Below are 57,671 nucleotides of genomic sequence, written 5' to 3' on the forward strand. Positions count from 1 at the left end.
GCACAGCATTTGCGCCGATTCCGTCACCTCCATGCCGGGCGGCAGCATCCGCGCGCGGCGCAGCACCGAGCGAATCCGCGCGAGCAGCTCGCGTACGGCGAATGGCTTGGGTAGATAGTCGTCGGCGCCCATTTCCAGGCCGACGATCCGATCGGCTTCCTCGTTGCGGGCCGTGAGCATCAGCACGGGCACGGTGCGGAATTTGCCGGCACGCAGTTCACGGCACAGCACGAGATCGTCCTCGCCCGGCAGCATGAGGTCGAGCACGATCAGATCGGGCGCGCCGTGCTCGAGGACGGCGCGCATCTGATGACCGTTGGCCGCGAGCGACGCGCGCATGCCGTTTTTCTCGAGGTAAGTCGCCAGCAATTCGCGGATGCCGCGATCGTCGTCGACGATCAATACGTGGTCGGTCGTTTCCATCGGTGCACTATCTCTTACGGCGTTTGAACTGCACCCCGCTCGCCTGGACCAGCGTGCATTGCAGCGGATGCGCCAGTTCGGTCGCGAAACCGCCGACGATGAACAGGACGATCGCCAGTAACCGTTTCATGCGTCCTCCAGCACGGAGAGGCTGGCGCCATCGGCAACGCCGGCTTCCAGCGTATACGGGTCGACGCCGTCGAGGCAACCGATATTGACGCGCCACTGCTGCGGGTCTTTGCGCGTCTGATGAAACGGATAAATGCCGCAGTGCTTGCAGAAGTAATGCTTCGCCACCTTGGTGTTGAACTGGTAAAGCGTCAGCGCATCCTCGCCGCTCACGATTTTCAGTTGGCTCGCCGGGAACAGCGGAGTCATCAGCGCGCCCTTGCGTCGGCACAGGCTGCAGTTGCATCGTCCGGCGGGAACGATCGCGGTGCGAACTTCGAATTTGACGGCCCCGCAATGGCAGGAGCCTTGCAGCAAATCGGCGCTCATGGTGGTCTCGGTGATTGGCAACGCTTGCTTTATAGCCTGGTTTATCGCACCGATTGTGTCGCAGTGTATCTACCGGTCCGGCCGATACATAACATTGCAATAGGCGCCGTTTCCGGACGCGAAAAGAACTTCCCAAGCGGCCTCCATCGACCGATGAGACGAGCACGGGGGACACGAAAACCCGGACGCGGCGCTAGTTATCCTGCGCCGTACTCGACACGCCAGACACGCCGCTTCGAATTGACGAACCACCGGGCCGCATCGGCCCGCCGTCACTCACGAGGTGCTGAAGACGCGCGGCGCATGCGCTCGCGGCTGTTGATCAGATGCATGCGCATCGCGGCGCGCGCGCCCTCGGCCTCGCCGCGCGCGATGGCCTCGTAGATATCCGTATGCTCGTTGTTCACGCGCGACAGAGAGCGCTCAGGGTCCAGATTGGCGCGCGGCGACATGCGCGGGTCGAGCTGGGACAGGACGTCGACCAGATAAGGTGTGCGCGTGGTGCGGGCAATCTGCAGGGGAAACTGCAAATCTTCGGATGACGCATCCTCGCCGTGTTCCGCGCGCGCCTCGATGGCCTGCAACGCGCGCAGGATGTTCTCCAGATCACGCGCGTCGGCGCGCTGCGCGGCGAGACCGGCCGCCTCGGTCTCGATGCAGGTGCGCAGCTCAAGAATCGCAAACACGTCGCGCCCGCCCAACGACAAGGCGTTGACCAAGGTCGGGCTGAATGCATCGTTCCACCAGCGCTATCCGCATCAACTGTCGGGTGGACGACGGCAGCGTGTCGCCATCGCGCGCGCCCTGGTGCTCGAACCGCGCGTGCTGCTGCTGGATGAACCCACTTCGGCGCTGGACGTATCCGTTCAAGCGGAGATTCTGAATCTGCTATCGGACTTGCGTCGCAAGGAAGGGCCGACCTATCTCATGGTCACGCATGATCTCGGGGTCGTCGTTCACCTCTGCGACCGGGTTGGGGCGATGCTCAAGGGCGAAATTGTCGAAACGTGAGGCGCGAGCGATCTGGCGACGGCGGAGCTCGCGCATCCCTATTCGAAGGTGCTGGTCGATTCGTCGCGCCGTGTCTCGCATGCCTGAGCGCACGGCGCACGGTGGGCGCCGTCAGACACCGCCCACCGTCTTCACGCTCTTCCACTGTCCCTGCTGGACCTGGAACAGCGTGTAAGGCGGCTTGATCAGATCGCCATACGGATCGAACGTAATCTTGCCGGTCACGCCATTGACGGAGATTTTCCCCAGACTGTCGACGATCTTCGCGCGATCCAGTGAATCGGCATCGTGAATCGCCTTGATCATCGCCAGCGCGGCGTCATACGCGAACGGCGCGTACAACTCGACATCCTGATTGAAGCGCGCCTTGTAACGCTTGCTGAAGTCCTGCGCGGCGGGAAGTTTGTCGAGCGCCGGGCCGGGTTCGAGATCCTGTGTGCCGTCACCGGCCGTGCCGGCGATCTGCAGAAACGCATTGCTCTTCAACGCGCCCGCACCGAACAGTTGCGCGGGCATGCCGAGCGAGCGCATCTGCTTGATCAGCATCGCGCCCTGCTCGTCCAGTCCGCCGAAGAAAATCAGATCGACGTTCTTGCTCTTGAGCGTCGTCAGAATGGCGCGGAAATCGACGGCCTTGTCGTTGGTGAATTCGCGATCGACGATATTGCCGTTCGCTTCTTTCACACCCTTTTCGAAGGCATCGGCGAGACCCTGTCCGAACGCCGTGCGGTCGTCGATAATGCCGATCCGTTTGGCCTTCATCTGATCGACCACGAAGTGCCCGGCCACCACCCCGCCCACACCGTCGTGCCCCATCGTGCGAAACACGTTCTTGTAGCCCTGTTTGGTCAGTTGCGGATTGGTCGAGCCGGGCGTGATCATCGCGACATTCGCCTGGTGGTAGACGGTCGACGCGGGAATGCTGCAGCCCGAGTTGTAGTGGCCGATCACGCCGACCACCCCACTATCGACCAGCTTCTGCGCAACCTGAATCGCCACGCGCGGGTCGGCCTGATCATCCTGCACGTCGAGCACGAACTTGACCGGCTTGCCTCCCACCGTCGGATGCCGGGCGTTTTCCTCGTCTAGCGCAAGTTGCGCGCCGTACTGCAGGTCTTTGCCGACCCGCGCCACAGGACCGGTCAGCGGCCCGACAAAACCAATCTTGACGACTTGCGGATCGGCGGCCCAGGACAGCGGCGCATGCGCGCCGAAGGCGCAAACGGCCAGACTCAAAAGCCAATAGCGGCGATTCATGATGCACTCCTTGCGAGATGTCGCGTCGCGCGTTGCGGTTCGACCAATCCGATGCGCGACGCGGCGAGATTGTCCTGGGATGCCTGCTGCAAAGAAACGTCTACTGGTGCGGCGGCCGCACGATGCTAGAAACGCGTGGCCGCGTAAGGCGCGAGATCGAGCGGCGGGGTGCGCCGCGCGATCAGGTCGGCGACGATGCGTCCGCTCACGCCGGCCAGCGTCAAGCCGAGATGCTGATGGCCGAACGCATAGATCACGCGCTCGCTCGCGCGTGATCGGCCGAGCACCGGTACGCCATCGGGCAAGGTCGGCCGGAATCCTAACCAGTTGTTGTCGGGCGTATCGAGTGCGGGCAGTGCGCGCTTCGACGAAAACGTCAGCAGGTCGATCAGCGAGCGATTGCGCGTCGTGCTGAAGCCGCCCAGCTCGACGGTGCCCGCGACGCGAATTCCGTCGCTCATCGGCGTCATGTAAAAGCCGCGCTCGGCCCAGCCGACCGGCCGCGAAATCAGTTGCTGCGCGCCCGGATAGCGCACGTGGTAGCCGCGCTCGGTATCGAGCGGCACGCTGTCGCCGCATTGTCTGGCGAATTGGGCAGAGCGCGCGCCGGTGGCGACCACCACGTGACTGAAGCGCCGCTCGCGGCCGTCAGCCGTCACGCTCACGCCGTCCGCGCGAGGCTGCACTGTGCCGACGGTCGCGCGTTCGAGCTTCAGCCCTTGCGCGGCGAGCTGTTCGTACAAGGTCTGCAGAAAGCCCTGCGGATCGGAGAAATGCCAACTGTCGCTGAACAGCACACCTCGCTCGAAAATCGGCGCGAGCGACGGCTCCAGCGCGCGGATATCGGCGGCGGCAAGCACGTCGAAAGCGACGCCGAGTTGCCGGCGCAAATCGAGTGCGGCACGCGCGGCGTCGAACGACGCGCCGCTCGAATACAGATACAGGCACTCGCGCGGCCGAACGAAGCGCGCCAGTTCCTCGTTCGCGAGCAACGGCGCGTAGCCGCCCTGCGCGTGGCCGAGCAACGCGGCGAGCGCACCCGCACTCGCCTCGTAACGACGCGGCAGCGAACTCATCATGAAGCGCGCGAGCCACGGCGCGAGCTGCGGCAGATAAGTCCAGCGCAGTCTGAACGGACTGTCGCTCGACAACAGGAAACGCGGCAGATCGCGGAACACCGACGGGTTGTTCACGGGGATGCACGCATAGTGCGCGAACGTTCCGGCATTGCCGAATGACGCGCCCTGGCCGACGCCTGACGGATCGAACAGCGTGACGCGATGACCGTCGCGCATGAGCGCCGCGGCGCTCGCGAGGCCGATGAATCCCGCTCCGATAATGGCGATGTCCGGCATCACTTGCGTCCTTCCATGGCCTGTTGCCCGATCGGCGACAGATAGCCGGTGGCGCAGCCGTCGTACGATCGCGGCTGGCGTTTGGCCGTCAGCAGATACGCCGCCGAGGCCACCGCGAGGCTCGCCGCGCTCGCCATCAATTGCGGACGCAGCGCGGGATCGGCGCCCATGGCGGCGAGCACACCGGCAATCGCCGCGACGACAGCGTACGACAGCCAGGGGAACAGCCACATTCTGAGCGTCAGCCGTTGCGGATCGGTGGCCTCGATGCGCCGTCGGATGCGGATTTGCGCCAGCGCGGTCACCAGATAAACGAACAGCATCACCGCACCGGACGCGTTCACGAGAAACAGGAACACGCCCTGCGGCGACACGATCGCCGCGACGATCGCCACATAGCCCACCAGGCTGCTCAGCAACACGGCGAGCCGCGGCACTTTGTTCGGCGTCAGTTTCAGCAGCGACTTCGGCGCATCGCCACGCTCGGCGAGTCGAAAGAGAATCCGCGACGACACGTACAAGCCGGAGTTCAGCGCGGAGAGCACAGCGACGAGCACGATCGCATTCATGATGTCGGCGGCGCCGGGAATCCGCATCGTTTCCAGTGCGGCGACGAACGGAGAGTGTCCGGTCACGATGCTGCTCCACGGCACGATGCACGCGATCAGGAACATCGAACCGACGTAGAACGTGATGACGCGCAGGATCACCGAACGCGTCATCGCCGCGACGCTTTTCGCCGGATCATCCGATTCCGCTGCGGCGATTGTGGCGATTTCCGCGCCACCGACCGCGAAGATCACCGTCGGCACCGCCGCGAAAATCGACATCGCGCCGAACGGCATGAAGCCGTGCTGGCCGATCAGGTTCGCCGCCGCGCTGCCGGCCGGGCTGAAGCCGAGCAGATACCCGGCGCCGATCGCGATGAAGACGATGATCGCCGCGACCTTGATCGACGCGAACCAGAACTCGAACTCGCCATACGATTTGACCGACAGCAGGTTGATCACCGTCATGACCGACAGCAGGACGAGGCCGATCATCCAGACCGGCGCGGGAATCCAGCGTTGCAGGATCGCCGCGCCGGCCACCGCCTCGACCGCGACGACGATCACCCAGAAATACCAGTACAGCCAGCCATTCGTAAAACCGGCCCAATTGCCGAGACCGACGCGCGCGTATTCGGTGAACGAGCCGACGCCCGGTACGGCGAGCGCCATCTCCCCAAGCATGCGCATCACCATCAACACGACGATGCCGGCCACCAGATACGACACGCACGCGGCCGGACCGACGCTCGCCAACGTCGCGCTGCTGCCGACAAAAAGCCCCGCGCCGATGATGCCGCCTAGCGCAATCATCGTGACGTGCCGCTGACGCAACGCGGCGCCGAGTGTCGGCGTGGGCTCGGAAGAGGAGGACTGCGGAACGCTCATCAAACAACTCCTGCTGAGGGATGGCTGAACATGGGCTGGACAGTGCCGGCGCCGCCATGGCGAAGCACGTCGCCAGACAAACTCTGATACCTAGAATCACACAATATTTTTTTGTGTGCAATTAAAACGCTCATTGTGTGGCCCTGGCATTTTCCCTGGCTCGCATGAGATGGGCTTCCTGTGGGCCACCGTGTCGGCGGGTGGAACGACGTAAGGCTTGCAGTTGGGCATCCGTGGTATAAAATCGGCAAACCTCCGCACAATTTGCGGACAAAGATCGTTTTGTATGGAGACACGCGAACTCATGGTTTCTGGCAAAGACGCCGCCCGCATCGCCAAAGGCGCGCCCGAGCAGGCAAAGCGCTCCACCTATATCGAGGTGTCCAGTTCGATCGAGAGCGAGATCCGCAGCGGCATCTATCCGCCCGGCAGCCGGCTTCCGCCGCAGCGGCAACTGGCAACCGAGCTCGGAATCAACGTGTCGACGGTGTCGCGGGCGTATAAGGAACTGCAGTTACGCGGCCTCGTGATCGGCAGCAAGCGGCGCGGCTCGCTGGTCACGGGCGGAGCGATGCCGAGCGTCGAACCCGTGCAGGCAGCGAGCAATGCGGCGATCGATCTGACCGTGAACCGGCCGGCGACCGGCGAATTCCTCGACTGTCTCGCGCGCACGCTCGCGGACCTGCCGCGCGACCCGCGCTATGCGCAGTTGCAGGAATATCAGCCGCCACAAGGACCGCTGTGGGCGCGTGTCGCCGGCGCGCGCTGGATGAGCGCGCCGGGTTTCACACCGCCGCCCGATCACGTGGTCGTGACAAGCGGCGCGCAGCACGGTCTGTATGCGGTGCTCAACAGTCTGATCGGCACCGATGGCGTCATCCTCGCTGATCAACTCACCTATTACGGCCTCAAAGCGTTGGCACCGGTGTTCCAGTTCGAGATCGTTGGCATTCCTAGCGATCGCGATGGCCTGTTGATCGACGAAGTCGAGGCGGTGTGCCGACGCCGTCGCGTGAAGGCGATCTTCACGGTGCCCAATCTGCAGAATCCGACCGTCACCACGATGAGCCTGGAACGCCGCATGGCGCTCGTCGACATTGCGCGGCGGCACGGCGTGCCGATCATCGAGGACGACGTCTACGGGCCGCTCGTTTCGCAACGTCTGCCGACGATCGCGAGCCTGTGTCCCGAGCTGACGTTCCATATCGCGGCGACCTCGAAGATCCTCGCGCCCGGGTTACGGCTCGGCTATCTGCTGAGTCCGCCGGACAGTTCGGCGTTGTGCGCGGAAGCCGTGCGCACTACCGCGTGGATGCCCGCACCGATGTCGATGCTGATTGCGTCGATCTGGATCGAGGACGGCACCGCGCGGCGCATCATGGACGCGCAGCTCGCCGAGATCCGCGCGCGCCAGGATCTCGCGCGAGAACTGCTGCCCTCTGATCTGCTGCAAACGGACCCGGCCTGCATGTTCGTGTGGCTCAAGTTGCCGCCGCCCTGGCGTGCCGACGATTTCGCGGCGAACGCGAAAGCGCGCGGCGTGGTGGTGATGCCGTCCTCGGCATTCGCGGTGGATCGTTCGGAGATCGAGCACGGTGTGCGGATCAATCTTGCTTGCGCGACGAGCCGTGATCAACTGGTGAGCGCGTTGAGGCTGTTGACGGGAACGCTCAAGGATCGTCCACGGGCGCTGTTCGGGACCATCTGAGACGCGCGCAATATTTGAACCTTATGCGTGCTTAACGCCACTTGATGCCAGGCACGCATGAGGCAAATGCTGGATTTCATTCGACAGATCGGGCGTCGTACCAGCGTGCTTTTATGTCGTGGCTTGTCAATGAAGATGTAAGCCGCCGCGTCATTCCTCACGGGTTTCCTACGCCCTTTGTTTGACCGTGTCGTGACTGCGCTCGCGCATGTGCCCTCCTCGTCTCTCGCGTCACTGAGCACAATCAATATCGGCTCGCAAGCGAACAAAATAACGCCTCGATCGGGGCAACCTGCCACGCGCGCGCATCCTGGCGATTACCCTTGACTTTTGAGCAGCAGGCCCTTCCAATAGGAAAGGTGTGCCAGTTCGTTTTGCTTCGTATTGCTCTTTAACGTAATACGCACATCCATTCAAAATTCAGACGTTCCTAGCAACGCGGTTTATTCGTTGGCCGCCTGCATTGAATCGCCGCCCGCCGCTCTCGGTTTTTGCTGTCGTTTCTGCCCCACCGGTTTTCTTTGTCCGCCGTGTATTCGGCTTCGGCTCGCGACTTGGAGCACTCCTTACAACGGAGTTGTCTTGGCTGCCTCGAAAGATCAACCAGTGCGTCACGCGCCCGCCCGTATCGACCTCGCCTTGCAAGGCGGGGGTTCACATGGCGCCTTCACATGGGGTGTGCTCGACCGTCTGCTCGAAGAATCCTGGATACAGATTGAAGGGATCTCCGGCACATCGGCAGGCGCAATGAACGCGGCCGTGCTCGTGAGCGGCTATCAGTTGGACGGTGCGGCCGGCGCGCGCGCCGCGCTCGAAGCTTTCTGGCGACGCGTGTCCGACGCGGCGGTCTTCAGTCCGTTCCGGCGCAGCCCGTTCGACGCGCTGATGGGCCGCTGGACGCTCGACCATTCGCCGCTTTTCATCGCGATGGATCTCGCGGCGCGCGTGTTCTCGCCTTACGACATGAATCCGCGCGGCGTCAATCCGCTGCAAAAGATTCTCGATGAATCGATCGACTTCGCCCATTTGCGCGACGCGCCGATCAAGCTTTTCATCACCGCGACCCGGGTGCGCACCGGCCAGGCGCGCGTGTTCCGCAACGCCGACCTGTCGGCCGACGTGCTGCTCGCGTCGGGCTGTCTGCCGACGCTATTCCAGGCGGTCAACATCGACGGTGACGACTACTGGGACGGCGGCTACGCCGGCAATCCGACCATCACGCCGCTGGTTCGCGAATGCACGTCGAGCGACACGCTGCTGATTCAGGTCAATCCGGTGGAACGGGATGAAACGCCCCGCACCGCGCGCGACATCATCAGCCGTCTCAATGAAGTCGCGTTCAACGCGCCGCTGCTCAAGGAACTGCGGATGATCGCGCTGCTGCGCCGCGCGGCGGACGCGGGTAGCGACGAAGGCCGTCACTGGGCCGAAATGCGCATCCACCGGATCGCCAGCGAAGAAATGACGAAGCTCGGCTACTCGTCGAAGCTCAATGCCGAGTGGGCGTTTCTGACGATGCTGCGCGACGAAGGCCGCCGGGCCGCCGACGCCTTTCTCACCGAACACGCCGATTCGATCGGCGTGCGCTCTTCGCTCGATCTCGACGCATTGCTCGACGGAGTCTGATCATGGACGTCATCATCCTGTCACCGCTCGCGGTGGGCCTCGGCCTGTTCGGCATGCTCGCGAGTCTCGCGCTGCTGATCGGCTTCGCGTATCGCGGCTGGAGCGTGCTGCTGCTCGCACCGTTTGCCGCCATGCTCGCCGCGGCGATTTCCGGCGAGCCCGTGCTCGCGCATTGGACCCAGACCTTCATGAACAGCGCGGCGCGCTTTCTCGCGCAGTTCTTTCCGCTGTTCCTGCTCGGCGCGCTGTTCGGCAAGCTGATGGAGGACAGCGGCTCCGTCAAGGCAATCGCGACCTTCATGACGGAAAAGCTCGGCGCGCATCGGGCAATTCTCGCGGTCGTGATCGGCGGTGCGCTCGTGACCTACGGCGGCGTCAGTCTGTTCGTGGCATTTTTTGTGATCGCGCCGATGGCGACCGCATTGTTCCAGGCCGCCAATATTCCGCGCCGTCTGATGCCGGCGGCGATTGCGCTCGGCACGTCGACCTTCACGATGTCCGCGCTGCCCGGCACGCCCGCGATCCAGAACGCGATTCCGATGCCGTTCTTCGGCACGACGCCGTTCGCCGCGCCCGGATTGGGCGTGATCGCGAGCCTCGTGATGGTGGGCTTCGGGCTCTGGTGGCTATCGCTGCAACAGTCCCGCGCGCGCGCGGCGAACGAGGGTTTCGACGGCTTCGGCGGCGCTTCCTCGGTGCCGGCTGCGAAGCCCGCGCCCGATGCAAAGCTCGTGCGTGAGCGCGCCACGGTGTCGCAAAGCTTCGACCCCGAAGAGATCGAGCACGGACACATCAGCAGCGATCTGCCTTCGTTCGGTGTCGCGATGACGCCGCTCGTGCTGGTGGTGTGCGTGAACTTCGTGATGAGTGTGATCGTGCTGCCGCGCATCGACGCCGACTATCTCGCGGATGTTCGTTGGGGCGAGACTTCGCTGGCGGCGGTCGGTGGCGTGTGGGGGGTGTGCGTGGCGCTGGCGGTGGCGATCGTCGCCCTGATCGTGCTCAACCGGCGTCGCCTGCCTGCTTTGCGCGAAACCGTCGATGCGGGCGCGAATGCGTCGGTGCTGCCGGTGTTGAGCGTCGGCAGCCTGGTCGGCTACGGCGCGGTCATCGCGGCGTTGCCCGCGTTCGCGCTGGTGCGCGAATGGGTGCTCGGCGTGGGCGGTGGTCCGCTCGTGTCGCTAGCGGTCGCAACGAATCTGCTGGCGGCGCTGACCGGCTCCGCATCCGGTGGGCTGACTATTGCACTCGATGCGCTTGGCAGCACCTATCTGCAACTCGCGGCGCAACACGGTATCGACCCGGCCCTGCTGCATCGGGTCGCAGTGATTTCATCGGGTACGCTCGATAGCCTGCCGCATAACGGCGCGGTGGTGACGTTGCTGGCGGTGTGCGGGTCGACGCATCGGGAAAGCTACCGCGACATCGTGATCGTTGGCATTCTCGGTGCGTTGCTGGCGCTGGTTGTTGTGATTGTGTTGGGGTCGATTGTCGGGTCGTTTTAGGGCGGTGCGTGCGTTGTCGTGCGCTGTCGTGCGTTATCCGGGTCGGGTGAGGTTGGTTGTGCGATTGGGGGACCCAGGCACTTCTTCCGCACGTCGCGACAAAACAAACAAACCCAGAACCAGCCACGACGTCGGCTTGTGAAGCCTGTCGACGTCTCAGGCCGCTGCGCGCGCCGAATTCATCCGCCCGAAAACAAACTGCCCGAGGTACCAGACCAATTCGGTGTTCGTGAGGATCGCCTCCTCCGTGACCGTCGACGGTTCGAGCTTCATCCGCCGCAGCATCAGCTTGCCTTCACGCGATGCCATCCACGCGTGCATCAGTTCCTTGCGAGTTTTCGCATCGGCCGCGTTGAAGTGGTCACGGCCCTTGCGCGAGTCCTCGTTCATCCGGGCGCGCACTTCCTCCTCGCGCGAGGCAACGCTAAGCGCCACCGACTTTCTTGCCTCGGATTTGGCCAACTGCTCCTGCGTTTCGTCGGCGAGAAGCTTTGCCTGAACGTCGACCATCGTCCGTTCGGCTTCGGACATCTTCCAGTTGTCGCGTAGCGCACGCATCAGGTAGCCTGCGGGGCTCTTCTTGACCTGACCGCGTTGGACACGGAATCGCGTGTATTCGACCGCCTGCTGGATGCGTTCGTCGGTCCATACATCGCGGTTCTCGGAAATTTCGCTGAACTGCTTGGTCGACAGCGCGAATTCGTCTGTGAGAATTTTGTACAGGTGACTCGCGTCCGCGAGGCTGGCCAGGACCGCGTCCGCAGTGTCCTTGCGTTTGAGCAGGAATCGGATGCGGTCGATTTTCTTCGACGACGTCGACGCGGTTCGGGTCTCGTACGACAGCTCGATGTCCGATACGTCGTTGATTTCACGAACCGCCGGCTCGAGCCAGTCGCGTTTGAAGTATTTGAAGATGGCGGCGTTCGCGCCCATTCTGCCGGGCCAGTTGCGCATCTCATCGAGCTGAATCCAGTCTGTCCGACCCGCCGGAACGTGCGGCAGCACTTTGTCATAGATCGCGCGCGCGAGGCTGCGCGTGAACGCGGTCGAAATGCGCAGGCTCAGCCAGTGCGACTTTTGCGGATCACGGATGTGAGGGACAAGGCGTGGATGCACGTCGAAACGCATCCGCCCGCGGTGAAAACCGACCATCCCGATTAGCTGCACCTGGACCCACAGATCGTTTTCGTTAGGGTCGCGGTCCATGGGCGTATTGGTGACCCGGACCTTCGCGTTCTGCGCTTCATCGGCGATGGTGCGCAAGTGTTTGAGGTTGCGGCTGTCATAGCGCATCAACCACTTGAAGTAGTTCAGCTCAACGTCGTACTGATCGCGCTCGTCAGTCTCCTGCGCAACGATGAAATACGCGGCGTCGAGAAAGCGCCGCGCCGGCAAACCCATGTTGACGATTTCAGTGAAGAAGTCGTTGCGCTGATAACCGATTTCACGATTGGCCTCGTTGATTCGCAATCCCTGGTCGAACATGTCTTCGAACAACGCCAACGCCATCTGGCGAGATGTTGCCTTCGATTTGCCCTCTTCCGGATTGTCCGACGCCATGTTCTTCATCCACTTTTTTCGCTCCCGGGACTGTAGCACGCAGTGGTGAGCTGTCAACACACAGAACCTCACCTTCGATGGGGTATTGCGGGCTGAATGGACGGCACTCGCCGATAGCACACATACAACCTCACCAACGACACAACCCACCTCACCACGACAGCATGTCTTTTACTCCCTGGTCCTTATTCCACGGGGGCTGAGCGTGGAGTCAGGCACGTGTGCACAACCTACCTCACCGTCGCGCGGCTCGTCGATCTGGGGCACATCCAACCTCACCTTGATGCGAAAGGAGTCTCACCTTGCAGCACAATCGAGCCCACCTATCTGCACATCGCACCTCACCTTCGACACAACAGACCTCACCTTTTCGAGCTTAACTACTTGAATCGAATGAGGATCGAAATTCTCTGTTGGTTTGTTGGCTTGTTGAGGTTTTATAAAAAACAAACAAACCGCTGCCACAAATGAAGTTATTGCGATGCCTGGAGATGGTGAGGTTGATTGTGCTGCTGGCTGCTTGCGAGATGCTCAATACTGGGAGGGTGAGGTTGGTTGTGTTTGAAACCCGCACAGAACGACTGTCATGCATGGCGGTAGAGTGGATTCCTCCCTTTTTTGGATCGTCGACAGGGTGAGGTTGATTGTGCGCTGCGAAAAATAGTGTCCGCGGTGACGTCAACTTCTCACGAATGGCGTCGGCGGGCTCGATCAAGGTGAGGTTGATTGTGCTCGGGGTAAATTTGCTACCTCAGCCAAGGGAGAATGTGCACAACTGACCTCACCGTCTGCTGGTTTCTTGAGCAGAATTGATCGTCGAATTCCACGTTTGTATAGTGAAGGTGAGGTCATTTGTGCATATTCGCTTTTCTACGCACGGCGTGTACTGCAAGGATGCGCCTGAATTTGGCTTGAGATCGTCCGTTGGACCTTCATAAAGGACCGTAATTTCCATAGAATTCAAAAAATTGGACGTAAAAACAGCGATTTAAAGAGCTAACTTCAAGTATTTCCTGTATTCTGAGCTTTCTAGAATTTTATGGATAAACCTCAGAATGGTCAGAACGAGCCAACTCCCTGCCGTAGACCGAACGGTTCATTTTGAACAGATCAGCCAGTTTGCGGAAAAGGTCACGATTTTCACGAATGAACTTCGTGACACCATTCTGGCGCCGCGTCCGCGAAAGACGGCTCCAGTTTTTAAAACCGGGGAGATTGCCGAGATGTGCAACATCTCCCACTCCCAGGTTCAATATCTCGCCACGAAAGGCGATGGCGAGTTGCCGCCCGGCACTGCGGCCGGCACCGGCCGAACTCGCACCTTTACGTTGGAAGAAGCGCGCCTCTGGGTTCAGAAGGTGTCTGATATTTATCAGACTCCCCTCGTCACACGGTTAAAAGAACCGGACGGGAAAATCATCATCACCGCCCAGCTAAAGGGCGGGTCGGCCAAGACCACCACGACTATGTGTCTCGCGCAAGGGCTTTCGCTTCGAGGGCGTAAGGTACTGGTGGTTGACCTGGATCCGCAGGCCTCTCTTTCTGAACTCTGTGGACTCTACGCGGAAAAAGACGTGACGCCGGAAGATACGGTTCTGCCGTATGTCTATGATCAGGACATCGAAGGCGGCCTGGAGGCTCGAGTTCAGTCGACCTACTGGGACGGGATCGATGTCATTCCGGCGCACACGGAACTGATTGGCGCTGAATTTCATCTGCCGGCAATGCAGAAGATGCGGCCGGGATTCCGCTTCTGGACTGTCCTGCGGCAAGGTCTCGAACCGCTGCGGAAGAAGTACGACTACATTCTCATGGACACCTCCCCGTCGCTGTCGTATCTCAATCTGAATGCGCTGATGGCAGCAGACGCGATGGTGATGCCGATGGTGCCAGAGAATCTGGACTTCATCAGTTCGTTGTCGTTCTGGAGACTTTTCTCGGATGTCTCCAAAAGTTTTATCAAATACGAGAAGGACAAGAAATACGACTTTGTTTCGTTGATGCTGTCGCGCGTCGACTATGGGCGAAATTCGTCAGCACCCATCGTGCGCGCGTGGGCACAAAGCGCGTATGAGAATTGGCTGCATTCGATTGAGGTGCCGGCGAGCTCTGTCATGAGCACGGGAGCGCTGGCGTTCTCAACGGTCTTCGACATCAGCAGTACCCATAGTGCGTCCAAATCGCTGCAACGTGTACGGCAGCCGCTTGTCGACTACTGCCGATGGGTGGACGAAATCTATTCGGAAAAATGGAGGAACGCGCAATGAGCAATATGCGTGAACAATTGCTGGCCAAGACATCTGGCATCCGTAAAACCTCGTCGATCAACGAAGACGAAGTTAAGCGCAGCAACCGGACGCAAACGGCGCCCGGCCTCGCGGGAGCGTTGGCGGTTGCGCAACTTCGGGTACAGGAACTGGAGTCGACGGGCGTCGCGTCCCAATTGCCCGTAGCGGGAATTTTGCCGAACCCTTGGCAACCACGCCGGGTATTCAACGAGGCCAAGCTGACGGAACTTGCCGAGTCCATTCGCGAGGTTGGGCTCATGCAGCCGATCGTGGTTCGGCGCGTGGAAAACGACTATCAGATCGTGGCGGGGGAGCGTCGGTGGCGGGCGCACAAGATGTTGGGGAGCGAGACGATTAAGGCTGTCGTCGCGGATTGCTCCGATTCAGACATGGCCGTATTGGCGATGGTGGAGAACATCAGCCGCGATGATCTCGCTGATTACGAAATCGGCGTCGCGATTCGTCGGTCTGAGACGGAATTTCCCAATCGCAAGCGACTGGCCGAAGCCATGGGGTTATCGCGTGCTGGACTTTATCAGTTTCTTGCATTCGATAATTTGCCGGACTTCATCAAGAAGGATTTGGACATTCAGCCTCGCCTGCTTGGCGGAACTGCGGCTCAGGCAATTGCCGCAACGATCAAGAAGCATGGCGATGCCGGGGTGAACGCTGCCATGGAAATCTGGCCTCTCGTTTTGAAAGGCGAGATGGATCAGGGCAAAGCCGCTTCGGCGATTACCGCGTTGGCGACTCGCCGGACGACGTCGGAAGGAACTAGCGGGCGCAGCATTGACAAGTTCTTTGCTGGGAAGGAACACGCGGGCAGTATTACCAAAGACATCAGTAATTTCACCGTGAAAATCAAAACCGGCGTGATTACCGAGGCGCAAGAAATCCAGATTCGGGAACTGATCGGCCAGATGTTTCAGGCCCAACCCAAGGCTGGGTGATCGACGATTGCGTTGTGAAACGAAGCCCGCGAATCGCGGGCTTTTTTGTTTGAAGATGTTTTTATTTGCTGCGCGACGGGAGTGTCTAGAGTCTAGACACTCCCGTCGTCGGTTCGTATCGAAGCTGGCTGTATTGTCTTACGTATGTCCTGAGGCCGGCATCTAGCGCAGTCGATCAGAATTAGTCTCGAATCATAGCCGCCCCGGCTTGCCGTCATTCCGATCCATAAACTCTTATTGGAATCTGCTCGTTTCAGCAATAACCTGGTGATCGAGCCTGGAGGCCGTCCTTCGCGAGAGTCGGCGGCGGTGAAAAGTCATCGGGGCGCAAGCCGATTTTTGTCTCCGTGAAAGATGCCACAAGCGCGGTGTGATCGCACCATTACCAGCAGTTAATGGATGACATCAGACGTGCGTCACCGACACCCTGTGGCGTCCGTCATGGTATGTCTCAATGGCAACCACGCCTGCTTGCACTCGCTAGCCATTGCGCGTGTACCCGCACGCTAGGTGCGTTGCAATGACATATCCAACTGCCCATTAAAAAGCGTTGCTGGCCGATCCTCGCGATGCTGCTCCAGGAGCCTGGTCCGCTTTGGATGTGCCGACTGAGACGACTGATATCGTCGGTCGCTGCTGAGGCACAGCGTCTGCTAGCCGGGGGGCGAAAGTTCTGAGCTCCCTTGTCGCGCGGCGTCGTGCCACAAGCCTGGCTGTTTTATCGGGAGCCCAATCCGTCTCTCGCCGCAGTGATTCAAGGATGCATAGGGATGTCGCTTGCAGCACCTCCGCTTCACGTGAGTGAAGGCGAGCGCAAGAATGCAACGGGCGAAGTCGGGCCAAACGCTACACCCACGCGTGTACATCCATTCGCAATGACCTCATCGGATGCTCGGCAACCAGAACACAGATTTCCCGACAGATATCCGGAAAGATGAAGGCGTCTCTATCCTAATCGGACGTTGGCTGAATGGGGTTGGCATGGCAAGACTGATCTCATGACGATGGCGTCCACTAGCGTTCATCGAAGCGGTTCTCGACGTATCCTAATCTGAGAATCGCTCTCATACGCGCCCCTTCGGATCTCGAGGGCTCTTTCCGCGCATCGGTTGATGGTGGATCGATGTGTCGTGTGACCCGCCAGGGGTTCCCCACAAGCGCGATGATCGGGCCGAAGTCAGCCTTGAAGTCCGTCTGACCACCTGGAGAACGCCCTACTGGTGCGAGCGCTCTCGCGGACCTTGCCACATCTATGCCGAACAAAACTTGGCCGACAACGGAGCCGGCCGTCTGGCCTCGAAGAGCGCATTAACGTACCTGGTGCACCCTTTACTTTGGCCGTGCGTCAATTGATGATGCAGCGTACGTCGTTCGACAGATCAGCTTGAGGTCTTGATGGATACCCACGCGCCGCGATCTCATGAGACCAAAGCGAAAAAGTTGTCGTCCCGGGGCAGCAAATTAGTCGCGGTTCGTCTCCATGGAGCAGCTACCGTATCCATCGGTACGCGACTAGATTTCGATTTGATCGCGATCAGGCGGAGGCTGGCCGGCTAGAGATCGAGCGAACCGTACTTGAACGCACAATGTCCCGGGGCGGCGCACCCGTCGATGTATGACCGACAGCGCATATCATCGTCACGCAAATAAAGCTTGATGGAGCCAAATCGCGACACCGAGGTGTGGACGAAATACCGCAAACTGCGGGTGCGCTAAAGGCAAAGATGCAACGCTACTGAATAGCGTCGGAGTCAGATCGTAGATAGCTGTCACAGCGGGGCGGGGCGCCCGGCTGATTGGCCAGCAGTCGCAAACTATCCGGATACACTTCGGTCGAGGCATCTGGGTTGGCATCTCAGTAAATAGCCGGCCCTCGCGAGGCTTACAACAACGGGCAAACGGTTTCAGGCCGCTGCGTAGCGCATAATGCCCACCTCGGTGGGGCATTGGCGCTCACTTAGCCTTCAGCGTTCACTGAGATTCGGCTTGACGCCAATTAATGGGGTCATAACATCGGTTCCATGCGACCTACGGAGGACTTTACTGCAGTTGGAAGACCCGTATCGATGCCGTTACTGCAACTGGCACGTCATTTAGTATCCGCTACATGCAATTCTCCGTGAAACATCCTAAAATAGAAAACAGATCGAATAACTCACTGTTTAATATATAGTTTCGATCAATTCTCCCGATATGTTCCACGCGCAAAGAGATCCTACGCGTGCAATCGCACTGAAAATCGCCTACTTCGATTCTTTCTCCGGAACACCCATCAAATTTACATAGTTTGTAGTATTTGCTACGTGATATGTAATGGCGCTGTGCAGGGCAGTTATTTTTTGTTTTGTCATCGGAGTCTTGGGCCTTTCGCGCCCCTGCAGCTACTTCAATTGCAACTACCGGGACGCCCGAAAAACAGCACGCCGGCCGTTCAGCGTGCAGGCCCTCGTGCCACGCTTCCCGAAAAGGACGAGCCTTCGCTCGATACGTGTAGCTAAAAACTTTCACGGAATTCGCCGCCTTTGCACGTCACAAAATATCTACTGCGGGAGGCACCGATAACACGCCTGCTAGCGACGCCGCGAAGAACACGATCCGCAGAGGGCCTACGGAAAGCGCCCACATTTGATCTCGTAGGCAAATACACTTACCGCCCATCCGCTTGATTTCTACGCTTTCTGTGGACGCTACATCAAGCGAACACATAGCGATCGCTGAACGCTTCCCCGATCCAGCGCCTCATCTACATCCAGAGCGGGTGTCAGATCTTCGCTGCGCGGCGCTCGGCGAGATTGGTGCGTGAGTGAAAGAGGCGCGCTGAAGCATCATGCATGCGGCGACAGGGCAGCACGGTCTGCGGTGATGCCATTCTTGAGGCCCCTCGGCGTAATTACCGACACGCCGCTCGCGTGTGCAGCTGAATGTTAATGGTGGATTCGTTCACCCCCCAGCTTGCTCGACAGCGATACGCTGAGTGCCCTTGATAACGGCCTTCGGCCGAAGCAATAATTGAAGGTCGCTGACATGTGCCTCTGCGATGTCAGCTGGCACGACCGCAGTAACTCGCGCTTGGCGCCGCGTCGTGGACGGGATGGCGCGATGCCGGCGTGAAGCACCGACCAGGGCCATCCGATAGCCTCATCGAAAGATCAGGGTTGTGCCGCAGCCTTGTCACAAAGGAATCCTGAATAAAGTAATTTTTTGAACTCTATCTGAGAGCCCACCCGGTCCCGCCAGATCGTGTTTCGCAGAGTCAACATCTGCCGACCGCCCCGTTTGCAAACTCTATACAACGTCGGGAACAAGATTTCCTGCGGCACGTCCTGGTCGCCTCGGCAATTCGACAATGGAACTAGCCTCGCCATCAATGAAAGCCGATTTGCCGCATGGATCGTTCACCCTCTCGCCGAAGATAATGGGCTGAAGACCGCTATCCATTTAGAGGCGACGTATCCGTAACGCGGTGTGGATGGGAACGTCAATGTCGCCGTGTATAGGCATTCCGGCATCAAAACGGCGACGCAGAAACTTTGCGCATTTGCTACCGCTGCTATGCCTGAGCCGCGCTCCGGTCGGAGTCGGCATCTTTCGCCGCCAGGCGGAAATCCTCGCCGCGTAATGATCCTGATCGTCGAGGCCAGCCCGCCCAATTTCGCCCCGCTTGTGCTCGACGGACGAGGCCGGACGCCCAATTCAAGGAGACCTCCGAAACAGACGAAGCGTTGATGACGCTGAGAAAGAGCCTGCGGGTCCCGTTCTATCTGACATTAATATGTCGCTCACGAATGGCGACGAGCTGCCCGGAACACGTGGCGCTTACAGTCGACACGCGCCTGAGCGCTACGAGCCACGAAGTCCTCGCGCGATGAGCCCGGGCATGACATCAGGGCAGCGCGCTTTCCCGACGCGTCCCAGCAATGTATCGATGCGTTCGTCAAGCGGCCCGCCCTCGAGCATCAGTCTCTCTCTGCTGCCCTGAGCAGCGGCAGTTTTTTGCACGCACAAAATATGATGTGGAAAACAACGAGCCCGCGAGAATTCAACTCCGCGTGACGACACCGTCTTAGTGACCATGCGCGAATTCACAAGCGCGAAAGCACCCAACCCAAACCACACAACCCAAACCGCCCAACCGAAAGCACACAACGCAAGCGGCGTCCCGCCGCCGTGCATGGCGCAACAAGCCACCAAACCAGACTCCCACGCGTCCCCGTCCACTATTGAATAGCCACTCCCCGCTCACAGCCCACGAAGAACCCGGACTCCCCACCTCTCGCCGCCTCCGCAATATCCTCATGCAGAATCCGCCGGATTTCAAAAATGGCTTCGGGCGTTTCCTGAACGCTGTGCCCGGAGACGATCACCTTCTCAGAGACCGCGCCCGCCAGATGCGCACTGCGATAAGGCACGACGCCGTCGTTGGAATCCTCCAGCGGACCCGTCGCCCGGCGTCTCGCGATAATTGAATGGAAGCAAACGTCCGGGCTGATCGGCAGTTTCGCAGTCGCGCGGATGAGCGGATCGGTTTCGCGCAATTGTTCGATACTGTTCGGAACGTGGAAGGTCTGCCCCTCGAGCTGTCCTCCGTCGTTGTTCGTGGCCGTCAGCATCACGTCTTCGAATTCGTGCAGAAGGGCGAGCGGCAAGCGCACCAGGTTCGACGCCCATCGAGCAATGCGATTGCTGGCGAACGGCGTGCCCCGGTGCGGCGCCGCGATGAAAATCGCCCTCTCGACTTGCGGCATCGGCGTGAAGCGCAGCAAGCGATCAAGCCGCTCGTCCTCGCGGTCGAGCTCGGCGCCCTCGGGCACATACTTGTCTTCGAAGGTGGTCCATAGTTCTTCGTCGGAGGTCGAGACGAGCAGCCTCGCCAGAACGCCGCCCATGCTATGTCCGATCAGCACCATCCCCTGAGAAGCCGGCAACGTGCCGGCTGGGTCGAAATGTTCGAGCGTGAGTCGTGCCGCTCTGCGAATTCGCGCGAGGCTGACGAGAATGGGGACATTGGTCGGGTAGTAGACCTGCCACACCTGAAAGTGTTGGCGGAGTATTTCATCACCCTGAATGTCGTTGGCGACATTGACCCACGCTTCGGGACTGCTGGCTAATCCGTGCAGCATCAGAACGATGCGCCGCTCCGGATCGAACGGCTGCATCAGGTAGATACGGGGACTATCTATGCCACGCGCCCGGCCAAACAGCGTGCGCAAGGATTGTCCGGCAAAGCCCGAACGCGCGAGCCAGATGCCGTAACCCGCGCTGAAATTGGCCGCCAACGGCACGGTCTGGTCGTGCCGTACCACGCTTTTCTCGCGATACGGATCGTAGACGGTCAAGACCACATCGTGTGCGTCGCGCAGCTGTTCGAGATTCTCGGCGCTGAAGCTCAGAAGCACGGTGACATTCGGTGACGGCATTTCGCTAAACGGACGGGACGGCAGCGTCGACCAGTTCGACGGGCGTGGCGCGCTGTCTGCGCTGGCATCCGAGGCGGGCGAAGCGTTCTCCTCCGGCGCGGGGATGTTCATGACCGCGACAAGTTCGGCGCCCAGACCGTCGCGGCGATAGATGCTGCGCAGCCCCGCGAACGAGAGTCTGGACGCCGGGATCACCTCGCGCAGTTCGCGCACGCCTTCGGGCAGCCGTACCCGGCTCAGGTCGATATGGATGGTCCAGCCCGCGATGACCTGCGTTGAGGAATCGCCCCTGCCCGAATCCGTTTCGAGCGCGCCGCGCCGGAATAGCGCGCCGGCCAGTTCCTGGAGCGCGTAGTTGTAATAGTCGCGAACCTGCGTTTGACGGTCCTCGAAGGCTCGTTCACCGGGTGTGCGCTGACCGAGGAAGAGAAATGCGTAGGCATAACGAGCTGTTCTTAGCCACAGGTCGAATTGCGCGTCACTCCACGCCCTGTTGTTGTCAGGCGGCGTTTGGGCAATCGCCATCTCCAGGGAAAGCTCGGCCAGACTCGCGAGACGGCGATCGACGTTGATTCCTGGAACGGTCGTGATCGAATCGATGCACTCCTGCGGCGCGTGTTGGCAACGGGCCTCGTCGAGCGCGGCGACGCGCAGGGTGTCACGCGTCGCCGCGCTGAGTCGGCCGGTTGAAAGAATATCGCCGCGCCGCATGGCGATGTATTGCTGTGGGCCGAGCGAACTGACCCGAACCATTGCGCAGCCGGACAGGAGGACGATGACTAGCAGGCTGAACGTAAAGCAACGCGACATCCATCGTGAGGGCGGATGCGTCATTGCGCGTTCGCCCTTGCGAGGCGTCGCGCATTCTTCGGATTGCCGGCGCCTTTATTCGAGTGAACGATCAGGTATGCCGATCGGCAGGCGGGTGGTGGGAACCGCGCTCGTAATCCGGCAGGAGGCTGTCTGCTCAGGTACTGGCCCGAGAGGAGGCGCGATGACAACGTCGACAGGTCAACGTCTGCATACCCGAGGACTAAACAATTCGGCCCACATCTGCGTGGTGACGCGCAGTCAGTAGTCTTGCTGTGGACCGTTGCCATGGCTGCATCACCGACAGGACTTGCCAATCTTTCAGGCCGTGGTGTGCTTGGCCAGTGAAACCGGCAAAATGATGGAGGCTCTATCAGCTATAAGCCGCTGTTTTATGCGCGGGACCGATAAGATCTTACGCATATTATTCATTGCAGAGTACTGTACGCTTGGCAAATAGCTTGCGCAAGAAGCGACAGTCAGCGGTTGCTTACCAACGCCTGCCATAGATAAACATAAGAACAAGGCAGGCCGGATGCCTATTCGACGTTCGCTTCTTCTTCGGATATCGAAGCCTTGGTGCTCACGTTGTCCCGCGTGCGTGGCTGATGTGCACAACGTGTCCCGGCTGAACGCACCGCACGCGCTTGTTAATCTGCATGATTGGCATAGAAAAAGTAGGTGTGCTCATCTTTGCGATTTAACAATCGCCGAGCCTGTCCGCAGTCACACGTGCTCATCCGCGATGTCGATCTCGAACCAATTGACGCCGCCAGCTTTGATCAGCCATCATGCGCTAAAGGCCGCGGCACTTCGTGATTCAACGTAGTGGTCTAAGCATGCGTTCGACAATCAGGTACTTTGGCCGCAGACGGTGACATACTCATGACACCCCATTCACGGATGGCGGAAATGTGAGCACCTGCTTTTCCGAGTAGCAATACCTGATGTGCGTTTTACCGCTGAAAAAAGCAAAAACAATCTGGCTAAGTGTTTTGAACATCAAGTTTTGTTTCGACCTCGACAGTGCAGCGGCAGGGAAATTCTTGACAAGGATTTGTTTGGGAACTTAAATACTTTTCAGGCAGCCTCGTCCCAATGAACCGGCGTCTCTTGCTATGACAACCGATATGCAAAAGCTTTCGTTGTTGAACCTAGCCGGCATGGTTGTGCGTTCCATACTGAAGATGGGGCAGCGTTGTCTTCCGCGATCTTTCGTCAGAGTTGCGAAGTCGTACGACGCATCAACAAGAGTATCGACATATCAGTTGTCTCCCAGAGCGAATGGGTAACTCCGCGTTTGCCGTGATCGGAGCGTTGCCGGCCACTTTTCTTGTGGCGACAGGCAGGAAACTTTGAACCCGAGGAACGGACATGAACAATATAAAGCAGGGTGGAGCAAGCCTCGATAGTCCGAATACGACGCATAGACATAGCTGTTGTAGAGGACTGGGCCGAAGTCATGGCGATCGTCGGTACAGACCCGGAGCGAGGACGCGGTAGCGGCCATTGCATGGCCTGTCGGATCGTGCGCGGCGCGTTGGACCAGTCGCGCTCACGAGCATCGACGGGCGCGAAGGCGCCAGTCACTCCTTTACCTCGCACCGCCTGTCCGAATCGTAGGGCCTGACCTCGGCGCCGGTAGGGCGCCACTGTCCGCACGGACGAGGTTTTCGGCGAGGCGTCGATCGAACCAGTGCTGCAGGTGGCAAGTGTTTTCATATCGCGCGCGCATGCGACATTGAATCAACCATACCGAGAGGCCTGAATGTCCGCTCACGAAAGCCACCCTGCAGTCGGGTCCTGCGAGCTGCACGGAGTCAAGCGGCCGGCGTACCGGTCGCGGATAGTCATCGTTCTGGCATTCGGACTACTGAGTGCATGTGGGCGGCAGCAGGAGGCCGCGACCGACACCGGGCCGCGCATGGTGCAGCTGGTGCCTGTGGCGCAGGAAGGGTCGAACGAACTTCGCGAGTTCACCGGCCGCGTCGAGCAGACCAGCATTTCGCCGCTTGCCTTCGAGGTGTCCGGGCGTGTCGTCCAGATTGCCGTGCTCGACGGCGCACGCGTGCGCAAGGGGCAACTGATCGCGAGAATCGATCCCGAGCCCTTTCAACTGGTGGCGCGCCGCGCCGACGCACAGTACGCCCAGCTTGCCGACGACCTCAAACGCAAGTCAGTGCTGCACGACGAAAACATTTTGTCGGGAGGCGCGTTCGAGCAGTTGAAGACCACGCTGGAAGTCGCCAGAGTACAGCGCGATCTTGCGCACAGGGACCTGCGCAATACCAGTCTCATCGCACCGTTCGACGGCCGGATCGCGCGCCGTACCATCGAAACCCAGCAGATGGTGCAGGCCGGCGCGCCGGTGTTCAATCTGGAGAACGCGGAGCGCATCGAGATCGGCGTGGAGTTGCCGCAAAGCATCGCAGAAAGTTTGCCGCTCAACAGCGGTCTGCGCGCCGAGGCGTGGACGCCGGATCGTCCGGACAACGTCTTGCAGCTGGTCTATCGCGAACATGCGACGCAGAGTTCGGTCGCCGCGAGTTCGTACCGGCTGCTGTTCAGCGTCAAACAGGCGAAGAATCTGACGCTGCTGCCGGGCATGGCGGTGCGCGTGCGCATCGGCATGAACCAGACACAGGCCGCGAACCTCGCGCTCTCCGTGCCGATCGCCGCGCTTGCCGTTACACAGGATGGCAAGCACAGGGTATGGCGCTATGACACCGGGTCGAGCAAGGTGCATGCGGTGCCGGTCGATGTACGCGAGATCCGCAATAACGTGGCTATCGTAGCGGGCGATCTGCATGCGGGAGATAAGGTCGTCGGGGGCGGCTCGCAGTTCGTTGCCGAGGGGCAGGCAGTGCGGCCACTGGATGTGAATCAATGAACCTCGCGCGCCCCCTTATCGAAAAGCCGTTGATCGCATGGGTCATCACGCTCGTCTCGCTGTTCGGTGGACTCTTTGCGTACATCAACATCGGGCGGCTGGAAGATCCGAAATTCACCATCAAGACCGCGGTCGTCGTCACGCTGTATCCCGGCGCCAGCGCGAAGGAGGTGGAGAACGAGGTGACCGACCGGCTTGAAAGCTCGATCCAGCAGATGGAGCAGGTCGACTTTCTGCGCTCGCGGTCGATGCCCGGTTATTCGGAAGTCCGCGTCCAGATCCGCGACAGGTATACCTCCGCCGATCTGCCTCAGGTGTGGGACGAGTTGCGCCGCCAGGTGAGCGACGTCCAGCCGAGACTGCCGCCCGGCGCGGGCCCGACGGTCGTCTTCGACAGGTTCGGCGATGTCTACGGGATGTTCTACGCGATCACGGGCAAGGGCTACTCCCAGGCGCAGCTCTATGAATACGCCCGCGAGTTGCGCAAGCAATTGCTGACCTTGCCGGATGTCGCCGATATCGTGATCGCGGGCAACCAGCAGGAGCAGGTCACCGTCGAGGCCGACCAGGCCAAACTGGCGGCCAACAATCTCTCGACCGACGATCTCGCGCAGACGCTCGCGCTGCAAAACGAAATCCGCTCAGCGGGCCGTGAGCGGGTAGGGGATCTGCTGATGCGGATCGCGCCCACGGGCACGCTGGATTCGCTTGATGCAGTTCGCGCGCTGCCGGTGGGCACGACCGCCGGGCCGGTTCTGCTCGGCGATCTTGGCACCGTGACCTACGGCTACGCAAAGATTCCGAACGCGTTGATCCGTTATAACGGCGAACCCGCGATCACGATCGGCATCAGCGCGCGCGCCCGGGTGAACGTCGTGAACGTCGGTGCGGAAGTGAAGGCGAAGATGCAGGAGCTGGAGCGCAGCCGGCCGCTCGGGATGGAACTGCATGTGCTTTACGATCAGCCAGAAGCCGTCGACGGCGCGGTCAAGGGCTTCGTGTTCGACGTGATGCTGGCGGTGGCGATCGTCGGCGTGGCGTTGGGCATCGGCCTCGGTTGGCGGGCGGGCGTGGTGCTCGGCGTCGAGTTGTTCCTGACGATTCTCGGCACACTGTTCGTGATGTACGCGGCGGGTATCGAGTTGCAGCGCATTTCGTTAGGCGCGCTGATCATCGTCATGGGGATGCTCACCGACAACACGATCGTGGTGTGCGAGGGCATGCTCGTGCGCGTGCAGAAGGGCATGTCGCACATCGACGCGGCCAACGAAGTGCTGCAGCAGGGCCAGTGGATTCTGCTGGCTTCGACCATCGTGGGGATTCTCGCGTTCTCGGGCATCGGTCTTTCGCCGGACGCTGTCGGCGAGTTCTGCGCGTCGCTGTTTGCGGTGGCTGCCATCTCACTGCTATTTAGCTGGGTTGTCGCGATCGGACTGACGCCGCTCTTCGGCTTCTATCTGTTCAAAGCCGACGAGGGCGACCAGCCCAATCCGTTCGATTCGCGGTTGTATCGCCAATACCGGGGCCTGTTAGGCTGGGTGGCGGCCCGCCGGGTGCCGGTGATCGTTTCTCTGGCGGTGCTGACCGGCCTGTGCATGTGGGGATTTCGTTTCGTTGAGCAAAGCTTCTTTCCGAACTCGACGACGCCGATCTTCTATGTCGACATGCGTTTGCCGCTCGGCTCCGATATTCGTGCGGTTGCTGAAAAGACCCGTGGCGCGGAGAAGTTCCTGCTCGCGCAAAATGGCGTGGCGAATGTGGGCACGTATATCGGCGGCGGAGCGACGCGCTTTTTCCTCGTCTACGATCCGGAAACCCGCGACCCGCGATACGCGCAGTTCATCGTCACGGTCAAGGATCAGCGCGATATCGACGGGATGATCCCGCCGATTACGGCGGAACTCGAGAAGCGCTTCCCCGACGCGAGCTGGACAGTGATCCGGCCGAGCTTCGGGCCGGGTGGCGGCACCCCGATCCAGGCGCGCTTCATGGGTCCGGACCCAGGCGTGCTGCGCACGTTGAGCCATCAGGCGCAGGCGATCCTGCATAAAGACGGCGGCATGGTCTCGATCCGCGACGACTGGGAAAACCCGGTCAACGTGGTGCGGCCGATATTCGATGACTCGCGCGCCCGCTCCGCCGGTGTGACTCGACGCCAGGTGAACGACGTGCTCGCGTATGCCACCGAAGGCATCACCACCGGCATCTTCCGCGAACACGACCAGTTGTTGCCGATCGTCCTGCGCGCGCCGGAGAGCGAACAGGGCATGGAGCGCCTGCTCACGATGCAGGTCTTCAGCGCGGGACAGCGGCGCTATCTGCCACTGGGCGACGTGCTGGACGGCGTCTCGCCGCAAACGGAAGAGAGCATCGTTTCGCGTAACGACCGGATTCGCACGCTGACCGTGTCGGCCGGCGTCACGTACGGCAGCAACAGCGTGGCGGCGTTCGAGCGCGTGCGGCATTCGATCGAGTCGATTCCGTTGCCGCCCGGTTATACCTTCGAATGGGGCGGCGAACACGAGTCGTCGACGATCGCCCAGGAGAGTCTGTTCCGTCAGTTGCCGATGGGTTTCCTCGGGATGATTCTGCTCGTGCTGTTCATGTTCGGCCGACTCAAGCCCGCGCTCGTGGTGCTGCTGGTGGTGCCGATGTCGATCTGCGGCGTGACGATCGGCCTGCTGCTGTTCCGTGGCGCGTTCGGTTTCATGGCGCTGCTCGGGCTGCTTAGCCTCATCGGCATGATGATCAAGAACGGGGTGGTGCTGGTCGAGGAGATCGATGGTCAGATATCCGCAGGCGTGCCGCGCATGCAGGCGGTGATCTTCGGCTCGATGAGCCGTCTGCGGCCGGTGGCGCTGGCCGCGGGCACGACGATCCTCGGCATGGTGCCGCTGCTATGGGACCCCTTCTTCAAGGACATGGCGATCACGATGATGGCGGGGCTGGCGTTCGCAACGGTCCTGACGATGGTCGCAGTGCCCGCGATCTATGTGCTGCTCTTCTCGATCAAAGGTACGGAGTGGGAAGAAGGCCAGCAACCCGGGGATCAACATGGAAAGACCTGATAACCGGAACCGCGCGATGTCGCCGCTCGCGTTACTCGTTGCGCGGCGTTTGCCGCTGGCTTCGCTCGTCGTGGCGATCGCCTCGGGCTGCACGGGGACGCTGAAACTCGACTCGCCGAAGACGCTTCCGCAGCACTTCAACGAAGCGTCGCCGGCGCTCGCCGACGCGCACGTCGCGCCCGACGACGCGCAGCTCGCGACATGGTGGACGCAGTTCAACGACCCGGCGCTGACCCAGTTGATCGAGACGGCGATTGCGCACAACTACGACATTTCGATCGCGGCCGCGCGCGTCGATCAGGCGCGTGCAGGCGTGCGCCTCGCGCGCTCGCAACTGCTGCCGTCGGTGGGCGTGGGCACCGAGGCTGCGAGTTACCACGGTTCGGAAACCTCGCTGGAGTTTCAGGAGTTTCTCGGGATTAACGATCTCGACGCGTCCTTCTGGCGCGTCGGCCTTCAGACCCAATGGGAGATCGACGTATTCGGCCGCGGACGCGCGCGTCTTGCCGCGGCGCGTGCGTCGACGCTCGCCGCGGCGGGCGATGCCGAGGCGGTGCGCCTGAGCGTCATCGGCGGGGTCGCCGATCTGTATATGACTTACCGTGGCTTGTTGCAGCAGCGCGAGTTGCTCGCGCAAAGCCATCAGATCGCCGCGGATTTCGTTGGGATTGCAGAGAAAAGCTTCACGGCGGGCGTCGGGTTGAGCACGAATATCGACGTGGCTCGCGCCGGGCTCGCGCAGGTCGAGGCGCGACAACAGGATGTCGAGACGGCCATCGCCGCTTCGCAACTGGCGCTCGAGAATCTGTGCGCGGTCCAGCCGGGCGAACTCACCGCCACGCTGAGTACTGTCAGCGGTTTGCCGAAGCCACTGCCGGAGATCACGCCGGGGCAACCCGTCGATCTGTTGATGCGACGCCCCGATCTGATCGCTGCGCGTGACCGCCTGTTCGCAAGCGTGAAGCAGTCAGACGCCGCACGCCTGAACTACTGGCCGACGTTCTCACTGAGCGCGCTGCTTGCACGCAACGGTTGGAACATTGCGGGTCAGGCTCTCGGGCCCAGCACGTTCTGGTTGTTCGGCGCAGCCGCGGCCTTGCCGTTGATCGATTTCGGTGCGCGTGAATCGCTGGTGGAGTCGTCGGATGCGCAGGCACAACAGGCGTTTCACGCGTATGAAAAAGCCGCATCGGGTGCGCTGTTCGATGTCGAGCAGGCGCTGTCGAGATTGAAGCGGCAGGAACAATTGCAGCTCGCGCGCAATGAAGAAGTCAAGCAACGCACCGAGGTGCTCAGGAAGACGACGCGCCAGTTCACGATCGGCGATATTGGCGTGATGGATGTCGATCAGGCTCGTCTCGCGCTGCTCGAAAGCCAGGCGACGCTAGTGCGGGAAAGGGTCGGGCAGTTGCAGGCTCAGGTCGCGTTGTTCCGCGCGATGGGGGGCGGATGGCAACCGGCGGGTTCCGCGATCAGCGTGTCGCCGCCGTACCCGGCACCATCGGCGAGTCAGTAGTTAGGGCGATGTACCGGAACGACCTCACAGGTCGCCAGGCATGACGATTCAAGTGAAAACGCCGTTACCGTGATGTCACGATAACGGCATTCTAAAAGAACCCCAGTTCTTTGAATGGTGAACAATGGCGTCACAGGTCGAGCCGAAACTGTCGCTGCCCGCATTGACCGCGATGGTCGTCGGATCAATGGTGGGCGCAGGAATCTTTTCGTTGCCGCGTAACTTCGCGCGAGCGACTGGGCCGGTCGGCGCGATCATTGCATGGTGCATCGCGGGCGTCGGCATGTATGCGTTGGCGCGCGTTTTCCAGGCGCTGGCCCAACGGCGGCCCGAACTCGACGCCGGCGTGTTCGCGTATGCGAGAGCGGGCTTCGGCGACTATGCGGGCTTTCTCTCCGCGTTCGGGTACTGGATGGCGGGGTGCTTCGGCAACGTCTCGTACTGGGTGCTGATCAAATCGACGCTCGGCGCCTTCGTCCCGGCGTTCGGCGATGGCAATACGGCGACTGCGATCGCCGTATCGTCGGTCGGCATATGGCTGTTTCACTTCGTGATGTTGCGAGGCGTGCAACAGGCCACGATGATCAACACCATCGTGACGGTGGCGAAGGTGATTCCGATTATCCTGTTCATCGGCATATTGATCGTCCTGTTCCGCGTCGACATGTTCCACGCGAATTTCTGGGAAAGCGGCGATGCACTGTCGGCAGGACTGTTCTCGCAAGTCCGCTCGACGATGCTCGTCACCGTATTCGTGTTCGTCGGCATCGAGGGCGCGAGCGTGTATTCACGCTATGCCAGGGAGCGCTCGCATGTCGGCGCCGCGACGCTCTACGGCTTCGCGGCCGTGCTGTGCCTGCTGGTTCTGGTGACGCTGCTGCCCTACGCGACGTTGCCGCGTGCGGACATCGCCGTGATGCGGCAGCCGTCGATGGCGGCGGTGCTGGGCGCACTGCTGGGGCCGTTCGGCACGGTCTTTATCGGCGCGGGCCTGATCATTTCGATTCTTGGCGCGTACCTCGCGTGGTCGCTCATTTGCGCCGAAGTGCTGTTTGCCGCGGCACGCATGGGCACGATGCCGCGCATATTCGCCAAGCAGAACGAGCGCAAATTGCCGGTCGCCGCGATCTGGCTGACCAGCACCGTGGTGCAGCTATTCGTGATCAGCACGTATTGGTCAACGGATGCGTTTTCGCTGATGATCAATCTCACCAGTTCGATGGCGTTGATTCCGTATTTTCTGGTTGCGGCTTTCGGCATCAAGGCCGCGCGTCACGACATCGAACAAGGCGGCGAGCAGCGCAGCGTCTTGCGCCGGGAATACTTCATTGCCGCGTTCGCCACGCTTTATACGGCGTTCCTGCTGTTTGCGGGCGGCGCCAAATTCCTGATGATGTCGGCGATGCTCTATGCGCCTGGCACCGTGCTGTTCATCCTCGCCAGACGCGAGCGCGGCGTGCCTGTGTTCATCAGAACGGAGTGGATCATTTTCGCGGTCGCGGTGTGCGGTGGTATCGCAGCGCTGGTTAGTTTGATAACCGGGGCGATCGTGATCTGAACTGCCGGTTTGTCGTATTCGTGCCGGACGGCATGCCATGTCCGGCAATCGAACGTCGGCTGAAACTTGCCGATGCCCGCGCTAGGCGGGGAATGACGATCTCTCGCGCAGCAATTCAAGCAGCTTGCCTCGTGCGGACGGATGTTTGTCCGCACGGCACACTATCTCCCGCGTCTTTCTCGCCCTCACTCGGGAACGTATCGCCCTACATCGTCTCCATTCGCTTCTCGCGACGAGAGCATCGCGCTCGCCACGACGATTGCGGGTTATTCGCCGCCCGCGAAAGTGGCAATCAAGGAGTGGGTCAATCGCGGCTACGAGAGTTCGCTGGTCAAGGGCATGAGCAGCGAACGGGGGCCACTGCCTGCGCGGCTTCGGAAGCGAAGACGCACCGGAAGGGGGAGTGCGTTTCTCGACCAGCGTAAGCCGGTATTCAGACATCGTTGGTTTCGGAGTGGGAACGCAGTGCGGCGGGGCTTTGATGAGCGGGGCAAGTCAAGGTTCAATTACGCAACTAACCGTCTGCGTCTTTTTAACCGCCGCAAATACAAAGCGAGGCCTTAGCGGCCAATCTTCCCGCAGCGTGGTTGTACCCGGCTTGCAAGACTTGATGCGCGCGCTTCAGTTAGCTGCCTCGCACGCAACCATCTCTCCGCTCGGGCAACATGGCAGGTCTGCACGCTATATGTTATCGGTTGTCGTATATCGATACGTCTCGCTAGTCCGTTCCGCGATGAACAAGCTAGCGACCAGATAACTCCCCTTGGAGTCGCCGGTCAAAATTCAGCAGTCGCTGAATTCCTCGGGTAAATGCTACTTTTACTACCCAGTCAGTAGCCTTAAACTTGATCGATGATGTACGACGACATATGAGACTAGGGGCGACGTAACACCACATCCCAACCTTCAGGTCGCCGCCAAAACAGCCCGCCCAGGTCGGCGCAAAGCCCACCGCATACAGGCCCGGAAGCTCCTGCAGTTATCAGAAGCCGCACTCCCGCTCCAGGCCGACGCATGCGTTCAGGCGCATCCCACCGCCTGGGCCACGTGAGGAGAAAGCCATGAAGTCGCAATACCGCTGGGTGGTCGCCGCGCTGCTGTTCTTTGCCGGCATGCTGAATTATCTGGATCGCGCCGCGTTGTCCGTGGTCGCGCCGATCATCAAGGCGGACTTGCACATCAACGACGCGCAGATGGGTCTGCTCTTCAGCAGCTTCTTTATCGGCTACTGCGTGTTCTGCTTCGTCGGCGGTTGGGCGGCCGACAAATTCGGCCCGCGCAAAGTCTTCATGCTCGCGGCGGGGTTCTGGTCCGCGTTTTGTGGGGCGACCGCGTTCGCCGGCAACTTCGCCACGCTGATGGTCGCGCGGGTCGCGTTCGGCGTCGCCGAAGGACCCATGGGCACCACGACCAACAAGTCCATTTCCAACTGGTTTCCGCGACGTGAAGCGGGCAGGGCGGTCGGTCTCACCAACGCCGGGCAGCCGCTTGGCGCGGCCGTCGCGGCGCCGATCGTCGGACTGGTCGCGCTGCAATTCAGCTGGCGCGTCTCGTTCGCCGTGATCGCGGCACTCGGCTTCGTCTGGATGGCGTTCTGGTGGCGCTGCTTTCGCGATCAGCCGGATGAACATCCGTCGGTATCGAAGGCAGAGGCTCAGTGGATCGTCGCCGACCGTCAACCGACGCCTTCGGCCTCTACTGGCGCGGTCGCCACGTCGCATGGTGTATTCCGCTATCTGTTTTCGCTGCCGGTGCTCGGCGTGGCGATGGCGTTCTTCGCGTTTAACTACGTGTTGTACTTTTTTCTTTCGTGGTTGCCGAGCTACCTGACCGACTACCAGCACCTGGATATCAAGCACATGAGCATGGTCGGCATTCTGCCGTGGCTCGGCGCGACGCTCGGCTTCGTGCTGGGCGGCATGATCTCGGACGGACTCTACAAGCGCACGGGCAACGTTCTCTTCGCGCGCAAGACCGTGATCATGATGGGCCTCGGCATGGCGGCGATCTGCGTGATGCTCGTCTCGCGCGTGAGTTCGCTCGTGCCTGCCGTCACGCTGATCGCGGTAGCGAGTCTCTTCGCCTTCATGACGCCGCAGGCCTGCTGGTCGCTGCTGCAGGACATCGTGCCGCGTGAGCGAATCGGTGCGACCGGCGGCTTCGTGCATTTGCTCGCGAATCTCGCGGGTATTCTCTCGCCGAGCATCACCGGGTTCATGATTCAGTACGGCGCGGGGTATTCGTCGGCGTTCGTTGTGGCGAGTGCGCTCGCGGCGCTCGGGCTGGTTGCGTTGGCGCTTACGGTGCGTGAGCGGAGCGTGGCGCGGCTGCGTAGCGCGCCGGTGTGAACACGCAGAGGAGCGCCGGATTCTGAGGCAGCGTTTCGTGGTGCCGACGAGTCGAGGACCACGAACGCCTGGTCAGTCGATTGGATGCCTCAGATCGTCGACGCATTGAACGCTCGTTTCAGGGCACCGCGTTTTACTCACAGCGAAGTCAGCGTCCTTTTGCGCGCGCAAAAGGACGCGCCAACTCTCAGGCTTTACTGACTTCTTCACGCGGCTCCGCGCGATAGTTCAGTCTTTCGGACAACTCGACCGCCGCCCATCCGCCTGTCTATTTCCGCCATCTTCGCTTTGACCGGCAAGCTGATGCTCGTCGGCAATGGCGCGCCGCAGGCAGATCTGCGGCGTCACCATGAAGGACACGCTATTCGGATCCCGGGGTTCTCAGCCGCCGATTTCCGTGGTCATGAATCGAACGGGCGCGGAGTGCAAGTGTATGTGTATAGCGGTGGGCGGTTCGCGGTAGATGACGCTGCTGCACGTAGCGCTCCACTGCAAATTCAGCCATGCCTGGCATCAGGTCTTTGCCCCGCTTGATCAGATTGATCATCGGCATCTCCGGAATCTACGCACGGTGCATATTCGCAGTTACAACTGCCGCGCGTCGTTTCGTTGAATTACATTACTTATACTGATTTGTCGGCGATTGCTTCAGACACCGTCTGATCTGGATAAGAGGGTAGGAGCTTACGTGGCGATTTCAGAAGGATGCGCCATCATTTGTCCCGATTCGAAAGTCCCCTTGCCGCGGGCGTTTGGTCCCGCTGGCAAAAGCGCACGCATTTTGCGAACGCTGCGGGGAGGGCTACAGACCCGACAGGAGCGTGTCATGTGCGTAGAGTACGCGATGGGGCGGCTTTCGATCGCGCGAATAAATGGTGAGGTCATTTGACAATGCCACCGTTCTGGTTTCAACGCTCCCGCCGCACATCACGGGCATGCGCTGCTCTGGCCTTCACCCTGTTGCCCCACCTGTCGAATGCGCAGACGGCGCCGAGCCAATTGACCGGCACTACCGTGGTCGGCGGCAATGTGAAGCAGCACGCCAACGCCGTGCTCGCGATCATGACCTACACGACGGTTCCCGACGTTACTACCAGTAATCTGTCGGTCAATAGCGGCACCACCGGGAATCCCGGTTTCGGTCAGACTCAGTTTGGCGGCGGCTTCACGATCAGCAAATCCTTTCCGTTGTACCTTGAGGGGACGCTTGCCTACAGCCGGTACGATCCGATCTTTATCGCCACGAATGGCACCGAGCAGCGTGCGGTGCCGACAAAATGGAACACGTTCAGCGGCACAGTGGGCGTCGGCTGGGATTTCCGGATCACGGATGAACTGGTGTTCCGTCCGATACTGAACGGTACGATTGGACGAGTCTCAAGCGACCTGAAGGTGGGGCAATCTATCTTCAATCGGGCCACTGACAGCAATCTGCAGTTTCTCGAGAATGGCTCGCTGGATGCGTACGGATACGGCGGCTCACTCATGCTCGACTACGAGCACTACCGCGAAAACTACGAAATCGACGCCGAATTGCGTGCCACGGACATCTACCTGCGCAGCTTCGGCAGTTCGTCGGAGGCGGTTCAGGGTTCGGCCATGGCGCAGCAAGTGAGCCTGTGGACACGCTGGCGAGCACCTACCGGCTGGCACGCGCTGGACCGGCCGATCCGCTACGTGCTAGAGGCCGCTTATTCGCACTACTTCGGGGACAGTGCCGGCGTGTTGGGGTTCAACGACCTCACGTCACTGGGAGTCGGGCTTGAACTCGACAGCAGCAAGTATCCCGTCATCATTACTCGCACGCGCGCGATGGTGCGATACGTGTTCGGACACAATGTGCACGGCGTGTCGTTCGGCTTTGCAATGAGTTTCTAACTGTTCCTGACGACCGCCCCGGATTCCGTTTCTCCGGACGGGGCAATGATCGGTCGCGATTGCTGGACCCGAGGGGGCGGGCGAGAAAACCCCGCGTAACATGGGCTTGGTAGAACCAGCGCAGTTCAGGGCGATGTGCCACTAACGAGGCGGACATGCGGCTAGCTGACTTCATCTTGCGGAACATGGAAGCGATCGTCGCGCAATGGGAGGCGTTCGCTGGCGACCTGCGCTGCACCATTGGCCCCATGGACCGCCCTGTCGTCGCGCGCGATAACCTTGCTCGCCAGCTAACCGACATTAGCAGGTCTGGACCGGAAAGGCCGTTGCCGCTTCTATTTCAAGAGCGTTTCGCGCAAGGCGGGCGAAGCGAGGTAATCCAGCAAAGCAAGTAACTCGTTGCTTGCCGCCGCGCCCACCGTCGACTCGAAGCGGCGCTGAGTCGGCTTCCAGTACGACTTGGCTTCTTTCAGTTTGTCCCGGCCATCCTTGGTCAGCGTGACGATTCGACGCCGACCATCATTCGTGTCTTTCTCGAGGCTCAGGAAGCCTTCGCGGATCAGCGGTTTGAGCGTATGCCCCAGTGCCGAGAGGTCCATCACCATATCGCCCGCAAGTTCGCTCTGAGTCGGATTGCTGAGCTTCTCGACCGTGCGCAGCAGGTTGAATTGTGCCGCGTTGATGCCCGTCGGTGCGAGCGCCTGATCGTAAAGTTGCCCCATGCTTCGCGTCGCACGGCGAAGCGCACCATAACTACACGCGCTGGACGTCAGCGCTTTCTCGGTTTGTCGATGCATCGGTTTACCTCGCTCGAATTTTCTGTATTATGGCATATGCCAGTTAACTCACGCCCTGAAGAACCGAAGTTCGATCGCTCTTGCTGGTGCGTTGGTGGCATATGCCATCATGGGATGGATCTCGCTATTGCATTGCGTGCCGAACAAAGGGAATCTTATGAACATGAAGTTGTTGCTACTGCTGTGCGTTTCAGTGCCATCGTTCATGATTAATCTGGACGCAAACATCGTCGCCGTATCGCTCAGTTCCATCGCAGGATCGCTGCATGCGGACTTTGCGTCGATCGAGTGGGTCATTTCGGCATATGTACTTGCTTTCGCCAGCCTGCTGATGCCTGCGGGCGCATTGGCGGATCGATTTGGGCGTAAGCGGATTCTCGTGCTCGGACTCGCGATTTTTACCGTGGCGTCGTTCTTTTGCGGCGCGGCTACATCGGTCGTGTCGCTGAACGTCGCGCGCGCCGTTCAGGGCATCGGCGCGGCTCTGTTGCTGAGCGCCGCATTGGCCGTGCTCTCGCATGCGTTCCACGGGAAAGAGCGCGCCAAAGCGTTCGCGTTCTGGGGTTCCGTGATCGGGATCGCGGTGATGCTTGGGCCTGTCGCGGGCGGCTTGATCACGCAATCATTGGGTTGGCAGTGGGCTTTCTACGTGAACCTGCCGATCGGGGCCGTCATGATCGGGCTGACTTTGTTCGTCGTGGAAGAATCGAAAGATCCCGCTGCCAGCCGCATCGATCTGATGGGCGTGGTGCTGTTCAGCGGATTTCTTGGATTGCTGACGTGGGCACTGATCTCGGGAAATCGGGAGGGCTGGAGCAACCACTGGATCCTGTGGCGCGCCGGCGTAGCAGTGTTGCTATTGATTGCCTTTCTGATCGTCGAACGGCGCGAGTCCCGGCCGATGGTCGATCTGTCTTACTTCGAGGAGCGCACCTTTCTTGGCGCGAATATCGCGGGCGTCACCTATCCGGTGACCTTTCTGACGATGCTCACGTATCTTCCATTTTTCTTTCAGAGCGCGCTTCATAGGACGCCGCTCGTCGCCGGCTTGATGATGCTGCCGCTCGCGGCTCCGCTTTTTGTCATGCCGCGCATCGTATCGGCGTATCTGGATCATCGCTTTTCCGGGCGCGCGCTATTGTCGATCGGCCTGTGTCTTGTCGCGGTTGGCTTAACGATGACGTCAATCGTAATTGGTCGGTTGAGTTATCTCTCGGTGTTGGTACCGATGTTCATCGCGTCATTGGGTGCGGGCATTCTGAATGGCCAGGTGCCAAAGGTCAGCATGACCGTGATCCCGGTTGAACGGGCAGGCATGGCATCGGGGATCGCGGGAACCGTGCGTTTCAGTGGCCTGGTGCTTGGGTTTGCTGCATTGGGCGCGGTGTTGTTCACGAGCGTTGCCGGCGATGTCGCGCTGCATTTTCCGATGGCATCGTTGCAAGACCAGGCGCAGATGACGCGACTGACTGCCAACGGCAATTTCGCAGCCGCGGCGCAAGCGCTGACAGGTCAGAAAGTCGAGATAGCCGTGTTGGTCGCGAGTCTCGCTCGCGGCTATCAGATTCTCCTGAGCGTTGCCGCCGCAATCGCGATCATTGCTGCCGCATTGACATGGTGGTTGACGGATGCCGAGGAGACCGCGCCGCATGCGGCGGCTGGACCGAGCGCCGTCAATACCTTGCTGGATTAACGGAGGTTGCCATGCAGTATGCGCAGTTCGGCCGTACCGGCCTCTCAGTGTCCCGCCTTTGCGTTGGGACGGGTACCTTCGGTCATCAGACTGCAGAGCGCGACGCGTTCCAGATACTCGACACGGCGGCCGAAGCCGGCGTGAATTTCATCGACACAGCCGACATGTATCCCGGCGGCGCCGAGCCGCACGAGATCGGCGAAGCGGAGCGCATCACCGGGCGCTGGCTCAAAGGCAAGCGCGATCGCTTTATCGTAGGGACGAAGGCGGGCGGCGCGATGGGGCTGTCGGCGTGGGACAGAGGGTCGTCGCGAAAGCATCTGCTCGATGCCATCGACGCGTCGTTGCGGCGGCTCAACACTGATTACATCGATCTGTACCAGCTGCACATGGACGATCCGGCGACGCCGCTCGACGAGACGGCGGAAGCTCTCGACCTCATCGTGCGATCGGGGAAAACGCGTTATATCGGCGTATCGAATTTTCTGGCGTACCGGTTGGCTCGCGCGTTTCGTCTCGGCGCAACCGCGCTACAACCTGCTGTTTCGCGAAATCGAGCGTGACTTGCTGCCGCTCGCGCAGGAAGAGGGTTTCGCCGTCATCCCCTTCAACCCGCTCGCCGGCGGTTTGCTCACTGGGCGCTACCGCAAGGCAGACGATCCGGACAAGGGACGCTTCTCGCCGGAAATGGGTTCGTTCGGCGCGATGTACAAAGCACGTTACTGGCGCGATCGTGAATTCGAAACGGTCGAGCAACTTCTGACGATCGCGCGCGCGAACGGCGAGCCGCTGCCCAAGCTCGGCGTCGCGTGGGTCATGGCCAATCCCACGATTACCTCGGTCATTCTCGGCGCAAGCAGAAGCGATCAACTGATCGATACGCTCGCCGCTGCGGACTACAACTTGCCTGAAGCACTCAAGAATCAATTTGACGATCTCACCGCCGAATACCGTCGCGGAGACGCGGGACGTTGATCTTCTCGTGGCTTCATCTGTTAGGCAGGGAGAAGTCCGGCTGCACGATACGTGTCGATCAACGTATCGAAGAGCTTGATGTCGGCGCGACCGCGCGCCATCAGCTGTGCGCCCGAGACGGCGGCAAAGATCGCGCGAGCGCGCGTCCTGGCGTCTTTTGCGCCGACGATTTCCGCTGCGACGAGCATCTTCGCGAGCCACGCCACGTTGACATCGACGAAGGCCAGCACTTCGGTCTTCACGACGTCGGGTAAATCGTCGTATTCGGCAGTCATGAAGCTTGCCAGACACATGCGGTTGTCGTTCGCCAGCGCCGCGCGGAACGTTGCCGGGTATTTGCGCAGGCAGCCGACTGCATCCGGTGTCTTCGCCGATATCGTTTCCAGCGCGGCCGCCGCATCTTCCCAGTAACGTTTGGCGACGGCGGCGGCGAGATCGGCTTTGCTCGGGAAATGATGGTAAAGGCTCGCGGCCTTGATACCGACCTCTTCGGCGAGCGCGCGAAGGTTCAATCCGCCGTAGCCGTGCGCCTGCGCGATCTTTGTCGCGGCAGCCAGGATTTTGTCACTGGAATGTGTGCTCGTACTTGCCTGGTTTGCCACAAATCTGTCCTCGATAAAGATGAGTAGCCTCGAACACCATCGAGGCCGATTAGCCTTGCGTTTCGCCAGAACGGCGGCGAAATCCCTTAACGCTCGATTGTAATGTGCGTCCGCTTTTACGGTTGCGCTCGCCGCGCCAATAAATCCCTACGGCGCGAATGGTGTTGACGACGCCGGGCAGATTGCTTATCGTACATCCTAACAAACGTTAGGTAGATAGATGCAGCGCTGCCTTGTTTTCATCTCCAACACACTCCTGGAGTCATCCTTATGAGCACCGAACTCGTCTCACTCGACGCAAGCAAACTCGCCGAATTGATTCGCACCAGGGAAGTGTCGCCGCTCGAAGTCGTACAGGCGCATCTCGAGCGCATCGATGCCGTCGATCGCAGGATCAACGCCATCGTCACGGTCGCCGACGACGCGATTGACGCCGCAAAAGCTGCGGAGGCGGCGGTGATGGCCGGTCGTGAACTCGGGCCGCTGCATGGCGTTCCGTTCACGGCGAAAGATGCCATCGATACCGCCGGCGTCATGACTCAACGCGGCTCACCGATCTTCAAGGGCCGCGTGCCCGACACTGACGCAACCACCGTCGTTCGCATGAAAAAAGCGGGCGGCATCCTGCTCGCCAAGACCAATCATCCCGAATTCTCTTTCTGGATCGAGACCGACAACCTGCTTTCGGGACGCACGCTGAATCCGTGGAATCTTGATCGCACGCCGGGCGGATCGAGCGGTGGTGAGTCCGCCGCCATTGCAGCGGGCATGTCGCCGATCGGCCTCGCCACCGACGTCGCGATCTCGATCCGAGGTCCGGCGGCCCTGACTGGCGTCGTCGGGCTCAAGGCGACTCACGGACGCATTCCGATGACGGGGATCTGGCCGCGCGTGCCGCGCCGTTTCTGGCACGTCGGCCCGATCGCGCGTTCGGTCCGCGACGTCGCGCTCGCGTACTCGCTCCTCGCGGGTCCTGACGGCGCGGATGGTTTTTCGACGGCCCCGCTTCAACTGGATGCGGGCGTGGGATCGTCGCCGGGTCGCCCGCTTCGCGTGGGTTGGCTCGTCGATGCGTTCGCGCCGGTCGATGCCGACGTCGCCGCGACTGTGCGTGCCTCGGCCGAAGCCCTAACCAGTCTTGGCATCGCCGTCGAGCCGGTGCGTATTCCGGTGCTCGAAGAGATCAATGCGCTGGAGTTGCTCTGGAAACTCCAGGTGATGGAAACGAAGCCCGCGTTTCGAAAAGTGACGGCCGGCCACGAAGACAAGATCTTCAAGCACGTGCAAGGCGTCTATGACACGCCGGACACCTCGATCGCCGATTTCGTCGACGCGGAACAGAAGGCGGAACAACTGCGCGACGGATTCGCCGCGTACTTCCAGCGCTACGACGCGCTGATCTGCCCGGTGACGACCGTGCCGGCGCACGAACACGACGCGGCGGAATTCGACATCGACGGTCAGAAGGTGTCGTCGTTGCATGTAATGACCGCCACGGCGCCGTTGAGCGTGACCGGACTTCCGGGGCTGTCGCTGCGTTTCGGTACGAGCCGCGAAGGACTGCCGATCGGCGTGCAGCTCGTATCGCCGTGGATGGCGGAATCGACGATCCTGCACCTCGCTTCGTTACTCGAAGCCGTGAGTCCGGTACGCGGTCTTCATCCCGACATGTCCCGCATCTGAACTTCCTGAGGAGAAAAGTCATGCCCCTCGTACGTATCGATCTGTTGAAAGGCAAGAGTGCCGCTTACCGTCGGCAACTCGGCAACGCTGTGTATGAAGCGATGCTCGGTGCGAATGTGCCGCTGAACGACCGCTTCGTGATCGTCAGTGAACACGAAGCGGACAACTTTCAGTTCGACGAAACCTATCTCGGCGTCGGGCGCAACGACGACCTCGTGATGATCCAGATCACCTGGAACGAGGGCCGTACTATCGAGCAGAAGAAGACGCTCTACCAGGCCATCGCCGATGGCCTCGCGATTTCACCGGGTGTACGACCCGAGAATGTGTTGATCAATCTCGTCGAGGTGAAAAAGGAGAACTGGTCGTACGGACACGGCATCGCTCAGTACGTCAGTTAGCGCGACAAGAGAAACAGACATGTCGATCACTGAACATCCAGCGCCGCCATCTGCTGGGCAATACGTCGGCGTTGGCCGCGTTGATGTTTCTCGATCTGCCCGGGTCGGCGAATAGCTTTGCCGAGTCGCGAATCGTGATTGCCGAGCGAGCGGCCTCGGCCGCCTCGCTCGGGCCGAACCGGCAAATCGACGCCGGCCGACTCAACGTCGGATACACCGAAGCAGGCCCGTCGAACGGACCGGTCGTCATCCTGCTGCACGGCTGGCCTCACGACATCCACAGCTTCGTGGAAGTGACGCCGATACTGGCAGCGGTGGGCTATCGTGTGATCGTGCCGTACCTCAGGGGTTACGGCTCGACACGCATCGTTTCCGCGGACACGCCGCGCAATGGTCAACAAGCCGTCTTCGCGCCGGACGTGATCGACTTGATGGACGCGTTAAAAATCGATCGGGCGATACTCGCCGGCTTCGATTGGGGCGCGCGCGCGGCGAACATCGTCGCTGCGATATGGCCTGAACGATGTTGTGCGCTCGTGTCAGCGAGTGGTTATCTGATCGGTAGCCAGAGCGCCAATCGCAAGCCGTTGACACCTCGCGGCGAATTACAGGCGTGGTTCCAGTATTACTTCGCCACCGAGCGCGGCGCCACGGGTTATGCAGAGAATCGCAACGAATTCAACAAGCTGATTTGGCAAAACGCATCGCCGAAATTCAGATTCGACGATGCAACATACTCGCGTACCGCTCAGGCCTTCGATAATCCCGATCATGTCGCGATCGTCATTCACCACTATCGATGGCGGCTAGGGTTCGTTCAAGGTGAACCGCAGTTCGACGAACTGGAAAAGCGACTCGCGCTCTCGCCAAAGATCTCCATACCGACGATCACTCTGGAAGGCGATGCGAACGGCGCGCCACATCAGTCACCCGCCGCTTACGCCGGTTGGTTCACGGGCAAGTACCGGCATCATGAAGTCAAAGGCGGTATCGGTCATAACTTGCCGCAAGAAGCGCCGCATGCCTTCGCCGAAGCGGTCTTGCAGGTGGCGAAGATGTAGTCCAACGGTGGTTCGCGCGTGTCGTGTCAATCGGCATCTCCTTCGGCGTTCATGTTGTCGAGCCTTACACATTCCAAAGTCGTGGATCGTCCAGCGACGGTATGGCCTTCTGTTTTCCCGGGACTCTGCGCGAGTCTGATCGGCATTGGCCTTGCGCATTTCGCCTACACGCCCTTGCTTGCGGTTCTGATTCAGGCGCATTGGTTTTCCGCGCCTGATGTCGTCTATCTCGGTGCCGCGAATCTCGTCGGCTTACAAATGAGGCGATAGAATTTGTGAGTGAATAGGAATGCTTACGTGATCGGAGGATAGAATTACTCCGCTGTGGTTTTTGTGCCGCGGTCGTTCTGCATCGACCATTTACGGATCATGTGCGCGATTTTGATGCCGGACCTTCTGATTGTCGTTACCGCGACAGATCCGATCATGGATCGCCTGGCTGGACTGTGGCCTTATTTCGGGCAGTTGGCGGCAATGCGGGTGCGCGCCTGGCTGGTTGCGCAGCCACTGGCGCGTTTGCTGTTGATGCCATTGGGGCTGGCGCTGGCGGCAGTGCTGCTCATCGGTGTCTCGTAGGTGCAGCTTGCCGGCGTGGCGCCCGGCACCGCTACGTTTTTTAGTGGCGATCAACGTCGATCGTTTTGACCTTGATCTGCGCGGCGCAATCAGGCGGTAACCGCTAGAATTGCGGCTTTAGCCCGGAATACGCCAATGTCTTTTGCCTCGCTTGGCTTGATCGATCCCTTGCTGCGTAATGTGCAGGACCTCAATTACCAGACACCTACGCCGGTGCAGGCCAAGGCGATTCCTGCTGTGCTCAGTGGCAAGGACGTCATGGCCGCGGCACAGACCGGCACTGGCAAAACGGCGGGTTTTGCGCTGCCGCTGTTGCAACGACTGGTGCAACACGGCCCGGCGGTGTCCAGCAACCGCGCGCGTGTTCTGGTGCTGGTGCCCACGCGTGAACTGGCCGAACAGGTGCTGCAAAGCTTTATCGAATACGGCAAAGGCCTCGACTTACGATTTCTGGCTGCCTACGGCGGTGTGAGTATCAACCCGCAGATGATGAAGTTGCGCAAAGGCGTGGATGTGCTCGTGGCCACGCCGGGCCGTTTGCTGGATCTCCATCGCCAGAACGCAGTGCAGTTTGATCAAGTACAAACGCTGGTGCTGGATGAAGCCGACCGCATGCTGGATCTGGGCTTTGCGCGCGAACTCAACGCCGTCTTTGCTGCATTGCCCGCTCAGCGCCAGACCCTGCTGTTCTCTGCCACGTTCACCGATGATATCCGCGCCATGGCGGCAGGCATTCTGCGCGGCCCGATCAATATCAGTGTCAGCCCACCCAATGCCACGGCCAGCAAGATCAAGCAGTGGGTGGTGCCGGTGGATAAAAAGAACAAGCCCGACCTCTTCATGCACCTCGTGGCTGAGAACAACTGGGAGCACGCGCTGGTGTTCGTCAAAACCCGCAATGGCGTGGAGTATCTGGCGGCCATGCTGGATGAAGCGGGCTATGCCGTCGACACCATCCACGGCGACAAACCGCAGCCCGCGCGCCTGCGTGCGCTGGAGCGCTTCAAGACGGGCGAAGTACAGATGCTGGTAGCCACCGATGTGGCTGCGCGCGGGCTGGATATCGACGACCTGCCGCTGGTGATCAACGTTGATCTGCCGATCGTGGCGCAAGACTATGTGCACCGTATTGGCCGTACCGGCCGCGCGGGCGCCAGCGGCGTGGCGGTGTCCCTTGTGTGTGCCGATGAAGCGCCGCAACTGGCCGCGATTGAAGCGCTGATCCGGCAAACGCTGGCCCGTGAAGAAGAGCCGGGTTTTGAAGCCGAACACCGCGTGCCGCAAACCAGCGCGACGGGCCAGATCATCAAGAAACCCAAAAAGCCCAAGAAGCCCAAAGTGCCGCAAGCTGCGCCGGGCGCCACGCAGGTGCTCAGCAAAAAGCCGCGCCCGCAAACTGGCGAAAACAAACGCAAGCCTGCGGCGCAACGCGCTGTGGCCGGGGCTAAAGGCACGAGCTTGTCCAGCGGTAACCCATTCAGTGTGCAAAAGCCACGCAGCAAACCCGCCAGCAAGCCAGCCGTGGGTTCACGTAAGGCGGACGGCAAACCCGCTGGTGGCCGCGGCAAACGCCAACCCTGATCCGTGCGGCGAGTAACGCCAGCCCTGGAACAGGTCGGCGGGCAGTCGCAGTTCGCATAGCACCGGGAACGTGCCTTTGAAGCCATCGAATGCGCGAAGCATTTCACCGACTTTAGCTGGTTCGATGATCGAGGCGAAATGGGTTGTTTTCGCGGGCGCAATAGCGCCGACGAGATCGCGAGCCGGGGCTGACTGACAGAAGCCCTCTTTGATCGTGTATCGGAAGACGCGGCTTATTTCTCCGCGCAGACGACGAGCGGTGTAGCGTGCATCGCGGCCGTCGACTCGCTTCAGCGTTTCGAGGATCTCCGGCGCATCAATCTCAGAGATTGGACGTTTGCCGAGCCAGGAGAAGGCATCATTGCTGAAGCGCGCGAGTGTGTTCTCGTGTTGCCGTGGCTCGACTCGACGTAGAACTTGCGTTCTTCCACCCATGCCGATGCAACAGCTTCAAATGTATCGCCCGCGCCGAGCCGCGCAGCACGTTTATCAGTTTTTTTGCCGAGCCCTGGCCAGTGACACGCCCCGGATAGACAGCAAGCGCGAGCGTTCTCTCTTTGCTGGCGAACCGGTAATTCGACCGCCGATATTCGGCTCCGAACTTATCCAGTTGGAGGTACATGCGACCGCCGTCGGACAATCGATTGCCGGGGCTCCATGGGTTCTAGCTGACGACGCGCACCTGCGCATCTGTGAGCGACATGGTGGTATCTGGGAGATCTGATCTGTTTGACAAAAATCGCAGAACAACATCAATTCCTTGATTGACGGCCTTCCGTTGCGAAACCTACGCCGTGGTTTTTGGACGAACTGGACACCGCGGAAGACTCGCAGCGCAATTCGAACAAGACATCACGCTCGCCGCAGTACCGGAATTCATTGCACTGTCGATGGTGTCGATCGCGTGGGAGCGCCTCTACATCGCGGGGTAGCGCGGCGAACCGGCGCGCATCGGAGCGCCGTTACCACACGTGTCGAGCGACGCATCGCCGCCCGAGCCGGTATGGATTCCCGTTACGGAGATGCTCGGTGGGCCGTGGCTGGGCCGAATCCGGCTTGCATTGCAGCGGCATCGACTCGATCGAGTGACCGGTTTGCTGGAGCCGGCGTTGTCCATCGTGCCGGTCCGACTGCTGCTCTCAGTCAAGCTCCACGTGCTGCAAGCGTTGGTTCAGCACTGGCAAGGGCACACGAGACTTGCACTCCGAACGCTTCAGCGTGCTTGCGAAGCAGCACGCGTCGGCGGCTGCTCCCAAGCGCTACTGGAGGAAGGCGCGATGCTGGATCAGGTACCGGGCGTGGAGATGGATTGTGCGGTGCTCCTTCCGGCGACCAGCGTTCATAAAGCGCTGGCGCCGACGCCCGACTCGGTGCCCGTCCTGTGCATGCCTCAGTGCGTGGCTGCGCTTCGGCGGTCTTTGCAGATCGCTCTGGCCTGCGAGCCATGGAGAAGTCTTCTCTTCACAATCTTCCGCGAACTATGCCGCCCTTTCGACAGTGGGTTCTGCATGTTTGCGACTTAATGGCAGGACAGTGCACGCTGCCTGACGGTGGCCCCGTCGATCCGGTGACCGGCGGTCACCAAAACTGTCGGTACGCCTGCTGCATATCCATGCTGATTCCGATATGGCACGCCCTGCCTTTTTTCGCAGTTGATATTTCGTCTGAGAAAACCGAAAAAAGATACGTGGCTGAAGTCCGATGACTCGCTGCGATTAACGGTCACGATTGACCAGTGGCGAAGACTCCAGGTGCCTTCCGTGCGCGTCTGACGGCGGGGAAGGGGCGCAGCCGGAACGGTACAGGCATGCGCATTTGAGGCAGGGAACATCATGAAAGAACTCAATGCATGGACAGTCACTGGCATGGAGAGCGCCCCACTGATGGTGTCGGCAAACGCTGCTCCCGATCAGCGTTTGCAGCGGGCCGAAGCCGAAGTGCGTCGGCTAACCAGATGCATGGAGATCAAGGACCGGCAGCTCTGCCAGTTGCGCAAGGCGCTTGCGCATTCGGCAACCGTTCACTACTCATTTGAAGATCGCCTGCAGCGTGAACTCGATTCCCTGCGGATCATGATGCCCGTGAACGGGTTCCAGCAGCATTGTCGCAAGTTTGCTGGCGACCGGCCAGAGGAGGGCATCGTCGTGAAACTGCCCTACGTGACGTCGATACTGTCCGTTCTGTTCGATGCGATGTGTACGTTCTGGGCGGACGGCGATCACGATCATCCTCCGAAGTCTGCGACCGTCGCGCACGCGATCGACGAGCGCCTGGGCTTGAGTTCACAGCAGAATGGAGAGGCTTCGCGCAGCGGGCAGGCCTACGCGTCGGCGATCAGGCCGGACTGGGTGAAGGAGGCCGACAACCGGCACCATTGCCGGCCTGCAGGCATGCGCTAATGTCAGGGGCCGGTCGTCTAGACTGTCGCTTGCGTGTGTACCGTACTGTTGTCGCAAACGGCGAGGGGCATGTCGCCTCGGGCGCGCACAGAAGGTGCATTCGCTTGAGTCGGATGCGAATGACCCGGCATGCCAGGTTCAGCGAGCGGGTGCTGTCCGAAGCAGGTAATCGAGTTCAGCAGCGTGACAGGATCGCACTGGAGTTTGTGGAACGTGGGAGGGTCCAGATCGATTGAGCATGCAACGAGGTTGGCGCAGCCCGGCGCCGTGTCAACGCCGATATCGAGCAGATCGAGCCCGAAGCGTCGGTACAGACGTGCAACGGAGCGTGAGACCGCGCCGATCACGCGTGTTGCGCCCAACGAGAGGGCGAGCGCCATTGAGTAAGGGAACAACGACATGCCCGGCATGGAGCCCGTTCGATGGTCTGGCAGCCCAGATCCTGCGAATCGCGACATCTCCCATATCGAATGTGATGACGGCAAGGAATCTGGCCTTGCAAGTTCCGGAAAGACGTCACGGAGCAGATAGGGTCCTGTGGTGGGCATGAGCCGCGCACATCCGCACACCTCGTCGTCTGCGGACAGTGCGACCAGGTGGACCGTAGCGTCTACGTCGAATTCATCCCACTCGCTCGTCGCATCGTGTGATACGCCGGGTATTTCCCAGTGCAGGCGCTGGACAAATACCCTGTGACGGAAGACTCCGAGATGGTGACGGATATCTGATGGCAGCTCATCAAGCCGGCCGGCAACGATATATGACATGGGCTCCTCCTGGTGTTAGCCGTTGACGCGACGCTATCAGCGTGTCTCTGGCCCGGAAACTCGGAGCTTTGGGAGGGTGTCGGCGCGCACGCGCGAGCGTGCACTGGCCCACGCCGCTTACGGCGACGGGCAGGGCATGCGGGGGAATTGCGGGAAAAGCGGAGTCAGGGTTTTATGATGCCCTGTACGCTCGCGTGGACTGCAGCGGCCGTCCTGCTGCGGATGTTGAGGGCCTCCATCGCTTCTTCGATGTGGTAGTCAACGGTATAGCGCGAGCGCCCGAGGATCTCGCCAATCTCGGCCGAGGTTTTCCCCCGGGCGACCCAGGTCAGGCATTCGAGCTGACGCGGTGTCAGCAGGTGGGCCGCCCTTTTCGGGGACATTTGAGCGAGGCGATGCAGTTCGAAGTGAAACTGCGCGCTGATCAGGTATGCCAGCCGGGAGTTGATTGCGTCGTTGACGGAACGCAACGGGCCGGACAGGTTGAACAGCAGGATACTGCCATCGGACTGGTGGACCGGGATACTGAGTCCCGCGCGCAACCCGGCCTCTCCTGCTTCGTCGAGTAGACGACGCTCGGCTTTGCTCAAGCCGATGATGTCATGCCACCGGTAGGGAGCCGACTGGAGGAACGCAGCCCGATGAACGGGGTCGGTGGACGCGTATTCGCGACGCTGGTAGTGCCGCACCCATTCCTGCGGATAGTGTGAGCCGATCATCTCGAGCGACGTTCGCCGGGTGGAGGCCGAACGGCTGCGCGTAACGCGGCTGATCACGTAGTGCGGGAAGCCAAGTTTCCCGGCCGCATGGCCGAAAGACTCGACGAGGGAAGGAATATCGGTGGCACATGCAAGACGCATCACCGGTGCCGGTGCGCCGGTTTGTAGACGATCAGATATGAGTGATGGCCTGTGCTGACGCTCGTTCAGACGGCGTCCAGAGACATGTTTCATGTTCACTACCCCGGCGCTGCCCCAACAGAGTCAGGAACTCCAGGTGCCGCATGAGAACGAGGCCCGCGCGCAACGGCGGTGCGATTCATGCGACACGCGTTTCAGGAGTGAGGGGCCAATCAGAGTCGCGCATACGATTGCCGCAGGTTGCGACACCGGAATGGCCAACTGGACGCGTACTATGCAAGGGCGCGAATGCATTCAAACATTTATTATAGTGTGCCGATTACCGCCCGACGATTCGTGTAAGGGATTGAAATATACCCACTGCATGGGGCTGGGGCAAGCGGACGAGACGGGGCTGAGTCGGCAGGCTAACGGACCAGCAACGCTGCCGCTGAAAACCCTCCGATGCCTCGCGCGAAGAGCAGGAGCGGCCTGCCCGCTACGAGCCCCTCACACTGGGCGAGATTGATGAATGCATCGCTGACGGTGACGTGGCCGATGCGGGCAAAGTTCTCCGCGAACAGACGGTCGTGCGGGACCTGAAGCGAATCGAGCAGCCGGTGCCACGCGGGCAGATCCAGATGGTGAGGCAGGATACGCTGGATGTCGTCCAGTGTGAAACGTGCCTGCTGGACGGTCTGCCTGATCAGGCTGCGCGCCGTGAAGAAGTTCTGCGCTGCCAGGCGCGATTCGTCATTTGCCAGTACCCCTTGCCAGCCCAGCCCGCTGGCGTGCATCGCGATCGCTAGCAGGCGGTTGACGGCGGCACCGCGCTCGATGAATGCAGCAAACGCACCATCGCCCAGAATCCCCTCGGCTTGCATTAACCTTTCCGATGCCAGCGGCATGACGTCGGCACCGACCAGCAGGACCCGTTTCATGTGGGGTCGGGCGATGAACATCGCGCGAATCACGCGCAGTGCGGCGAGGGCGGACGCACAGTGCTGCTGCGCGAAGGAAAACGCCTCCGCGTTGACGAATCCGAAACGGTCACAGAGCAGGCCGGGTAGCGAGTGCGGCGGAGGCGCAACGCTGCCCTGCAGTGTATGCACGTACACGATGCAGTCGACTTCGCGACGTGCGATACCTGAGGTAAGCAGGAGACGCTGGATCGCGCTGGCCGCGAGACCGATCGCAGTTTGCCCATTCGCTTTCCGGTAATAGCGCATCCCCGCCCGTTCCAGCTGCACGACGGTAGTGGTGCTCTGTCCGGTCCGTTGTCCCCAGCTTCGGACATCGTCGACGCACTGAGGAAGATGGAAGGCGACGTGCGGTATGCCGAGATCAGGGATCATAAGACGGACTGGACATCGTTCTGCTGATAGGCTGGGAGGGTGCGCCGCGCATCTCCAGCAGCGCTGTGCCGATAAAGCCGCCTGTCCCGTAGCCCCACAGCAGCACGCGGTGTCGCCGGCCACAGGCGGCGCGGTTGAGTATCTGTGCGAGGCGTACGATGGATTCGGCGGCGCCGAGATGAACGCAATGTTCATGCTGCACACCTGCGTCCGGCCGGCCGAGCAGGTCGGATACTGCGGCCCTGAGCGACGGAATACCTGGGTGCCCCACAACGTCGTTAACATTCCCGTCGTGAAGGCCATGTCGCGCGAGGAGCGAGTCGATCATCGATAGCAAGGGGAATGTCCGGGCATCGGCGACTCCTGCGTCACGGCACACCATGTCAACGGGAACGTGCCGGGTCGCGACATCAAGCAGGTGCACGCCACCTGTGCCGGGGTCGGTTCGTTCAACGAGCATCGCGCCGGCGGCGTCACCGTGCACCATGCAAGTTCCGCATATTCTCGAAAATGGTGGGCACCACTTCTCCGCTGCTACGATAAGTATCGTATGGATGTGCGGTTCAGCGACGAGCAGGTCGGCCGCAAGCCTCAATGCAGTGAATGGCGATACACCATGCTGTTGCGAGACGGAAAATGGAAAGCACGGTGTACCGACTTCGGCACACAGCCGCCCGGCAACGGTGGTCGAAACATGTTCATCGAGGCTGCTGTGACAGAACACGATGACATCGACCGGGCGGGCGTCCGGTGGGCGTGCAGCGCAGAGCGCATTCGCCACTTTTACGGCGAGTCCGGAAAGACCGGTGCCGGTTTCGACAGGCACCATGCAGGTCATGCCTGGCGTTACCAGACCGGAATGCACAGGGTGCGAACCACCGGTTTCCTTACCCGGCCATGCATCCAGCCAGTGCCCGTAGTCGGGATGCCAGGACCTCATCCAGGCATCCCACCCGGGATGACCCGTCGCGCGCAGTGTCGACTCGATCGTCATCCATCGGGACAGCGGTATGGCCTCTGGCACCCAGGCCGTCACTGCGGTGATGACGGGCGGGTTCATGCGCCCCCTTCGGGCGGGCCCGAGCCGTTGGCGAGATCGGCTGGTAGCAGGTCATAGAGTACGCGCCCAAACCGCGACCCACGCATGACATGGCAATCGCGCTGCAGACCGACCGGCCGAAACCCGATCCGCTCGAGCAGGCGTCGTGACCGCACGTTGCAGTCCACGGCCCACGCCGTGACGCAATGCAGCCGGTCCGTTGCGAACGCCTCGTGGAGAAGCGTGGTCGAGGCCACAAACGTCATGTCACTGCACGCTGGGCGCCGGCTGTCGCGCAATACCCAGAACGAGGCGGTGCCAAAGGCATGCGCGAGATCGCTGATGGCCACAAGGCCGCTTGCGACCTTATGGCCTGCCGGTCCGAACATGCGCAGTCGATGTCGACCGCTTTGCATCATGAGCTGCACGGCAAGCAGGGGTAGCGTTTGGCGGCCCTGCCCAAAATCGAACCACTGGTTGATGTCCGGTTCGGTGAGCCAGGTAGCGATGTCGTTCACATCGTTGCTGTCAGGTTCACGGAGCCAGCATGAGCCGGATCCTCCATCCGTCTGGTGGGATCCTTCAGTCTGCTGCGCGAGTGCTCGCGCCTGGCCCTGGCTGTCCACGTCGAATCTCCGGCCGGTGAATGCCTCATGCAGACGCGATGAATGTGCGCAGCGCGGCCTCGACCTTCATCAACAGCATCACAAACCAGTGCACCGTCTGGAACCGTGCCGCCGGCGGGAGGCCTTCCACGTAGCCATGGCCACCGCAAAGCTGCACAAGCTCGCGCGCAACGTTCATCGCTTCGGTGGCAACGTGGCGAGCCATCTGCGATAAGGGGGCGATCTGCGCCTGCGTATCCTGCGCTGCCACCGACCGGAGCACGAGATGGATGGTATGCGCGGACACGAGCATGTCGGCGAGCCGGGCAGCGACGAGCTGATGCGCAACGATCGGCTTGCGGAACGTCTGTCGGGTCGCGCTGTAGGCAAGGGCGAAGTTCACACACTGCTGCACGGCGCCCGAAAGCAGCGTGGCAAAGTAGAGCGCTGTGTCGACGAGCGACTGCCGAACCGGATCCGGGCCGAAGTTGTCTTCGTCCCGGGACACCACCGGGATCGAGGCATCGTCTGCAGGCACGACGGTATATCGTTCGATGGATAGCGCGCCGAACACGGCAACAGGTGCGGCACCGCGGATTTCTTCCTGCCCTGCAGGCAGCGTCACGAGCACGAGCTGCGGACGTTTGTCGTGCATGCGGACCATCAATACTGGCGAGGCGGGGTGCCGACGCAATACCCAGAGACCCGAGGCATCGATGTCCGGAATACCCGGTGCGATCGATGTGCTGCCGTCGAAATAATGCTGAGTATCCCGATCGGATAGCCGGTCGAGCGCATCGTATTCGCGCAGTGTCATCAGTGCCGGGCTGCTGAGTGTCAGTTCGGCCGCGCGTTCCAGCGGACCCGCCGCGAACTGTTCAACGACAAGCGCCAGGTCGTGCCGGCTGATTCCCATGCCTCCCTTCTGCTCCGGCAGGATCATGGCCGCGAGGTCGAGCGTCGCAGCGAGCCTGACCGTTTCGCTCCACAGGGCAGCGTCTGGCTGATGGACGAGCAGCGGTTCGAGGCGTTCGCGCGCAAACTGTCTTGCGGTCGCACGCAGCCCCTGCTGGTCGTCGCTGAGTGCCCACGATGCTGGCGTGAGGTCCGTTATGACGGATCGACTGGATGGCATGATGTTTCTCCTGCTGTTGCGGCGTCACACGAGCATTTCGACGGGTTCGGGATGGCTCAGGAAATGCAGCGGGCTCGCCGAGCGCCCATACGCGCCCGACTGTTTCACCACGATGAAGTCGCCGATATGGGCTTCGGGAAGCTCAATGTCGTCCGCCAGTCGGTCGAGCGGCGTGCACAGGCAGCCCACCACGTGGCAGCGTTCGCGTGCAACACCATCGGGACGGTTTCCGATGACGACCGGAAAGTTACGGCGAAGGACCTGGCCGAAGTTGCCGGAGGCCGCGAGGTGATGATGCAGGCCGCCATCCGTGATGACGAATGTTTTGCCGCGCGAGACCTTGTGGTCGATCACGCGGCACACGTAGATGCCCGCTTCTCCCACCAGATAACGCCCGAGCTCCAGGATCGGCGTCGTTCCGGGCAGACCTGCGCGCATCCCTGGCAGCCAGTCGTGCATCGCTTCGCAGACTGCCTTCACGTCGAGCCGTGTTTCGCCCGGGAAGTAGGGAATACCAAAGCCACCGCCAAGGTTCACGAACCGCAGCGGGTCGGTCAAACCGCTGGCCAGGCGGAGGACGAGTTCAACACTCTGGCGTTGGGCCTCGATAACGGTTGCCGCGTGCAGGCATTGCGAACCCCAGAAGATGTGAAAGCCGGCGAGTGCGACTTCCCGAGCTTCGAGTTCGCGCAGCAGCGCCGGCAACTGACCGACATCGACGCCGAACGGCGCCGCGCCGCCACCCATGCGCATGCCGCTCTGTCCGACCTGAAAATCGGGATTGACGCGGATCGCCACGCTGGGCTGCACGCCGAGTTCCCATCCGAGCGCAGTGACGAGCCGCAACTGAGTCTCCGATTCGACGTGCACATTGACGCCGCTGGCGACTGCGCGCCGCAGGTCGTCGTGAGACTTGCCGGGCCCGGCAAAGCCAATGTCCGCCGGGGCGGCGCCGGCGTTGAGCGCGACGGCCATCTCCTGCGCCGAGGCGACGTCGAACCCGTCAACCCATGCGGCCAGACAGTGGACCAAAGCTGGCATCGGATTCGCCTTGATCGAGTAGTGCAGATGCATGCCGGAGGGCAGCAGGCTGCGCAGTTCCCGGATGCGGGCGTCGATCGCTGCGCGGTCGTAGGCGAAAAACGGCGTACGTCCTGCCCGGTCGGCCAACTCACGCACGTCGACGCCGCCGAACTGAAGCCCGGAGGGCCGCCGGATGAAAGTCAGGTTCACGATGCTTTCTCCCCAGAACCGCTCGCGAGCGAGGCAAGCCGGGCATGCAGCGCCGCCCTGTCGAACTTCCCGTTGGGATTGCGTGGAATTTCCGGACAACTCACGATGTCCCGGGGAACCATATAACGCGGCAGGCGCTGCATGCACCAGTCGCGCAGATCGTCGATACGTATTGAACCACCTGCCAGGACGACGAGCAGCACGATCGCTTCACCAAGCCCGTCATCCGGGATACCCAGGGCAACCGCTTCCACGACGAGGCCGCTTGCGTGAACCGTTTCCTCGATTTCCTCCGGGCTGATCCGGTAGCCGGAACTCTTGATCTGGGCGTCATTGCGCGCGATGAAATAGAGAAAACCCTCGCTGTCGCGCCGCACGAGGTCACCGGACCAGACCGCCATATCGTGCGGCGCTCCGCCCGGTTTCGTTTCGGGCGAAGGACGGTAGCGTTGAGCGGTGCGTGCCGCGTCGTTCCAGTAGCCAAGTGTGACGCATGCACCCACATGCACGAGCTCGCCGGCTTCATCGGGAGCGCACGGTGTGCCGTCCTGCCGGACGACGAGCACCCGCGCATTGGGAACGGCCTTGCCGATCGAGTCGGGCCGCCGGTCGACCTGTGCAGGATCGAGAAACGTGGAACGGAACGCCTCGGTCAGCCCATACATCAGGAAGGGCGTGGCTCGCGGAAACAGCGCCCTGAGTTTCTGCAGCACGGGCAATGGCAGGCGACCTCCCGTGTTCGCGAAGTATCGGAGATTGTTGCGCGCCCCGTCGGGCCACGTTGCGGCTGCAAGCTGCATCCATAGTGGCGGCACACCGGTAATCGCAGTGATGTGCTCGCGCTCGCACGCGCGGACGGCATCATGCGCGCTGAGGTAATTCAGAAGGACCGCTGTTGCGCCCGCAGACCAGGCCGAGGTCAACTGGCTCAGCCCCGCATCGAAGCTCAGGGGCAGAACGGCGAGGATGCGGTCTGACGGCTCGTGGCGCAGATAGTCGGCTATGCTCCAGGCGCCTTCGAGCAGGTTCCGGTGGCTGAGCATCACGCCCTTGGGCAGCCCTGTCGAGCCGGACGTGTACAGAAGGGCGGCGAGGTCGGTATCAACGTAGGATACCGCCGGTCCCTGGATATGGGTATCGTCGGGGCGGCCGGTGTCACGGCCTGGCCAGCGATGAATCCTGACCGTGTTCCCGAGGCTGGAGACTGCCGGTTCAGGCTCATCCACGAGGATCAGGTCGGATACTGGCGCAATGCCTTCCGCAGCCAGTGAGCGGGCGCGCAATGCGGTGGTCACGAGGCACCGGGCACCGCTGTCGCGAAGCACGTGGGCCACCTGGTTCGGTTTCAGGAGCGGATTGACCGGGACGAACACGCAACCCGCCGCGCAGGCGCCAAGCATCGAGACGACGGTCTCGATACGCTTGTCAAGAAAGATCGCGACGCGCTCCCCCGCAGCGATGCCGAGGGTGGGCAATGCCTGCCCGAACGTGTGGCTGAGCTGCAGCAGTTCGTCGTAGGTCACGTGGACATCGCCGCAAACGAGTGCCTGCGCATCAGGTGTGCGGCGGGCTGCCGACTGCACAAGGTCAAGGAGGTTTCTCATGGCCGGATCGCTATGAAGTTCAGGATCAGTGGCGGATCACCATTGCGCCAAAGCAGCCGGCAAACCCGCTGGAGAACAGCAGGGAGTGCGAGCCCGGTTGCCCGCGTGGCGCGGTGTGGAAGTTGATGAACGGGTCTGCACCGAACACATGGCCGAGGTGCCCGAAGTTCACGGTGAAAAGGCACTCCTGTGGTACGGACAGCATGGTCACGAGGCGGGACCATCCGGGAAGGTTGACGTGGTGGGGCAGGACATGGACGAGTTCGTTACCCGTGATGCCCGCCTGTCCGAGTGCCGTGCGCATGGTGGTGAATGCCGACCAGTAGTACCGGTCATCAGGCACGGGCTGCAGATCGTCGTCGGTGCCGCGGAAGTAGCGACCGTCCGTATAAAGATGCAGTCCCGCGATGCAGTTGCGGTCGGTGCCGCGCTCCAGCAGGATTGCGCATGCGCCGTCGCTGTGCAGGGCGAGGTCCTGGATTGCGCGCAGATGATCGCAGCCCGCGCCCATCACATCCGCGCAGACAACAATCGCCCGCCGGATGGGCCGACCTCTGACGGTGAGCACCCGCAGCATGCGGATAGCTGCGATCGGCGAGACGCAGTTCTGCTGCACCACAGAGAACGCAAGTGCGCGGGTCAGGCCCATACGGGACTGGATGAACGAGGCAGTACCGGCAGGCGGCGCCATGACGCTGCTCTGGATCGTGTGCGTGCACACGAGCGCATCGATGCTTGCGGGTGTCGTGCCGGTATCCTCGAGCAGGGCGGCAACCGCTTCGCATGCAAAGATGACCGGTGACTGCGCTGCAGCATCGTGGAACTGCTGCACACCGTTGCGCAGCAGTGCGCTCGCGCGCGTCTCGGGCAATCCGCAACGACTGGCCCACGTGATCGCATCGACCGTGCGGGACGGAAGGCTGAATGCGATTCCGGACAGGGACAGCATGGAGTCGGGCAGGGGCGTAGACATCGCTAGCTCCCGCGAAACTCGAGGATCGCGCAGGCGGTCTGTCCCTGGAATCCGGCCGACCACATCAGGATGCGCTGACCGTCTGCCGGAGCAACCGATTGCAACAGCACGTCGAGTTGCGCGGGCGCGTCTGCGGCACACAGGTAACCGATGTCCCCCGGATCCGGATACCACATTCGCCCGGCAGGCAGTCGGGCCTGTGCGCCGACCTCGCATGCCAGGGCTGCGTTGATACGCGGAGGCACGATCCAGTCAAGTGCAGCGGGTTTCAGGCCCGCCTGCGCACACGTCTTCCCGATGACTTCGACCACGGCCGCTTCGTCGACAAAGGTCTCGTGCGGCGCAATGGCAACGGCGGTGGCGGGCGTGCATACCATAACGCTGCGTACGTGCCATCCGGGTCCGGCGTGGCGCCTGACCAGCACGGCGGCTGCCCCATCACCCAATGCGGTGAGCGTTCCGGTCTGGCGGGAGAATGGCGGCAGCCACCGTTCAGCCGCGACGATCAGTGTGGCGTGCATGCGCTCGTCGCTGGCCATCATGTCGGCTGCCACCTGCAGCGCCAGGAAAAAGGACACGCCCTGGAGCTGTCCGATCGCAAACGGCACGCCCGTTGAGCCGAGTTCGCTGTGCAGGCGACCCGCGCACGAGAGCGAGAGATCATGCTCAAAACTGTTGGCACATACGATGATCTGGTCGGGTGCACGATTGTCCTTCGGGCGGCACCGCCGGACAGCCTCCCTGGCTACGGCTGACGCCATTTCCGAGAGGGTGAGGCGTGGCTCGCTGGTGACGCGTGCCGGCATTGTGGCGCGCCCGGACGGATGATCCACGGCAACGGGAGCTGTCGCCTGCCGGCGCCAGCGCAGCGTGTCGGCATAGACTGATTGCATGACGGCCTCCCGCACGGAGGTGGGCGTGGCCGTCGGCTCCCGTACCAGCACTTCGGGTCGCACACGCGTCTGGGGTACGTACCGCGCCGTTGCCGCGATGCAGAATTGCCCGTGCCCGTGGTCAGTTGCTTCGTACATGGGATTCCACGAAGGTGACCAGATTGCCGAAACGCAGAAAGAGGTCAGATGAGAGATCTTCGGGCGCGAGCGTGAAGCCGAAGCGCTGTTCGAGTTGAAGAAGCAGGTCTGTCATGTTCATTGAGTCGACGCCGACGTCGAACAGGTTCGTGTCATCCGCGACCAGGTCCGCAGCCGTGGTGCTGCCGATGGCCGACAGCAGGCATGACCTGATGGTGGC

Annotated in this window: 41 protein-coding genes and 4 pseudogenes (1 of these 45 running past the window's edge); 21 read left to right on the top strand and 24 right to left on the bottom strand. The window is 61.2% G+C overall.

Annotated elements, in window-relative coordinates:
• From PQQ53_RS29985 to PQQ53_RS30000, 4 genes are all read right to left on the bottom strand, one after another.
• A partial coding sequence (locus PQQ53_RS29985; RefSeq protein WP_408328219.1) for a response regulator occupies window positions 1–423 on the bottom strand: 423 nt, incomplete at its 3' end.
• Window positions 424–430: 7 nt separating this feature from the next.
• Window positions 431–553, bottom strand: a complete 123-nt coding sequence (locus PQQ53_RS29990) for a hypothetical protein (protein ID WP_408147890.1) — start codon at window positions 551–553, stop codon at window positions 431–433.
• A complete protein-coding gene (locus tag PQQ53_RS29995; RefSeq protein WP_408328222.1) occupies window positions 550–921 on the bottom strand; it encodes a GFA family protein in 372 nt (123 codons plus the stop codon). The genes PQQ53_RS29990 and PQQ53_RS29995 overlap by 4 nt, the downstream gene beginning before the upstream one ends.
• A 272-nt stretch (window positions 922–1,193) precedes the next feature.
• Window positions 1,194–1,607 carry a FadR/GntR family transcriptional regulator gene (locus tag PQQ53_RS30000; protein ID WP_408328225.1) on the bottom strand — a complete coding sequence of 138 codons (414 nt, stop codon included), beginning with the start codon at window positions 1,605–1,607 and terminating at the stop codon, window positions 1,194–1,196.
• A gap of 22 nt (window positions 1,608–1,629) precedes the next feature.
• Here PQQ53_RS30000 and PQQ53_RS30005 point away from each other — a divergent pair.
• A pseudogene (locus PQQ53_RS30005) lies at window positions 1,630–2,019 on the top strand (ABC transporter ATP-binding protein); the annotation flags it as partial.
• 24 nt (window positions 2,020–2,043) lie between these two features.
• Here PQQ53_RS30005 and PQQ53_RS30010 read toward each other — a convergent pair.
• From PQQ53_RS30010 to PQQ53_RS30020, 3 genes are all read right to left on the bottom strand, one after another.
• Window positions 2,044–3,189 carry a branched-chain amino acid ABC transporter substrate-binding protein gene (locus tag PQQ53_RS30010; protein WP_408328227.1) on the bottom strand — a complete coding sequence of 382 codons (1,146 nt, stop codon included), beginning with the start codon at window positions 3,187–3,189 and terminating at the stop codon, window positions 2,044–2,046.
• Between the two features lie 125 nt (window positions 3,190–3,314).
• A complete protein-coding gene (locus PQQ53_RS30015; RefSeq protein WP_408328230.1) occupies window positions 3,315–4,544 on the bottom strand; it encodes an NAD(P)/FAD-dependent oxidoreductase in 1,230 nt (409 codons plus the stop codon).
• Window positions 4,544–5,980, bottom strand: coding sequence for an amino acid permease (locus PQQ53_RS30020; protein ID WP_408147900.1), 1,437 nt, complete (start codon window positions 5,978–5,980; stop codon window positions 4,544–4,546). The genes PQQ53_RS30015 and PQQ53_RS30020 overlap by 1 nt, the downstream gene beginning before the upstream one ends.
• Before the next feature lie 304 nt (window positions 5,981–6,284).
• Here PQQ53_RS30020 and PQQ53_RS30025 point away from each other — a divergent pair, with 304 nt between their 5' ends.
• From PQQ53_RS30025 to PQQ53_RS30035, 3 genes are all read left to right on the top strand, one after another.
• Window positions 6,285–7,688: an aminotransferase-like domain-containing protein gene (locus PQQ53_RS30025; RefSeq protein ID WP_408147902.1), complete on the top strand. Its 1,404-nt coding sequence runs from the start codon at window positions 6,285–6,287 to the stop codon at window positions 7,686–7,688.
• A gap of 582 nt (window positions 7,689–8,270) precedes the next feature.
• Window positions 8,271–9,314 (top strand): patatin-like phospholipase family protein, encoded by a 1,044-nt coding sequence (locus tag PQQ53_RS30030; protein WP_408147904.1) that lies wholly within the window; start codon window positions 8,271–8,273, stop codon window positions 9,312–9,314.
• Between the two features lie 2 nt (window positions 9,315–9,316).
• Window positions 9,317–10,819, top strand: coding sequence for a GntP family permease (locus PQQ53_RS30035; RefSeq protein ID WP_408156430.1), 1,503 nt, complete (start codon window positions 9,317–9,319; stop codon window positions 10,817–10,819).
• A 156-nt stretch (window positions 10,820–10,975) separates the two neighbouring features.
• Here the strand turns inward: PQQ53_RS30035 and PQQ53_RS30040 are convergent, their stop codons facing one another.
• Window positions 10,976–12,379, bottom strand: coding sequence for a replication initiation protein (locus tag PQQ53_RS30040; protein ID WP_408147908.1), 1,404 nt, complete (start codon window positions 12,377–12,379; stop codon window positions 10,976–10,978).
• Between the two features lie 1,055 nt (window positions 12,380–13,434).
• Between PQQ53_RS30040 and PQQ53_RS30045 the strand changes: the two genes are divergently transcribed.
• Both PQQ53_RS30045 and PQQ53_RS30050 read left to right on the top strand, forming a co-directional pair.
• Window positions 13,435–14,646, top strand: coding sequence for a ParA family protein (locus PQQ53_RS30045; protein WP_408147910.1), 1,212 nt, complete (start codon window positions 13,435–13,437; stop codon window positions 14,644–14,646).
• Window positions 14,643–15,617: a ParB/RepB/Spo0J family partition protein gene (locus PQQ53_RS30050; RefSeq protein ID WP_408147912.1), complete on the top strand. Its 975-nt coding sequence runs from the start codon at window positions 14,643–14,645 to the stop codon at window positions 15,615–15,617. The genes PQQ53_RS30045 and PQQ53_RS30050 overlap by 4 nt, the downstream gene beginning before the upstream one ends.
• Before the next feature lie 4,217 nt (window positions 15,618–19,834).
• Here PQQ53_RS30050 and PQQ53_RS30055 read toward each other — a convergent pair.
• Window positions 19,835–21,868 (bottom strand): esterase/lipase family protein, encoded by a 2,034-nt coding sequence (locus PQQ53_RS30055; protein WP_408328232.1) that lies wholly within the window; start codon window positions 21,866–21,868, stop codon window positions 19,835–19,837.
• A gap of 1,744 nt (window positions 21,869–23,612) precedes the next feature.
• Between PQQ53_RS30055 and PQQ53_RS30060 the strand changes: the two genes are divergently transcribed.
• From PQQ53_RS30060 to PQQ53_RS30080, 5 genes are all read left to right on the top strand, one after another.
• Window positions 23,613–24,734 carry an efflux RND transporter periplasmic adaptor subunit gene (locus PQQ53_RS30060; RefSeq protein ID WP_408156434.1) on the top strand — a complete coding sequence of 374 codons (1,122 nt, stop codon included), beginning with the start codon at window positions 23,613–23,615 and terminating at the stop codon, window positions 24,732–24,734.
• Window positions 24,731–27,802, top strand: coding sequence for an efflux RND transporter permease subunit (locus PQQ53_RS30065; RefSeq protein WP_408156436.1), 3,072 nt, complete (start codon window positions 24,731–24,733; stop codon window positions 27,800–27,802). Before PQQ53_RS30060 ends, PQQ53_RS30065 begins: the two co-directional genes overlap by 4 nt.
• Window positions 27,789–29,318: an efflux transporter outer membrane subunit gene (locus PQQ53_RS30070; protein WP_408147920.1), complete on the top strand. Its 1,530-nt coding sequence runs from the start codon at window positions 27,789–27,791 to the stop codon at window positions 29,316–29,318. The genes PQQ53_RS30065 and PQQ53_RS30070 overlap by 14 nt, the downstream gene beginning before the upstream one ends.
• Before the next feature lie 124 nt (window positions 29,319–29,442).
• The gene (locus PQQ53_RS30075; RefSeq protein ID WP_408147922.1) at window positions 29,443–30,876 is read left to right on the top strand and encodes a basic amino acid/polyamine antiporter; all 1,434 of its coding nucleotides are present in this window, start codon (window positions 29,443–29,445) and stop codon (window positions 30,874–30,876) included.
• A gap of 1,061 nt (window positions 30,877–31,937) precedes the next feature.
• Entirely contained in the window at window positions 31,938–33,224 is a 1,287-nt protein-coding gene (locus PQQ53_RS30080) for an MFS transporter (protein ID WP_408328235.1), read from the top strand.
• A gap of 361 nt (window positions 33,225–33,585) precedes the next feature.
• Here the strand turns inward: PQQ53_RS30080 and PQQ53_RS30085 are convergent, their stop codons facing one another.
• Window positions 33,586–33,771 carry a hypothetical protein gene (locus PQQ53_RS30085; RefSeq protein WP_408147926.1) on the bottom strand — a complete coding sequence of 62 codons (186 nt, stop codon included), beginning with the start codon at window positions 33,769–33,771 and terminating at the stop codon, window positions 33,586–33,588.
• 344 nt (window positions 33,772–34,115) lie between these two features.
• Between PQQ53_RS30085 and PQQ53_RS30090 the strand changes: the two genes are divergently transcribed.
• The gene (locus tag PQQ53_RS30090) at window positions 34,116–35,102 is read left to right on the top strand and encodes a hypothetical protein (RefSeq protein ID WP_408147928.1); all 987 of its coding nucleotides are present in this window, start codon (window positions 34,116–34,118) and stop codon (window positions 35,100–35,102) included.
• A gap of 335 nt (window positions 35,103–35,437) precedes the next feature.
• Here PQQ53_RS30090 and PQQ53_RS30095 read toward each other — a convergent pair whose 3' ends face one another.
• The gene (locus tag PQQ53_RS30095; protein WP_408328238.1) at window positions 35,438–35,824 is read right to left on the bottom strand and encodes a MarR family winged helix-turn-helix transcriptional regulator; all 387 of its coding nucleotides are present in this window, start codon (window positions 35,822–35,824) and stop codon (window positions 35,438–35,440) included.
• A gap of 211 nt (window positions 35,825–36,035) precedes the next feature.
• Between PQQ53_RS30095 and PQQ53_RS30100 the strand changes: the two genes are divergently transcribed.
• Window positions 36,036–37,592 carry an MFS transporter gene (locus PQQ53_RS30100; RefSeq protein WP_408328321.1) on the top strand — a complete coding sequence of 519 codons (1,557 nt, stop codon included), beginning with the start codon at window positions 36,036–36,038 and terminating at the stop codon, window positions 37,590–37,592.
• An 11-nt stretch (window positions 37,593–37,603) separates the two neighbouring features.
• Window positions 37,604–38,567: pseudogene (locus tag PQQ53_RS30105) on the top strand (aldo/keto reductase).
• A gap of 20 nt (window positions 38,568–38,587) precedes the next feature.
• On the opposite strand, the gene PQQ53_RS30110 reads toward PQQ53_RS30105, so the two are convergent.
• Window positions 38,588–39,169 (bottom strand): TetR/AcrR family transcriptional regulator, encoded by a 582-nt coding sequence (locus tag PQQ53_RS30110; RefSeq protein WP_408328241.1) that lies wholly within the window; start codon window positions 39,167–39,169, stop codon window positions 38,588–38,590.
• Between the two features lie 270 nt (window positions 39,170–39,439).
• On the opposite strand from PQQ53_RS30110, the gene PQQ53_RS30115 reads away from it, so the two are divergent.
• From PQQ53_RS30115 to PQQ53_RS30140, 6 genes and pseudogenes are all read left to right on the top strand, one after another.
• Window positions 39,440–40,852, top strand: coding sequence for an amidase (locus tag PQQ53_RS30115; protein ID WP_408328244.1), 1,413 nt, complete (start codon window positions 39,440–39,442; stop codon window positions 40,850–40,852).
• A 20-nt stretch (window positions 40,853–40,872) separates the two neighbouring features.
• Entirely contained in the window at window positions 40,873–41,253 is a 381-nt protein-coding gene (locus PQQ53_RS30120) for a tautomerase family protein (RefSeq protein ID WP_408328247.1), read from the top strand.
• Window positions 41,254–41,336: 83 nt separating this feature from the next.
• Complete coding sequence (locus tag PQQ53_RS30125; RefSeq protein WP_408328250.1) at window positions 41,337–42,314, top strand: alpha/beta fold hydrolase; 978 nt, start codon at window positions 41,337–41,339, stop codon at window positions 42,312–42,314.
• 51 nt (window positions 42,315–42,365) lie between these two features.
• Window positions 42,366–42,566, top strand: a pseudogene (locus PQQ53_RS30130) (YbfB/YjiJ family MFS transporter); the annotation flags it as partial.
• A gap of 72 nt (window positions 42,567–42,638) precedes the next feature.
• The gene (locus PQQ53_RS30135) at window positions 42,639–42,890 is read left to right on the top strand and encodes a hypothetical protein (protein WP_408328253.1); all 252 of its coding nucleotides are present in this window, start codon (window positions 42,639–42,641) and stop codon (window positions 42,888–42,890) included.
• A gap of 135 nt (window positions 42,891–43,025) precedes the next feature.
• Window positions 43,026–44,471: a DEAD/DEAH box helicase gene (locus PQQ53_RS30140; protein ID WP_408328256.1), complete on the top strand. Its 1,446-nt coding sequence runs from the start codon at window positions 43,026–43,028 to the stop codon at window positions 44,469–44,471.
• Window positions 44,472–44,498: 27 nt separating this feature from the next.
• Here PQQ53_RS30140 and PQQ53_RS30145 read toward each other — a convergent pair.
• A pseudogene (locus PQQ53_RS30145) lies at window positions 44,499–45,111 on the bottom strand (tyrosine-type recombinase/integrase); the annotation flags it as partial.
• 1,192 nt (window positions 45,112–46,303) lie between these two features.
• Between PQQ53_RS30145 and PQQ53_RS30150 the strand changes: the two are divergent.
• Complete coding sequence (locus tag PQQ53_RS30150; RefSeq protein ID WP_408328258.1) at window positions 46,304–46,870, top strand: hypothetical protein; 567 nt, start codon at window positions 46,304–46,306, stop codon at window positions 46,868–46,870.
• Between the two features lie 17 nt (window positions 46,871–46,887).
• Here PQQ53_RS30150 and PQQ53_RS30155 read toward each other — a convergent pair whose 3' ends face one another.
• The 11 genes from PQQ53_RS30155 to PQQ53_RS30205 form a co-directional block, all read right to left on the bottom strand.
• A complete protein-coding gene (locus PQQ53_RS30155) occupies window positions 46,888–47,637 on the bottom strand; it encodes an acyl-homoserine-lactone synthase (protein WP_408328261.1) in 750 nt (249 codons plus the stop codon).
• Between the two features lie 164 nt (window positions 47,638–47,801).
• Window positions 47,802–48,590, bottom strand: coding sequence for a helix-turn-helix transcriptional regulator (locus PQQ53_RS30160; protein WP_408328264.1), 789 nt, complete (start codon window positions 48,588–48,590; stop codon window positions 47,802–47,804).
• A 314-nt stretch (window positions 48,591–48,904) separates the two neighbouring features.
• Window positions 48,905–49,831 carry a 3-oxoacyl-[acyl-carrier-protein] synthase III C-terminal domain-containing protein gene (locus PQQ53_RS30165; protein ID WP_408147952.1) on the bottom strand — a complete coding sequence of 309 codons (927 nt, stop codon included), beginning with the start codon at window positions 49,829–49,831 and terminating at the stop codon, window positions 48,905–48,907.
• Window positions 49,821–50,891: a 3-oxoacyl-ACP synthase gene (locus tag PQQ53_RS30170; RefSeq protein ID WP_408328267.1), complete on the bottom strand. Its 1,071-nt coding sequence runs from the start codon at window positions 50,889–50,891 to the stop codon at window positions 49,821–49,823. Before PQQ53_RS30170 ends, PQQ53_RS30165 begins: the two co-directional genes overlap by 11 nt.
• On the bottom strand, window positions 50,888–51,496 hold the full coding sequence (locus PQQ53_RS30175; protein ID WP_408147956.1) for a GNAT family N-acetyltransferase: 609 nt from the start codon (window positions 51,494–51,496) through the stop codon (window positions 50,888–50,890). The genes PQQ53_RS30170 and PQQ53_RS30175 overlap by 4 nt, the downstream gene beginning before the upstream one ends.
• Before the next feature lie 25 nt (window positions 51,497–51,521).
• On the bottom strand, window positions 51,522–52,610 hold the full coding sequence (locus PQQ53_RS30180) for an acyl-CoA dehydrogenase family protein (protein ID WP_408328270.1): 1,089 nt from the start codon (window positions 52,608–52,610) through the stop codon (window positions 51,522–51,524).
• 24 nt (window positions 52,611–52,634) lie between these two features.
• Entirely contained in the window at window positions 52,635–53,843 is a 1,209-nt protein-coding gene (locus PQQ53_RS30185; RefSeq protein WP_408328272.1) for a pyridoxal-dependent decarboxylase, exosortase A system-associated, read from the bottom strand.
• Entirely contained in the window at window positions 53,840–55,447 is a 1,608-nt protein-coding gene (locus PQQ53_RS30190) for an acyl-CoA ligase (AMP-forming), exosortase A system-associated (RefSeq protein WP_408328275.1), read from the bottom strand. Before PQQ53_RS30190 ends, PQQ53_RS30185 begins: the two co-directional genes overlap by 4 nt.
• Before the next feature lie 25 nt (window positions 55,448–55,472).
• Window positions 55,473–56,420, bottom strand: a complete 948-nt coding sequence (locus tag PQQ53_RS30195; protein ID WP_408328277.1) for a 3-oxoacyl-[acyl-carrier-protein] synthase III C-terminal domain-containing protein — start codon at window positions 56,418–56,420, stop codon at window positions 55,473–55,475.
• Window positions 56,421–56,422: 2 nt separating this feature from the next.
• Window positions 56,423–57,313 (bottom strand): 3-oxoacyl-[acyl-carrier-protein] synthase III C-terminal domain-containing protein, encoded by an 891-nt coding sequence (locus PQQ53_RS30200; RefSeq protein ID WP_408328280.1) that lies wholly within the window; start codon window positions 57,311–57,313, stop codon window positions 56,423–56,425.
• Window positions 57,314–57,434: 121 nt separating this feature from the next.
• Window positions 57,435–57,671: the 3' portion of an acyl carrier protein gene (locus PQQ53_RS30205; RefSeq protein WP_408147967.1), read on the bottom strand. Its footprint extends 42 nt past the window's final position; 237 of the gene's 279 nt are visible here — the last part of the coding sequence; its start codon lies off the right edge, out of view — the gene reads right to left on this strand; its stop codon occupies window positions 57,435–57,437.

The sequence above is a fragment of the Paraburkholderia strydomiana genome (assembly GCF_046030495.1).
Classification (GTDB): domain Bacteria; phylum Pseudomonadota; class Gammaproteobacteria; order Burkholderiales; family Burkholderiaceae; genus Paraburkholderia; species Paraburkholderia strydomiana_A.

Excerpts from the sequence above, each read along its gene's own strand:
- PQQ53_RS29990 (WP_408147890.1), bottom strand. The coding sequence starts at position 553 with ATGAAACGGTTACTGGCGATCGTCCTGTTCATCGTCGGCGGTTTCGCG.
- PQQ53_RS29995 (WP_408328222.1), bottom strand. The coding sequence starts at position 921 with ATGAGCGCCGATTTGCTGCAAGGCTCCTGCCATTGCGGGGCCGTCAAA.
- PQQ53_RS30010 (WP_408328227.1), bottom strand. The coding sequence starts at position 3,189 with ATGAATCGCCGCTATTGGCTTTTGAGTCTGGCCGTTTGCGCCTTCGGC.
- PQQ53_RS30015 (WP_408328230.1), bottom strand. The coding sequence starts at position 4,544 with ATGCCGGACATCGCCATTATCGGAGCGGGATTCATCGGCCTCGCGAGC.
- PQQ53_RS30020 (WP_408147900.1), bottom strand. The coding sequence starts at position 5,980 with ATGAGCGTTCCGCAGTCCTCCTCTTCCGAGCCCACGCCGACACTCGGC.
- PQQ53_RS30025 (WP_408147902.1), top strand. The coding sequence starts at position 6,285 with ATGGTTTCTGGCAAAGACGCCGCCCGCATCGCCAAAGGCGCGCCCGAG.
- PQQ53_RS30035 (WP_408156430.1), top strand. The coding sequence starts at position 9,317 with ATGGACGTCATCATCCTGTCACCGCTCGCGGTGGGCCTCGGCCTGTTC.
- PQQ53_RS30040 (WP_408147908.1), bottom strand. The coding sequence starts at position 12,379 with ATGGCGTCGGACAATCCGGAAGAGGGCAAATCGAAGGCAACATCTCGC.
- PQQ53_RS30045 (WP_408147910.1), top strand. The coding sequence starts at position 13,435 with ATGGTCAGAACGAGCCAACTCCCTGCCGTAGACCGAACGGTTCATTTT.
- PQQ53_RS30050 (WP_408147912.1), top strand. The coding sequence starts at position 14,643 with ATGAGCAATATGCGTGAACAATTGCTGGCCAAGACATCTGGCATCCGT.
- PQQ53_RS30055 (WP_408328232.1), bottom strand. The coding sequence starts at position 21,868 with ATGACGCATCCGCCCTCACGATGGATGTCGCGTTGCTTTACGTTCAGC.
- PQQ53_RS30060 (WP_408156434.1), top strand. The coding sequence starts at position 23,613 with ATGTCCGCTCACGAAAGCCACCCTGCAGTCGGGTCCTGCGAGCTGCAC.
- PQQ53_RS30065 (WP_408156436.1), top strand. The coding sequence starts at position 24,731 with ATGAACCTCGCGCGCCCCCTTATCGAAAAGCCGTTGATCGCATGGGTC.
- PQQ53_RS30070 (WP_408147920.1), top strand. The coding sequence starts at position 27,789 with ATGGAAAGACCTGATAACCGGAACCGCGCGATGTCGCCGCTCGCGTTA.
- PQQ53_RS30075 (WP_408147922.1), top strand. The coding sequence starts at position 29,443 with ATGGCGTCACAGGTCGAGCCGAAACTGTCGCTGCCCGCATTGACCGCG.
- PQQ53_RS30080 (WP_408328235.1), top strand. The coding sequence starts at position 31,938 with ATGAAGTCGCAATACCGCTGGGTGGTCGCCGCGCTGCTGTTCTTTGCC.
- PQQ53_RS30085 (WP_408147926.1), bottom strand. The coding sequence starts at position 33,771 with ATGATCAATCTGATCAAGCGGGGCAAAGACCTGATGCCAGGCATGGCT.
- PQQ53_RS30090 (WP_408147928.1), top strand. The coding sequence starts at position 34,116 with ATGCCACCGTTCTGGTTTCAACGCTCCCGCCGCACATCACGGGCATGC.
- PQQ53_RS30095 (WP_408328238.1), bottom strand. The coding sequence starts at position 35,824 with ATGGGGCAACTTTACGATCAGGCGCTCGCACCGACGGGCATCAACGCG.
- PQQ53_RS30115 (WP_408328244.1), top strand. The coding sequence starts at position 39,440 with ATGAGCACCGAACTCGTCTCACTCGACGCAAGCAAACTCGCCGAATTG.
- PQQ53_RS30120 (WP_408328247.1), top strand. The coding sequence starts at position 40,873 with ATGCCCCTCGTACGTATCGATCTGTTGAAAGGCAAGAGTGCCGCTTAC.
- PQQ53_RS30125 (WP_408328250.1), top strand. The coding sequence starts at position 41,337 with ATGTTTCTCGATCTGCCCGGGTCGGCGAATAGCTTTGCCGAGTCGCGA.
- PQQ53_RS30140 (WP_408328256.1), top strand. The coding sequence starts at position 43,026 with ATGTCTTTTGCCTCGCTTGGCTTGATCGATCCCTTGCTGCGTAATGTG.
- PQQ53_RS30150 (WP_408328258.1), top strand. The coding sequence starts at position 46,304 with ATGAAAGAACTCAATGCATGGACAGTCACTGGCATGGAGAGCGCCCCA.
- PQQ53_RS30155 (WP_408328261.1), bottom strand. The coding sequence starts at position 47,637 with ATGTCATATATCGTTGCCGGCCGGCTTGATGAGCTGCCATCAGATATC.
- PQQ53_RS30160 (WP_408328264.1), bottom strand. The coding sequence starts at position 48,590 with ATGAAACATGTCTCTGGACGCCGTCTGAACGAGCGTCAGCACAGGCCA.
- PQQ53_RS30165 (WP_408147952.1), bottom strand. The coding sequence starts at position 49,831 with ATGATCCCTGATCTCGGCATACCGCACGTCGCCTTCCATCTTCCTCAG.
- PQQ53_RS30170 (WP_408328267.1), bottom strand. The coding sequence starts at position 50,891 with ATGAACCCGCCCGTCATCACCGCAGTGACGGCCTGGGTGCCAGAGGCC.
- PQQ53_RS30180 (WP_408328270.1), bottom strand. The coding sequence starts at position 52,610 with ATGCCATCCAGTCGATCCGTCATAACGGACCTCACGCCAGCATCGTGG.
- PQQ53_RS30190 (WP_408328275.1), bottom strand. The coding sequence starts at position 55,447 with ATGAGAAACCTCCTTGACCTTGTGCAGTCGGCAGCCCGCCGCACACCT.
- PQQ53_RS30195 (WP_408328277.1), bottom strand. The coding sequence starts at position 56,420 with ATGTCTACGCCCCTGCCCGACTCCATGCTGTCCCTGTCCGGAATCGCA.
- PQQ53_RS30200 (WP_408328280.1), bottom strand. The coding sequence starts at position 57,313 with ATGCAATCAGTCTATGCCGACACGCTGCGCTGGCGCCGGCAGGCGACA.